This window comes from Humibacillus xanthopallidus (genome assembly GCF_006717145.1).
Classification (GTDB): Bacteria; Actinomycetota; Actinomycetes; order Actinomycetales; family Dermatophilaceae; genus Humibacillus; species Humibacillus xanthopallidus.
Genome location: NZ_VFQF01000002.1, coordinates 1 through 57,671 on the forward strand (window position 1 = coordinate 1; position 57,671 = coordinate 57,671).

The window sequence follows — 57,671 nt, forward strand, 5'->3', positions numbered from 1 at the left end:
GCGTCCCCGATGACGAGGGTCACGCGCGACCCCTCGTGGAGGGCGTTCTCGGCGTTGGCGAGGAGGAAGAAGTACGTGCCACCGAGCTCGAGCTCGGCTGCGTGCTGGTGTGGACGCTCGGAGAGCACGAGGGTCGCGCCGGTGTCCTCGGCCACGATGATGGGGCGCATCGTGGGGTCGTGGACGAGGCGGTCGGCCTTGTCCGGGTCGACGACCTGGTAGCGGAACTCCACGAGCCCGCCCGCGGCGGTCACCGCGACGAGTGAGACCTCGATGCCCGCGCGAGCAGCCATGCCCTCGGCGGTGACGAGCTCCGTGCCGTCACGGACGTCGGCCGGACCCCGGCTCGTCAGCGCGTGCGCGGCGAGGCCGCCGATGAGCGCGAGCGCCAGGACGATGACCGCCCAGGCACGCCACCTGTGGCGTCGAGCCCGGCCAGGCTCGGCGCGGAGTGCCATCTCGGGGTTGGCGGTCATCGTCCGGCTCCTTCCGGTGCGGCCTCGCTTCGGGGGGTTCCGCGAGACCGCCACCTCAGGTCAGGGGACATCGAAGGCATCGAGGTCGAGATTGGCGGAGGTCAGTCCGTGGGCGGTGCCGTCGAAGTAGACCGACCACGTGCCCGCGCTGGAGCGCACGACGTCCTCGTCCTGGACGGCTCCGAGGACCGGAACGGTGGTGTCTGCCGCGAACGACGCGTAGAAGCTCGTGGCATCCACCCGCTTGAAGCCGTCGAGGTTCGCCGCCGCCGGTATGCCGTTCGCGCTGGCGTCCCACACGCGGGCGAAGCTCGCCCCGTTCCACGTGTAGACGTCGGCGTCATCGGCGGTGCCCCCGACTCCCGGCGGGTTGGTGTTCCCCGTGGTCGAGAAGGAGAGGGTGGAGCCCGTGACGCTGATGGCGTCGAGGTCGAGGTTGGCGCTGGTGCCGAGCCCGTGGGCCGACCCGTCGAACCACAGCTGCCACGACGTGCCGTTGCGATAGACGACGTCCTCGTCCTGGACGGTGCCGAGGCCGGGCACGACCACCGCGTCGGTGAACGATAGGTAGAAGTGCGTCGCATCGACCCGCGAGAACCCGTCGACGTTGGCACCTGCGGGCAAGGGCGCCGTCACTGCGCTCGCGTCGAACGTCCGGGTGTAGGCGGTGCCGCTCCAGGTGTAGAGGTCGGCGTCGTCAGCGGTTCCGCCCGCGCCCGGGGGAAGGCTGTTCCCCAGGGTGGAGAAGGTGACGGGACCACGGACGAGCAGGGTCACCGAGACCGGTGTGCTCCAGTTGCCGGCGGCGTCGCGGGCCCGGACGAAGAGCGGATAGCTGCCCTCGTTCCAGGTCTGGACGGCGATGGTGGCCGTGAGGGGCCGGGACCCCGTGCCCGGGGTGACCGTCATCGCGGTCGCGTTGCCGGCGCCCGGGTCGGCGCCGCGGTACCACTCGGCGGCGGTGACCACGGTGTTCGCGTCGTTTCCGGTCGCCGTCAGGGTGACGGACGTCGCGGTGCCGGTCGGGTTGGGAGTCACGGCCTGTCCGGTGACCGTGGGGGCGACCTTGTCGACGACGAGGGTCGTCGTGGCGACGGCTCCCCAGTTGCCCGCGGCGTCCTTGGCGTGCACCGAGATGACGTGGCTTCCGGTGCTGAGCGCCGTGACCGTCGACAGCGGGATGTTCGCGTATGCCGCCTCGCTGGCGGAGTTGTAGAGGCCGTCCAGGGCGACCACCGGGATGCCGGTGCCGTTGGCGCCGACCGCGTCGATGAACGCCTCGGCCGCGGCGACGGTGCTGCCCGTGTCGGTGATCGAGCCCGCTGTGAGGCGGACGGCGGAGATGCCGACGTTGTAGCTGAGCGTGCCGTTGTTGGGGCTGGGCGCCACGGTCAGCCCGTGGACGGCCGGAGCCGTACGGTCGACCGTCAGCGTCGCGGTCGTCACCGTGCCCCAGTTGCCCGCTGCGTCCCGACCTCGGATCGACACCGTGTGCGTGCCGCCGGTGAGGGGGGTCAGCGCGGACGTGGGGATCACGGCGTCGAGGCTGGCTGTGGGCGCGGCGACGTTCGCCGTCATGGGCACGCCTGCGCCGCGGTTGGCGTCGGTCGCGGGCGTGTCGATGAAGTACTCGCCGAGCGAGATCGCCGATCCTCCGGACGCGGTGTCGTCGGCCGTCGCGTGCACGGCCACGGTGGAGCCGGCCGCCGTGTTGGTCAGGGCGGGCGTCAGGGTGGCTGACGTCGTGGAGGGGCCGGTCGTGTCACCGCCGTTGACGAGGACCGAGCCGAACGGTCCCCAGTTGCCCAGGGCGTCGCGGCCGCGAACGTAGAGGACGTGGCTGCCGGAGGGGACGGTGGCCGGCGCCGAGGCGGTGCGCGTGGGCGAGGCCGCCCCCGACAGGGTCATCGGGGTGGCGCTGGCGGCCACGGAGTCGAGGTAGTACTCGGCCGACTGCACGGCCGCACCTCCGGTGGTCGTCTCGTCGAGGGTGGCGGTCAGGGTGCCCGCGGCGAAGGCCACCGGCCGGGCCACCGGGCCCATGGTGTCGGTGGGGGTGCCCGAGCCGCTGACCGTGAGGAAGGTCAGCATGCCGCCGACGCCGGCGGTGTTGCTGTTGTGCAGGGTCATGCTGGCGTCGTAGATCGGCAGGCGACGGTTCGTGGTCGTCGTCGGTGCGGTCACGATGGCGTCGGTGGTCTGGCCGGGTCCGAACGTCTCTGCCACGTAGCGTCGTGCGAAGGGGACCTTGTTGCCGTCGATGCCGACGACGAGCTGGTCGGCGCCGAGCACCGCCATCGAGTGGTACTGGTTGCCGGCGTTGACGTAGCGCAGCAGCACCTTCTGGCCGGAGGTGGCCGTCACTGCGTCGGTGTTGGGGTGGACCTTGCCGTTGACGAGGAAGTAGCGCGGGTTGAACTGTCGCATGTCGAAGGTGTCGGGCGAGGGCCGGGTGTTGAGGGCGGTGTCGATCTCGCTGAGCACGAGCACCTGTTCGGTGTCGAAGGCCGTGGACGCGTCGTAGGCCTGCCCAGGAGTGGCAGGCCGCACGACCAAGGCTCCGTGGAGGCCCATCGCGCCCTGGTGCTGCCCGTTCGGCACGAGCCCGGCCTCGTAGAGGTAGGTGCCCGGCCGGCCGGCGGTGAAGGAGTAGGTCTTCGTCGTCCCGGCCGCCGCTCCCGTGCGGTCGGGGGGCATCGGCTGGCCCGTGAAGAGCAGGGCCGTGGGCTCGGGCAGGGCGTTGTGCAGCGTCACCTGCACGAGGTCGCCCGCGGTCACGGTGATGACGGGCCCACCCGGGGCCGTCACCGATCCCGCCGAGCTGCGGTAGCCCCAGACCGGAACGGGTGAGGCCATGCCGGGCAGCGACATGGTGCCGGTGCTCGCGTAGAGGTCGATCGGCACGGTTGCGGCTCGGGCCGAGCTCGCCGGTCCGACCAGTGCGCCGAGCACAACCAGCCCCACGCCGCCGACGAGCGAGAGGGCGAGCCTCTGGAGGGTGCTCCTGTAGGTCATCGTTCTGCCGCCTCTCGTCATCCGCAGCTGTTGGGCGTCGGCGGGTTGATCCGCATGTACGTGATCGGGCCGGTCATGTTCGTGCCCCACGACGTGATCTGGAAGAGGGCGTGGTTGTGCGAGATGATGTAGTACTCACCGCACTGGTTCTTCGACTGCGTTCCGGGTGGCAGGGTCTCCCGGCTCCCGAGGTACGGGCTGCCGCTGTAGAAGACGCCGATCACCTCGTTCGCGAGACTCGGCACCGTGACCGGGACGGGGTTTGTCGTCGGGTTGTAGCCCTCGGCGTCGAACCACTTGAAGAGGACGTCCCACGTCTGCCCCGGGCCGATGTTGATGGCGAACTTCTCCATCGACAGGTCCTGGCCGCCGGAGCCGGTGAGCGGACGCCCGTCCCGACCGATGACGAGCCCGTTGTTGCCGTGCGGGTGGAACGGGTAGTCCTCCGTACCGACGTTGAGGTAGCGCGCCAGGCCCGGGTAGGGGTGCGCCGCGCCTCCGAAGGGCGACACCGACGCGAGGGAGCCGTACGGCTGGTTGGGCAGCCACGCCGCGCCGTTGTCGGCGATGCTGTCGGGGAATCCGCGCCCGTTGATGAGCCAGTAGCGCGGGTGGTAGGTGTTCATGTTGAAGGTGGCGCCGTTCTCGACGGCCTGGTGCTGGTACGGGTCGATCTCCGAGAGCAGCACCATGAACTCCTCGTTCGGGGTGAACCGGCTCGTCGGGTCGTCGTAGGCGTGGTTTGCGCCGAGCGTCGGTCGCACGATGAGTGCCCCGAAGAGCCCCATCCGCACCTGCTTCTCGGGGTTGGTGCCGGACTCGTAGAGGAAGGTTCCCGGCCTGGTCGCCGTGAACGTGTAGGTGGCGCTGCCTCCGGCGGCCGCAGCCGTGCCCGCGAGGGACGTCATCGTGGCGCCCGAGACCTCCGGTTGCGACGGCACGCCGTCGGCCAGCACGTTCTCCTGGCCCGGGAAGACGACGGAGGTCGCATCGGGCAGGGTGTTGTGCAGGATCACGGTGACGGTGTCTCCCTCGTTGACGCACAGCACGGGTCCCGGGTGCTGGAAGTCGTCGGCGCCGTTCGAGAAGCCCCACATGAAGGTCGTGTTGCCGTCGGGCAGGCTGATGTAGCCGGTGTGCGTCGTGAGGTTGAAGATCGGGCTCGCCGAAACCCCGCCGGCGCCGGTCGTGCAGACGATCCCCACCGCCGGTGGCGGGGTGGCCGTCGCTTGCGCCGCTCCGGTCAGCGTCGCCCCGAGGAGGCTGAGCAGCGTGACGGCGAGCATGAGGGCACGACCGCCCAGTGCTCGTGGTGCTCGGGGGGCTCGTCGCGGTCGCGATGGCGGACGGAGGGCCCTGCTGGACGTGGTCATGGCGCTCAGATCCCCCAGTCGTTCGGGTACTGCTGCTGCTGCACGGTGTTCGCCGCGTAGACCCTGACTTCGGTCGCCTGCCCGCCGAAGGAGCCCGGCGCGAGGTTGTTGGACCGGGTGTAGTTGCGGTTGTAGAGCAGATAGGTGTCGAAGCCCGGACCCTGGTGGTCCGGGGCCTCGAAGATCACGTCGTAGCTCTCGCCGGGTCCGATGTCGAGCGTCTCGGTCTCGTAGGAGGTGTCGGTGCCGTCGCGTCCGCGCATCGGGGTGGCATCGCGCCCCAGGACCCGCATCCGGATGCCTGACAGGGTCATCGCCTGCTCGCGGAAGCCGAGGTTCGCGAAGCGCAGGGCCACCCGGTCGCCCGCGTTGCACGTCACGAGCGACGAGAGCGGCTGGTACTGCAGATCGGGACGCCCCGTCGGGGGGATGAGGTCCCCGTTGGGGTCGCGCACCGGGTGGAAGGGGTCGACCGACCCGTTCGGGGCGATCGTGTCGGGGTAGACGCGACCGTTGAGGAGGCTGAAGTCGGCGTGGTAGTCGCTCCACTCGGGTAGCTGGATGTGCGCGTCCGCCCAGTGCGCCTCCGCCCACACCTCGGAGAGGAACATCGAGAACTCGCGGTCGAAGCCGGTCGACCCGTCGCCGTCGTTGTAGAGGTAGGTGCCGCTCCGGTAGAGGCTCGTGTTGCCGTCCTGCAGCGGCCTGACGAACACCAGGCCGGTCATCCCCATGTGTACGTGCTCCACGTCCTCGACGTGGCAGTGGTACATGTACGTCCCGGGGTCGCGGGGGCGGTACACATAGGTGAAGTCACGCCCGGAGGGCACGGCGACCGACCCCGTCGGTTCGCCGTCGAAGAACGGGATGACGTTGCGGAAGCCGTGCCAGTGCAGCGTGTGGGCGTCGAAGAGGTCGGGCCGCCCCTGGAGCCCCAGGTTGGTCAGCTGCACCTTGAAGTCGACGGGGTGGGCCGGGTCGAACTGCTTGACCCAGAAGAGCGGTGCCGAGTGCTGGGCCTTGTTCTTCTGCCCGACCTTCTGCAGTGCGGTCATGCCGGTGACGTTGCGGAACCCGAAGATGTAGGTCGTGAACGGAGCCGGCGCCAGCACGTCCGGGTGGTAGGGCGGGATCGCAGGAGTCTCGGGCAGGTGGATCCAGCCGTCGGTTCCGGCGAGGTAGAGGTCGGGGTCACCGCTGGCGGCATACGCCACGGGCTCGGGCACGAGCACCTTGCCGGCCCAGCTCACGCCGCCGGCCACGGCCACCGCGCCCCCGGCGAGGCCCAGGAAGCGGCGGCGCGTGAAGCCGCGGGTGGCGAACGCCGAACGGCGGCGTGGCGGCTGGGGGTTCACGTTCTCGCTCATGGCTTGCCCCTTCACGGGAGGTCGATCCCCGCGAGGGGGTTGAGGGTGTTGGTGAACCCGTGGGTGCTGCCCGTGAAGTACTTCGTGGGCGACCACGCGCAGGTGCTGGTCGCGCCCGTCTGCGGTGAGCCGCACACGAACACGTCGCGGTTGTTGCCGGAGACGCCGGTGACGCTGAACGCACCGCTGGTCGTCAGGTGGAGCGACCCGTCGGCGCTCACCGCCACGCCGCCCAGCCGCTCCGCGGCCTGGTTGGCCAGGGACCCGCCACCGAGGCCGACGTCCGACCCGTCGAGGTACCACTGCCAGGAGCCACTCGTGGTGGCCCCGAGAGCGGTCGGCACGAAGCGGAACACGTCCGATCCCGTCGTGTCGCCCGGCGCGATGCCGGTGACACCGATGCCTCCCGCGGTGCTGACCACGAGGCTGCCGTCGTCGAGCCGGTCGAGGCCCGTGATGGCCTCGGCCGTGGTCGTCAGCCCCACGTCCGAACCGTCGAGGTACCACGAGAAGCTGCCCGAGGTGGCCGGTCCGAGGGTGCCGGTGAACTTCACGACGTCGGAGGGGGTGACCGTCCCGAGGACGGGGAGGGTCACCGTGCGGTCGAACGTCAGCAGCAGGGTGCTGGAGTCGATGACCGAGAAGGCGTTGACCCGGGCCGCGCTCGCCACCGTCGAGGGCAGCACGTCAGAGCCGTCGAAGAGCATCCAGTAGGAGGACCCGTCGAAGCCGACGACGTCGTCGTTGGCGACAGAGCCCGTGATGCCGGGTAGGGACAGCGCGTTCGTCGGGGTGACGAACAGCTTCGTCGCGGGGGGAGCGGTGGCGCCGCCCGGAAGCGAGAAGGCATCGATGTCGAGGTTGGCGCTCGCGCCGAGCCCGTGCGCCGTCCCGTCGAAGTAGACCGACCACGTCGAGCCGCTGCGGTTGATGACGTCCTCGTCCTGCACCGCGCCGAGCCCGGTCACGGTCGCATCGGCGGAGAAGGACAGGTACCAGTGCGTCGTGTCCACCCACTGCAGGCCGTCGACGTTGGCCGACCCCGGGATGCCGAGGTCACTGGCGTTGACCACTCGCGCATAGGTGCTCCCGTTCCACCGGAAGATGTCGGCGTCGTCGGCAGTGCCACCCACGCCCGGCGGGTTGGTGTTGCCGGCGGTCGAGAAGTAGAGGACGCCTCCGACGACGCTGAGGGCGTCGATGTCGAGGTTGGCGCTCGCGCCGAGCCCGTGCGCCGTCCCGTCGAAGAAGAGCCGCCACACGCTGCCGTCGCGGTAGACGACGTCCTCGTCCTGGACTGCGCCCAGTCCGGGCAGCGTCGTGTCGGAGCTGAACGAGACGTAGAAGTGGGTGGCATCGACCTGCGCGTAGCCGTCGACGTTGGCGGCTGCGGGCACGAGGAGGTCCGACATGTTGGTGGTGCGGCTGTGGGCCGTGCCGTTCCAGTGGTAGATGTCGGCGTCGTCCGCGGTGCCACCGACGCCCGGCGGGTTGGTGTTGCCCGCCGTCGAGTAGAAGAAGTCGGCGGTCGAGGGTGGCGGTGGCGGAGGTGGCACCGACCCACCGAACTCGTCGGCGCCGGCGTCGAAGCCGCCGAGGGCGGGCCGCGCCTGGCCGTCGATGTCGAGGGCCGAGGCCGGCAGTGAGGCCGGTGGGGCCTGGTATGCCGGGACGGCCTTGGAGCTCGCGCCGAGGTTGCACGCGGGCGAGCCGGGGCAGGCCCCGAGGTGGTAGTTGCCGAGCAGGTCGGCCGGCGCCTCGACCGCCACGAGCGTCGAGTCCACGAAGGCCGGGTTCTGGCGCCACGTCGCGAAGGTCACCGACACGTCGTAGACGCCGACGACCTGGGGGTCGGCCAGCACGTTCGTCGGGCTCGCGGTGTAGGGGTGGGAGGGTCCGGCGAGGTTCTGCTGGAGAACCGAGTTCGTCGGGGCGAGCGAGCCCGAGCCGCCGGAGACGCCGAGGTCCCAGTGGTTGACGGCGCTGGCGTCACCGGCCAGGCCGAGCCCGGTCACAGTCCGTCCGGCCCGGGTGCCGGCGCGGTTGTCCCAGAAGACGTTGTCGAACAGGAGCGGGTTGCTGAAGGTCGGCGAGCCGGCCGGAAGGCTGGCCTGGAGCTGATCGCTGTTGCCGGCCGTGGCGAGCCCGGCAGGTGCCGGCGTGCCGTCGGACGTCACGGCGGTGGCCGTCGTGAGGTTCTTCATCACCGTGTTGTCGTAGACCCGCACGTTCGGCGCGTCGTCGATGGCGATGCCACCGCCCTCATGGGTCGAGACGTTGTTGACGATCATGTTGTCGTGCACGTTCATCGGGAAGTTGCCCGACATGAGGAACCGGATGCCGCCGCCGTCGTCGTTGGCGAGGTTGCCCTGGATCTGGTTGCCGACGATGTCGACGGCACCGGTCCCCGGTGAGAGCGAGCCCGCCACCACGGGCAGCTCGCCGGCGATCATGATGCCGCCGCCCTCGTCGTTCGAGTTGTTGAAGTAGATGCGGTTGTGGTCGATCGAGCCGGCCGGGCTGAGGCCGTAGACGCTGAGGCCGCCGCCGTACTCGAGCGAGAAGTTGCCGCAGATGTCGTTCTGCGTCACCTGGTAGCGGTCCGAGCCGGCGAAGAGGCCGATGCCACCGGCCAGGTTGGTGCCGGCGTTCTGCACGATCCGGTTGTCGGCGATCCGCACGTCCTCGTTGTGCTGGTTCGTGTCCGGGGCCGGGAGGTCGGGGGTGCCGACGCGGATGGTGCCGTAGCTGCTGCCGTTGTTCTGCACGACGTTGTTCGTGACCTGCAGGTTGCGCACGTAGGCGTTGGCGAAGATCGCCCCGCCCTGCGTCTCGATCGTCGGCGGCAGGCCGGTCGCCCCGCCCGTCAGGTCGTTGATGTTGCCCGGGAAGCCGTTCTGCGAGCCGCCGCGGATGTCGAAGCCGTCGATCGAGGCCTTGAACGAGCTCGTGAACTGCCGAGCTCGCCCTGCCGCCGTCGTCGCGTTCTGCGAGGCGACGAGATAGATGGCCTCTCCGTCGTTGACGGTCTGGTTGCCGTCCCACGACAGCGCGCCCACGCGGTTGAACCAGTCGGTGGCGGCGGCCGTGTCTCCGCCGTAGGCGCTCGCGTCGATGATCGAGCCGGGCACGTAAGTGCTGCCCTGGAAGCCGCCGGGGCCGACTCCCTGGAGCTTGACCGGCGAGGCCATGACGAGGTTCTCGTAGTAGGCGCCGCGCGGGTTGTTGCGCGGGTTGGCCAGGTCGGGCGTGCCGGGGTAGACGACCACGAGGTCGTCGCCGTTGTTCGTCAGCGACGCGTCGAGCGCCTCCTGGATCGAGGCGTACGTCTGGCCGGGGCCCACCTCGCGCAGGGCAGGGTTGTAGCCCGTACCGAGGACGTGGAAGGTCAGGCCGTTGACCGTCGACTGCCCGTTGGCGGCGGTGACCTCGAGCTGGTGGGGACCGACCGGGGTGCCGGCCGGAACCGTGACGCCGATCGCCGTGTCGCTCCAGCTGCCGGTGGGCAGGGCGGTGCCGTCGAGCGTCACCGTGCCGGTGCCCTTGGTGGCGCCGAAGCCGATTCCGTTGATGCTGAAGGCTCCTGATCCGTTGACGTAGGGCTTCGAGACCGTCATCAGCTGTGGCGAGGTGGCGCTCTGCGGACAGGTCACCTGGGTGAGGCCGGTGCTGGGCGACTCGATCTGCAGCCCGACCTGGGTCGGCGCGAGGTCGGCGAAGGTGCTGATGCCGGGCAGGCCCTCGGCGCCGGCGTTCTGGGTCGCGAAGTTCGGCTTGTAGTTCGGGTTGAGCCGGCCGGGGATGCCGGGGTCGTTCGCGACGAAGCGGTAGAGGTTGCCGCACACGCCCGACGGGGTGGGGCAGCTGATGTGGTTCGTCGACGGCATCAGCACGTCGTAGATGCCGTTGAAGTCGGTCTCGGTCGTGTACTCGAGCTTGTTGGCGTAGTCGTAGATGCCGACCGGTGCGAAGGCCAGCCCGGCCTTCTCCCCGTACATGATCGAGCGCGGGTCGTTGCTGAAGTTGATGTCGTCGATGATCACGGTCCGCATGCGTGACGGGACCGGCACGTCGGTGAAGACGTTGAACATCGGCACGATCGACTTGCCGTTGCTGACGGTGACGAGCTTGGTGTCGCAGCGCGGCTTGGGGGTCCCCTCGAAGGGCGACCCGCCGATGTCGACGAAGGTGGCGTTGTGCACGGGCGTCGATGCCGGCACGGTCACCCCGGTGGGGGCTCCGTTGGTGCCGTCGCCGACCACCGCCGGGTAGCCGTCCGTCGTCGGGGCGTTGGTGTTGTCCTGCACGTCGACCGTGTGCAGCGCACCGGCACACGCCGGCGGCGGGACCTGGGGGACGATCTGGTCGCCGTTGCCGATGTTGATGTCCTCCTCGCCGGTCACGTGGTAGAGCGGGCGGTGCTGGGCGTCCTCCGGCACGGCGACGTGCACGAGGTAGTCACGTCCACCGGGGAGCGCCTCGAAGCCTGCCCCTCCGGTGCAGACCGGGTTCGACGGGTCGGTGGCGGTGAGGGTGCCGGTGAAGCAGCCCTCCCCGAAGCCGTAGTTGCCGTTCACGGCCGCCCCGAAGTTCGCATCAGGGGTGCCCTGGTCGGTGGGGTAGGGCGCGAACTGGATGCCCTGCATGAAGCTCGAGATGCACTCGCCCGTCGTCTCCTGCGTGGGCACGAGCACGTTCTCGTCGTATGCCGTCGGGTTGTCCTTCGCGTGGACGAGCGGGTTGCCGTCGACGTCGCGGGCGGTGCAGCCCGTGGGCCGTTGCCACGACTCCGTCACGTAGGTGTTGAGCAGCCTGCCCTTCGCGTAGGAGCCGTCGGTCGCGAGCTCGTAGCGGTCCGAGGAGTCGCAGGCGCGCCCGGCGTTCGTGCCGCACGGCACGGTGTCGTAGAGCTCGACGGGCACCCCGGAGACGCCGGGCTGCCAGTCCTCCGAGACGGCATACTGCGGGTTGAGCTCGTTGCGGGTGGTGTCGTAGCTGACGGTGCCGACGATGCCGCCGTTGCGGGGGTCGACCCCGCCGCTCGTGCCGTTGCGGTCGTAGGCGTGCACGCCCCAGTCGACGGTGCCGCTGAGGCCGATGATCGGCATGACGCTGAGGTCGACGCCGGCACCCTTGACCGTGGTCGGGGTCGGCTGGTTGTCGGCCTGGTAGGTCACGCCGGTCGTGTAGAAGGAGTCGTTGTAGGCCTCCAGGACGACCCACTCACCGATGGGGTAGCCGCTCTCGAAGTAGTAGTGGCCGGTGCTGTCGGTCACCGCGGTGGACTGGCCGCGGTCGTAGAGGTTGTTCTCGCGGTGGCGCAGCGTGAGGGTGAAGTCGGGGATGCCGGTCTCGCCGGCGTCCTTCCTGCCGTTGCGGTTGGCGTCGTTGAAGACGAACCCCGAGTACTCCGTCCACCAGCCGTTGAGGGGCAGCTGGCCCAGTGACTCCGTCGAGCCGTTCCGCACGGTGACGTTCATCATGTTGAGGTTGTAGTCCTGCGGCTCGTCCCACCAGCTCAGGGTGTAGTCCCCGTCGGGCACGCCGGAGATGTCGAAGGTGCCGTCCGCGTTGCCACGGCCGATCCACACCGCGGCGTCGCCGGCCTGCAGGTCCGACAGCGAGAGCCACGGACGGTTGATCGGGCCGCCGACCTTGGTGCCGGTGTTGCCGCCCCAGAAGTCGTAGGAGCCACCCTTGGGTGGCGTGTACGTCTTGATGGCGACGACGGACCCGGTGATGTGGCCGCTCCCGCCGGAGAGCGTGTTGGTTGCCTTGACGAAGCCGAAGATCGGGTCGGGGGTCGGCTCGCCGCCATGGGTGAAGATCGTGCTGTAGCCGGTGTCGCCCTCCATGATCCAGGCGTCGTAGTCGTGGTTGCCCTCGAGGGTCGTGGTCTGGATCCACGCCGTCGGGCCGTCGGGTGGCGTCACCGACACGGCATACCGGTTGGACCCGAGGTGCGGGATGGCGAGCATGCCGGAGGCGTCGCTGACGCACTGCCCACCGCTGCCGGGGATGGGGATCGGCAGCATGTCGGCGTCGAGGGCGGAGAGCGGGATCTCGTAGGTGTCAGGGTTCTCGCCCTCGTAGCGCGTGCAGAGGGGGTTGCCGTAGACGTCGGTCTGGATCTCGCCGAGCGTGTCGACGATGTGCCCGACGAAGCCGGCCATCGTCGCCTCGGAGGTGTCGTAGCCCATGTTCGTGGGGGCGTTGTCCTCGAAGACCTGGGCGCGCAGGGTGCCGTCCGGCAGCGGGTTCGGCTGGAGCTCGACCGCGAGCGGTCCGGAGAGCGGGCTCGGGCAGCCGGCAACGTCGGCTGCGCCGGTGTCGACGCAGAAGTGTGCTCCGTCGATCTTGTAGCCGTCGGCGGTGATCGAGATGAGGTAGCGACCGTCGGGGAGGCCCGCCAGCGGGAGGTCGTCCTGCGTGCCCTGGGTGTAGATCGGCGCCCAACCGGACGGCTCGGTGATGGACTGCCACCTGCACGATGACGGGTAGCCGGCATCGAGAGCCGAGCAGCCCGATCCCGGCGCGGCCGAGCGCTGGTCGGTCGTACCCGTCTCGTCGACGTTGATGATGTAGCTGAAGGCCGTGACGGCGTCGCCCTTCGAGACACCGGTGCCGCCGAAGGCGCGTGGCTCGGTCCGGGCACTGGTCACCGAGACGTCGAGGGTGCTGGTCGCGGCGGCCGCAGCGGTCGCCGCGGGGAGGACGCTGACCATGCCGACCGTCACTGCGACAGCGGCGAGGGCGCTGACCAGACGGCGTCGGGCGGAGCCACGTGCCGACCGGATGCGGCGCCCCGCCGCGTGGGGGTCTCGCCTGCTGGCAGGTCGGCGCCGTGCTGTGGTCCCTCGGCTGCCATCGGTCCCCGGCGTCGGCTCGTGTCCACGCATGTGCATCACCCTCTGTGCCCTGCGACCGCCGCCCCGGCGGTCGCTACCGGCAATGTCACCGCTGCTCGGCAGGGGCCGGAGCGGCTTTGAGGGGGACTGTCACGGTGACGTCAGGCGGGGGTCAGATCGCCGACAGCCCTTCGTCATCCGCCTGTCAGATGCTTGGGAGGAGGCCGTCAGCCCTTCGTCAGGATCGTGTCAGCCAGGAGCGTGCCGCGCCCGTCCGGAACCTCTCGTCCGCCCGAAACGCTGAGTGGGGGTATGCCGTCCGCGTCGTCCCGTAGGGAGCCGCCCGTCGTGCGTGATCGGGCAACGCCCAGTGGTGACGCAGCGGTCGAACGCGGCTGCTGTGCGGGGGGCGTGCAGGAAGGGCGCAGTGTCTGTGCAGGGCCTGTGAGCAGGCGCGTCTCATTTGGCCGCTGGGACGCGCGTCAGGTCATACTGAGTGGCGGCTCGGGGACTCCCGGGCCGCATCGTTGAACGTCGTAGAACGTCGTCGTATTGGAGTGGGTGCAGTGAGTCAGAGCAGGCACGAGATCCGTGCCGCCCAGCTGGCGGGGTCCAAGGGCCGCACGTCGGGCGGCGGGACCGGGGGACCTGACGGACCTGGCGGCACCGGCTTCGCGGACGGCAGCGGCCGCGGCAACGGCGGCGGACGCACCGGGTGGAAGAAGTGGGTGCTCGGCACCCTCAAGTGGGGCTCGATCGTCGGCCTCGCTCTCTTCGTCATCGGCATCGTGGCCGTCTTCGTCGCCTACAACAAGACGTCGATCCCGCAGCCGAACGAGCTCGCCGACAAGCAGGTCTCGATCGTCTACTACGCCGACGGCAAGACCGAGCTCGACCGCATCGCCGTCCAGGATGGCAACCGCGAGTCGGTGCCGCTGTCCAAGGTGCCGAAGTTCGTCCAGGACGCCCACATCGCTGCCGAGGACCGCACGTTCTACCAGAACAACGGCATCTCGGTCGGCGGCATCCTGCGCGCCGTGAAGACGAGCGTCACCGGCGAGACGCAGGTCGGCGGCTCGACGATCACCCAGCAGTACGTCAAGAACTACTTCCTCACGCAGGACCGCACCCTGACGCGCAAGGCCCGCGAGATCCTCATCGCCGTCAAGATCGACGGTCAGCTCAGCAAGTCCGAGATCCTCGAGAAGTACCTCAACACGATCTACTACGGCCGCGGTGCCTACGGCATCCAGAGCGCGTCCAAGGCCTACTTCGGCAAGGACGTCAGCAAGCTGACCGTCGCCGAGGGGGCGGTGCTCGCGTCGGTCATCAACGCCCCGTCGCTCTACGACCCGGCGAACGGCGACAAGGCCCGGGCGAACCTCGAGAAGCGCTACGCGTACGTCCTCGACGGCATGGTCGAGGAGGGCTGGCTCTCGGCCGCCGACCGCGCGAAGTACACCGAGCTGCCCAAGATCCTCGACTACAAGGGCAACAAGTTCTCGGCCGGTCCGAACGGCTTCATCACCGCCCAGGTGAAGAAGGAGCTGCTCTCGACGGGCCTCTCCGAGCAGGACATCGACAAGGGTGGCCTGCGCATTGTCACGACGATCGACAAGAAGGCGCAGAACGCCGCGATCGCGGCCATGAAGGAGAACCTGCCCAAGAAGGTGCAGGGCGGTCTCGTCGCCGTGCGCCCGGGTGACGGCGCCGTGGTCGCGATGTATGCCGGGGCCGACTACTCCAAGAACCAGTTCAACTCGGCGACGACGGCGATCATGCAGGGCGCCTCGAACTTCAAGCCCTTCGCCGTGCTCGCCGCGGTGCGCGACGGCATCTCGACGAAGACGAAGTTCGACGGCGACCAGCCGCAGAAGATCGACGGCACGACGATCACGAATTTCGGTGGCCGCTCCTACGGCATGGTCGACATGCGCCGCATGATCGGGCGCTCCATCAACACGGCCTTCGTCAACCTCAACAAGGAGGTGACGCCGGCCAAGACGCGCCAGGCCGCCGTCGACGCCGGCATCCCGGCCAAGACACCGGGCATGGACGACACCCTGACCAACGTCCTCGGCACCGCCTCGCCGCACGTCATCGACATGGCCTCGGCCTACTCGACGATCGCGGCGCAGGGCGTGCGGAGCAAGCCCTACTTCGTCACGAAGGTGACCTCCACCGAGGGCGACTTCAGCTACGAGGTCAAGCCGCAGACCCAGCGGGCCTTCGACAAGGACGTGACCGCCGACGTCACCGACGCGATGACCTACACCGTCAAGACCGGCGGCACGGCGACGAAGCTCCAGCAGCTCGGCCGTCCGATCGCCGGCAAGACGGGCACCTCGTCCGAGGCCAAGTCGATCTGGTTCTCCGGGTTCGTGCCCCAGCTCGCCGTCTCGATCGGCATGTACAAGCCCGACGACAAGGGCAACCCGCAGACGCTGACGAGCAACGAGGACACCAACCTCACGGGAGGCACGATCCCGGCCGACGTCTTCTACGACTTCATGAAGGTCGCGCTCTCCGGCGTCGAGATCCAGAACTTCCCGCCGCGCGCGGGCGTGGGCGACGACAAGATCCCGACGCCGACCGCGACGGTGACCCAGACCCCGACGCAGACTCAGACGCCGACCGCGACGGTCACCGTGCCGCCGTCGACGACGACCCAGGCGCCGCCCCCCACGACGGCGACGTCGAAGCCGACGAAGACGAACGGCACGGGCAAGCCGACCCCCACGGCGACATCGAGTCCGACGGCGACCGTCGCCCTCCCGCTGCCCACCGTGACGAAGCCCGGCAACGGGCCGTGACGCCGGCGGCCGACCCGGTCGCGCGGGCGGCCTCCGAGGTCATCGGAGGCCCCCGCGGCCGGTATGCCGTGTCGCGTGAGCTCCCCTGGTTGCTCACTGCCGCACTGCTGTCGGCCCTCACGGCCGTCACGGCCGGCTTCGGCATCCTCCTGCGCATCCCGTGCCTGCGCACAGGGTTCTCCGGGGTCGACCAGTTCTGGAACGCCTGCTACGCCGACCTGCCCACCGCCTACCGTGACGCGAACGTCAAAGCCGGCCTCGCGGCATACCTGCAGGGTGGGCCGGACGCCCCGGCGACCGGGCAGCCCCCACTGACCGGGCTCGCGCTGACCGCGGTCGCGAGCCTCGTGCCCGACGGCTCGCTCAACTCGCGCGCGGCATGGTTCTTCGCGCTGTGGTCCGTGCTGATCACGCTGCTGCTGCTCGTCATCGTGTGGCTCGTCGCGTCGAGCGCGCGGCCGCCGATCCTCGCGGCGCACGTCGCCCTGTCGCCCGTCGTGGCACTGACGGCGTTCATCTCGGCCGACCTGCTCGGTGTCGCGCTCGCCACCGCCGGCCTCTGGGCCTGGTCGAGGCGCAGCCCGACCCTCGCCGGCGTGCTCCTCGGCCTCGCGATGGCCGCGCGCTCCTACCCCGTCCTGCTCCTGCTGGCGATCGGGCTGCTGTGCCTGCGCTCGGGCCGGCTGCGCGAGTTCGCCCGCACCGCCGCGTATGCCGCCCTCTCCTTCGGTGTGGTCCTGTCGGCGATCTGGCTGCTCAACCCCGAGGCCGCCGCGAGCGCCTACACCGGCTGGGCGTCGGCCGGTGCCGGCTACGGCTCGCCGTGGCTGCTGCCCCAGCTCGCCGGGCACGCCCTGCCGGCCGGCGTCGTCACGGCGCTCGCCGTGGTGGGCTGGCTCGTCGCCCTCCTCGCCGGGGCGGTGCTGGCGCTGTCGTCCGCGCGACGCCCGACGGTCGCTGAGGTCTCGCTGGTCATGGTCGCCATCGTGCTCGTCACCGGCAAGTCCTTCACGGTGCAGAGCTCGCTCTGGCTCGTGCCGCTCATCGCGTGGTGCGCCGTGCAGTGGCGCGACCACCTCATCTGGGCCGGGGCCGAGGCGCTCAACTTCGTCGCGGTCTGGCTGACGATCGCCGCGACGACCGTGCCCGACCGCGGGATGCCGCCGGCCTGGTACTCCTTTTTCTCCATGCTCCGCGTCGTCGCCGTGCTGTGGCTCGCCGCCGTCGTCTGGCTGCGCGCGCGGGAGCGCTGGAGCCCGCCGGCGCCCGAGCGCGAGGACGGGGACGACGGTGAGGACGCCCTGGGCGTGCCCGAGGCCGACGACCTCGCCGGCCCGCTGGCCGGGGCCGAGGACCGCGTCCTCGTCCGCTTCAGCTGAGGCGCAGGGCCTCGCCGTGCGCGAGGTGGGCGCGAGGTGGGCGCGCACCGCCCGGATTTCGGGGTATGCCGGGTGGCCCGGTAGTCTTGCCGGGTTCACCGTGTGCCTGGCTGTGGATCGAGCTGACCTCGTGTCGGTGCGGTCTGTGATGCTGGGCCGCGGTGGGACGAATGCAACCCTCCTGTCACGGGAGAGACCCGTGACCGCCAAGACCGAAGGAGGTGGGTTAGAAGCATGCGTCAGTACGAACTCATGGTCATCCTCGACCCGGAGACCGAAGAGCGCACCGTCGGCACCACGATGGATCGTTTCCTCGCTGTCATCACGAAGGACGGCGGCACCGTCGACAACGTCGACATCTGGGGCCGTCGCCGCCTCGCCTACGACATCAAGAAGAAGTCCGAGGGCATCTACACCGTCGTCAACTTCACCGCGGAGCCGGCCACGGCCCAGGAGCTCGACCGACAGTTGAACCTCAACGAGTCGATCATGCGGACGAAGCTGCTCCGTCCCGGCGCCTGAGCTGAGCCTCCCCGCCCGGCGCCGTGACAGGCGCCAGGTCACCCAACGATCCGCCCCTTCCATCCGTTAGATCACCCAACGAAGGACTGGTCCATGGCAGGCGACACCGTCATCACGATCATCGGCAACCTGACCGCCGACCCCGAGCTGCGCTTCACGCCGTCCGGGGCTGCGGTCGCGAACTTCACCGTGGCCTCCACGCCGCGGCAGTTCGACCGTCAGAGCAACGAGTGGAAGGACGGCGAGACGCTGTTCATGCGCTGCTCGGTGTGGCGTGACGCGGCAGAGAACGTCGCCGAGTCGCTCCAGCGGGGCACGCGTGTCATCGTCTCCGGTCGCCTCAAGTCCCGGTCCTACGAGACCAAGGAGGGCGAGAAGCGCACCGTCGTGGAGATGGACGTCGACGAGATCGGCCCGTCCCTGCGCAGCGCGACCGCCAAGGTCAACAAGACCCAGCGCGGTGGCGGTGGTGGCGGCTTCGGCGGCCAGGGTGGTCAGGGCAACCAGGGCGGCGGCTGGGGTGCCCCGGCCGGTGGCGGCCAGGGCGGCCAGGCCGAGGACCCCTGGGCAACCGGTGGCTCCGCGCCTGCCGGCCAGGGTGCCGGTGGTCAGGGTGGTCAGGGCGGCGGCTGGGGACAGCCCGCCGCTGCGCCCAACGCTCCGCAGGGTGGTCAGGGTGGTGGCTGGGGCGCGGCTCCCAGCTACGACGAGCCTCCCTTCTGACCGACCCGCGAGGGTCGGCCTCCGCTGCCCGGTCCGCCGGACGGCATACGACAAGACATCAATGACCCATCCCGGGGCGTCTGACCCCGGGCTCTCATCACGAAGGAGAGCACCACGATGGCAAAGCCCGTTGTGCGCAAGCCCAAGAAGAAGGCCAACCCGCTGAAGGCGGCGAAGGTCGAGAACATCGACTACAAGGACACCGCGCTGCTGCGCAAGTTCATCTCCGACCGCGGCAAGATCCGCGCGCGTCGGGTGACCGGTGTGTCCGTCCAGGAGCAGCGTCTCATCGCCACGGCCGTCAAGAACGCCCGTGAGATGGCCCTGCTGCCCTACTCGAGCTCGGCTCGCTGAGCCGTTTTCGAGAGAGGAAACGAACCATGAAGCTCATTCTCACGCACGAGGTCTCCGGCCTCGGTGCTGCCGGTGACGTCGTCGAGGTCAAGGACGGCTACGGCCGTAACTTCCTCATGCCGCGCGGTCTCGCGACCCCGTGGACCAAGGGTGGTCAGAAGCAGGTCGACGCCCTGACCAAGGGCCGCGAGGTCCGCGAGATCAAGGACCTCGACACCGCCAAGGGTGTCAAGGGCCAGCTCGAGGCCACGTCGGTCAAGGTCCCGGCCAAGGCCGGCCAGTCCGGTCGTCTCTTCGGCGCCGTGAGCAACGGCGACATCGCCGCTGCCGTCAAGGCTGCTGGTGGCCCGGAGCTCGACAAGCGCAAGATCGAGGTGAAGCAGGCCATCAAGACGCTCGGCTCCTACGAGGCGACCGTCCGCCTGCACCCCGAGGTCGCGGCGACCCTCACCTTCGAGGTCGTCTCCGCCTGAGCACCGCTCGAGCACGCCTGAGCACAGCGACAGGGGCCGGGATCCGCATGAGCGGATCCTGGCCCTTCGTCGTCCCGCGCTCTCAGGTGAGCTGGGCGATGAGGTTGCCCACGTGCGGCGACCCGAGGCCGGTGACCCGGTCATAGCCGGCCGATGCCTGGTAGGCGCCGTTGCTGCCTGAGGTGATGTCGCGGAAGCAGCTCGACCCGGCGAGGGGGTAGAGCAGTGGTGCGAGGTAGCCGTGCGCCGGCTTCCCCGCGCTCACCCTCGCCTCGTTGAGCAGGGCGCAGATGCCGGCCCAGACCGGCGCGCTCCAGCTCGTGCCACCGATCTGGGCGTCGCGGCCGTGCAGGATCACGAGGGCGCCGGTGTTGGGGTCGGCTGCCGCGCTGACGTCGGGGACGAGCCGCTTGTCGCCCGCGGGCACGCCCGGCCCGGTCTGCCACGCCGGTCGGGGGAAGAGCACGCTCACCCCGCCGCCGCTGCCGGTCCAGGCGGTCTCGCTCGTCACGGCATCGGCGGGGCTGAGGTCGAGCGTCGTGCCGCCGACGCCGATGACGACGGGGTCGGAGGCTTCGTACTCGACCTGGAGGGGGCCGCTCGACCCGTGGCCCGAGCCGTCGGGGTTCGACCCGGCGTCGCCGCTCGACACGAAGACGTTGACGCCGGCCGCCGCCAGCTTGAGGAACTTCTGGTGCTGGGCCGCGACCTCGCCTCCGGGCCCACCGAGGAAGGTCTCGCCGAGCCCGAGGCTGATCGAGAGCTGGCGCATCCCGGGATAGCGCGGCAGGTCGGAGATGATCCGGTCGAGCGCCTGGTCGAGGTCGACGAAGCGCAGCGAGCCCGAGGCATACACCCGGATCTTCGCCCCCGGCGCGATGCCGCTCGACCACTCGACGTCGAGCGTCTCCTCACCCTCGGCCGGAGGCAGGGTGGTGCCGCCGACGTTGATCTTCGTCACCCGCTTGGTGCTGGCGGAGGTGCCGGTGAAGCCGTTGCGCGCCCAGAACGCCTTGAGGTCCTTGGCGGCGGGCACGGTGTCGATGAGGATCGCGATCACCTGCCCGTTCCCCGTGACCGACAGTCCCTGAGCGCCGTAGGCCGCCCGCAGGTCGTCGACGAGATAGGGCGGCGTCCCCGTCGCGGCTGCGGCAGCGGCAGCCGGTGCGAGAGCCCGTGACCCGGTGACGTCGGTGGGTCCGACATACCTGCGGAAGTGCTTGTTGAGCTGGCGGTAGGGCTGCAGGCCGAGGATGGCGCGCACCCCCTCGCCGACGTCGGCCGGCAGGCTGGGCGCGGTGCGGGCTGCCGAGTAGGTCACCCCGTCCTTGGTCACCTTGGCCATGTCGACCTGCAGCTGCTCGGCGATGTTGGAGACCGTCGAGGAGGCATAGACCGAGCTTCCGTCCGCGGAGGACTTGCCTACCGAGAAGCCATGGGACGCAAGCCATTCCGTGAGCTTCGTGCGGGCGGCGTCCGGTGCGGTCGCCGCCGCGATCTCCTCGGGAGTGGCAACCTCGCCGGCCGCCACCCTGGCCTCGAGCTTCGCCGTCGCCTCGGGGTCGAGTGAGAGTGTGAAGAGCACGTCGAGGGTGTCGTCGAGCTCGCGCTGGGTGGCCGACTGGACGATCGCACCGTTGGGCGCGGGCCCGTCTGACTCGGGTAGTGGAACGACACTGTCGGAGAAGATCTTGCGGGCAGCCATGCCCTCACCGCCTTGGATTCTGGCCATGGCGGGCCCCGGCAGCCGAACACGTGCCGCCGGGCCTCGATCCATGGGATGCGACCTGTTGGTTGGACCTGCTTCGATCCGGCGACTCTTCACTGTCGCACCGATCGGGGGCGGCGACCCACCGAACGGTCCGAATCGTCGGCCCCGTAGAGATTGGGCGCACGCGTTGAGGCCAGCCACACACGTGAGAGCAGCCGGCCCGCCGTATGCCGTGTGCACCTGTCACCGAGGTGTGCGGGCGCGCGCTCGGGCCGGGTCAGCTCGAGTCGCGGACGACGAGGCTCGTCTCCATCATCGTCACGTGCTCCACCTGCTCACCTGCGAGCAGCCGCAGCAGCGTGTCGGCCATGACGACGCCCATCTCGAGCGAGGGCTGGGCGACGGTCGTGAGCCCGATCCGTCCGCGCGTCGCGTAGGGGCTGTTGTCGAAGCCGACGATGGCGACGTCGGCGGGCACCCGCAGCCCGCGCTCCTCGAGGGCGAGCAGCACGCCGCTCGCCATGAGATCGCTCGCGACGAAGATGGCGTCGAGATCGGGGTACTCGTCGACGAGCGCCAACGCGGCGCGGATGCCGCCGGCCTCGGTGAAGTCGCCGTGCGCGATCCGGTGGTCGCCCAGCCCAGCCGCCGCCAGCGCGTCGCGCCAGCCCATCTCGCGGTCGACGGCGGCCGGCATGTCGGCGGGCCCGGTGATCGTCGCGATCCGCTGGCGCCCCCGCGCGATGAGGTGCTCGACCCCGTGGCGCGCCCCGAGCCGGTTGTCGACGTCGATGTAGTAGTCGCCCGGGTTGGCGATCTGGCCGAGCGGCCGACCACCGAAGACGACGGGCAGCGACCGGCCGAGCGAGGCGAGGAAGTGGTCGCCGGAGTGGTGCGACACGACGATCGCGCCGTCGACGTTGCCGCCGAGCAGGTAGCGCCGCGTCTTCTCCGACGGGGTGCTCGGGTGGGTGAGCTGGAGGTTGAGCACGTAGTCGCTGTCGTCGAGCCGCTCGCTGATGCCCTGCACGACGTCGGCGAAGTAGGGGTCGCCGAAGAAGCGGTGCGCGTTCTCCGGCACGACGAGGGCGATCGACATCGTGGACCGGGCCGCGAGCGACCGCGCCGCACGGTTCGGCACGTAGTTGAGCTCCGCGATGGCCTTCTCGACGACGACGAGCACGTCGGGGCTCACCCGAGGAGAGCCGTTGATGACGCGTGACACCGTGGCGCGCGACACGCCGGCCACCCGGGCGACCTCCTCGAGAGTCGGTCGGACGACGGGGGCCGGCGTCCCGTCGCTCATGTCCGTGTGTCTCCTGACGGGTCGTCGTGCATGTGGTCGATCTTGGCGTCGTGCATCTCGTCGTGCATCTCGTCGACCGTCAGCGCCCCGTCGGGCGGGGGCAGCTGCCGGGTCGCGATGATCCGTGCGTAGTCCAGGGCGCTCGCCTTCGGAGTGCGCACCTGGGTGTCGTAGTCCACACGGACGATACCGAACCGCTTCGCGTAGCCCCACGCCCACTCGAAGTTGTCGAGCAGCGACCAGTAGAAGTAGCCGCGCACGGGCACCCCCTGGTCGACCGCGTCGAGGATCGCCCCGAGGTGCGCGCGCACGTATGCCGTCCGGTCGCGGTCCTGGACGAAGCCGCGGTCGTCTGCCACGTCGTCGAAGGCGGCGCCGTTCTCGGTCACGTGGAGGGCGACCCCGGCGGGGCCGGCATACTTCGTGTGGAGACGGACGAGCAGGCGGGTCAGGCCCTCGGGCTGGATCTCCCAGTCCATGCCGGTGAGCGGCAGCCCGCGCGGGTGGCGGTGGGCGTCGTCGGCCGCGGGCAGGGGCGAGCGCGTCTCGCGACCGCCGTTGACGCTGTCGTCGAGCGCTGCGGCCGGGACCTCGTGCCCGATCGCCTCGCCGTTGTAGTAGTTGACGCCGAGGACGTCGATCGGGGTGGAGATGACCGCGAGGTCGCCGTCCATGATGTGGTCCTCGAGTCCCAGGTGACGGACGTCCTCGAGGAGGTCGGCGGGGTACTCACCGCGGAAGATCGGGTCGAGGAAGATCCGGTTCATCTGGGCGTCGACCCGGCGGGCGCCGTCGACGTCGCGCGGGTCACTCGGGTCGAGCGGGTCGGCCACGGTGAAGTTGAGCGTCAGCCCGAGCTCGAGGGACGGGTCGCGGTCACGCAGCGCCTGCACCGCCTTGCCGTGGGCGAGCATGAGGTGGTGCGCGGCGGCGAGGCCGTCGGCGGGCGAGGTGCGGCCCGGCGCGTGCATGCCGGCCGTGTAGCCGAGGAAGGCCGAACAGAACGGCTCGTTGAGCGTCGTCCACGTGCGCACCCGGTCACCGAGCCGGTCGTGCACGGCGAGGGCGTAGTCGACGAAGCGGTCGGTCGTCGACCGCTCGGTCCAGCCGCCGCGGTCCTCGAGCGCCTGCGGCAGGTCCCAGTGGTAGAGCGTCAGCCAGGGCGCGATGCCGGAGTCGAGCAGCGAGTCGACGAGCCGCTCGTAGAAGTCGAGGCCCGCGGGGTTGACCGGCCCGCCGTCGGGGCACACCCGCGCCCATGACGTCGAGAAGCGGTAGGACTGCAGGCCGAGCGAGCGCATGAGGGCCACGTCGGCGGCATACCGGTGGTAGTGGTCGCAGGCGACGTCGCCGGTGTCGCCGTCGACGACGGCGCCCGGGGTGTGCGAGAAGGTGTCCCAGATGGAGTCGGTGCGGCCGTCCTCGTGGCGGGCGCCCTCGATCTGGTAGGCCGCGGTGGCGGCTCCCAGCACGAAGCTCGCGGGCACGGGGCGCGACCCCGCGACGATGAGCGAGGAGGTCACCGCGGTCGCTCCTCTCACGTCGTCGGGGTGGGTCAGGTGGGCGGTCATCCCTTGACTGCTCCTTGCATGATGCCGGACACGAGCTGCTTGCCGGCGAAGATGAAGAGGACGATGAGCGGCAGCGCCATGAGGACGACGCCGTTGAGCACGAGCGAGTAGTCGACGAAGTAGGCCGCCTGCAGCTGCTGGAGCGCGACGGGGAGCGTCGGGTTGCCCGGGTCGAGGATGATGAACGGCCAGAAGAAGTTCGTCCACGTCGCGATGAAGGTGAACAGGCCCAGCATCGCGGCGCCCGGACGCACGGCCGGCAGCGCGATCGACCAGAAGGTGCGCAGCGTCGACGCGCCGTCGACCCGCGAGGCCTCGATGAGCTCGTCGGGCAGGGCCTCCTGGAGGTACTGCGTCATCCAGAAGACGCCGAAGGCGCTGACGGCGCTCGGGATGATGACGGCCCAGAGGCTGCCGATCCAGCCGAGCTTGCTCATGACGATGAAGAGCGGCACGATGCCGAGCTGCGTCGGCACGGCCATCGTCGCGATGACGAAGACGAGCAGCCCGCTACGGCCGCGGAAGCGCAGCTTGGCGAAGGCGAAGCCGGCCATCGCGGAGAAGAGGACGACGAGGAGCGAGACCGTCGTGCTGACGAAGATGCTGTTGCCGAGCGCCTTCCAGAAGGGCACGGTCGTCACGACCGTCGCGGCGTTCTGGAGGAAGTGCCCGCCGGGGACGAAGGAGTACGGGTCCTGCACGATGGCGGCCGCGTCCTTGCTGCCGATGACGAACGACCACCAGAGCGGGAACGCCGAGGCCAGCAGCACGACGATGAGGAAGACGTATGCCGCCGGGCTGGCCTGGGTGCGGCGGATGACCTTGGCTCTCATCGGGATCCCTTCGAGGCGATCCTGCGGGTGAGCAGGAAGTTGATGATGGCGAAGATGACGATGATGAGGAAGAGCATCCAGGCGACCGCTGCGGCGCGGCCGAAGTTCTTCTGGGTCCAGCCGAGCTGGTAGAGGTAGAGCGTCAGCGTCTGCCACTGGCGGTCTGCTCCGCCGAGGCCGTACTGGTCGTACATGCGCGGCTCGTCGAAGATCTGCAGGCCGCCGATCGTCGAGGTGACGATGACGAAGATGATCGTCGCCCGCAGCTGCGGGATGGTGATCGAGATGAAGGTGCGCACGCGTCCGGCGCCGTCGATGAGGGCGGCCTCGTAGTAGTCGCGGGGCACGGCCTGCATCGCGGCGAGGAAGATGAGCGCGTTGTAGCCGATCCACCGGAAGTTGACCATCGTGGCGATGGCGACGTGGCTCGGCAGGACCTCCTTGTGCCACTGGACCGGGTCGATGCCGACGAGGCCGAGCAGGTGGTTAACGAGGCCGAACTTGTCACCGAAGAGGTCGCTGAAGATGAGCGCGACGGCGACGGGGGCGAGCACGTAGGGCAGGAGCACACCCATCCGCCAGAAGGTGCGAGCGCGCAGGTTGCTGTCGAGGGCCGCGGCGATGAGCAGCGCGATGATGATCTGCGGAACGCTCGAGAGCAGGAAGATGCTCACCGTGTTCTTCAGGGCGTTCCAGAAGTAGGGCTGGCCGAGCACGTCGGTGTAGTTCTTGAGCCCGACGAAGGCGCCCTGCCCGCCGATGAGGCTCCACTTGTGCAGCGAGACCCAGGCTGTGTAGCCCAGCGGGAAGAGCCCGACGACGCCGAAGAGGATGAAGAAGGGCGAGATGTACGCGTAGGGCGAGGCCTTCTCGTCGGCGCGGGTGAGGCGCCGGCGCCAGGCGGCTCGCGGCGCCATCGGCGTGCGCTCCACGGTGGTGGGAGGTGGGTCCTGCGGCCTCGGGCGCGAGGGGGACTGGACGGTCACGGTCGGATCCGCTCGTCGGGCGGGTGGCGCGGTGCCTGGAGGGGGATCACCGCGCCATCCGCTGGTCGGCGCTCAGCGGCATACCGCTGGCTTGTTCTGGTGGCCGGTCTGACGGCCGGCCTGGCGGAGCCCGGGTCGTGTCGGACCCCGCCAGGCCTGGTGCGCTCGGCTCAGCCGAGAGCCTTCACGTCATTGACCCACTTGTCCCACGACTCCTGCGGGGAGCTGCCCTGCTCGACGCGGGTCAGCGCCTGCTGCATGGCGTCGTTGATGGCGAAGTAGTGGGTGCCCTTGTAGGGGGAGAGGGTGACGGCCTTGGCACGGTCGGCGAAGATCTGGCCGGTCGGTGCGTTGTTGAACGAGGCGACCTTGAAGGAGAGCAGATCAGGGCTGTCGAGCGCGGCCTTCTGGCTGGGGAACGCCCCGACCTTCTTGAAGGCGGCGATCTGCTGCTCCGGCGCGGTCAGCCAGGCGGCGAGCTCCTGGGCCTCCTTGGGGTGCGCGCTCTGCTTCGGGACGGTCAGGTAGGACCCGCCCCAGTTGCCACCGCCACCGGGGAAGGTGTTGGCGACGTCCCAGCCCTTGACGCCCTTGGCGTTGCCCTCGATGACTCCGACCATCCAGCCGGGGCAGAGCATGGTCGCGAAGCCGTCCTTCTGGAAGCTCGCGGTCCAGTCGTCACCCCACTGCTGGAGCTTGGCGGAGAGGCCGTCGGTGATGCCGGCCTTGATGACGGCGTCGTAGACCTTCTTGACGTCAGGGTTCTCGGTCGCCGTGATCGAGTCGTCCTTGGGGTTCTCGTAGGCGGCCTCGAGCTGGTTGACCATGCCCTGGTAGGTGGCGCCGATGCTGTCGAAGAAGGGGACCTTCGACTTGGCGGAGAACTGCTTGCCGGCGGCGAAGTAGCTGTCCCACGTGTTGCCGAAGAGCTTGGCGACGGACTCGCGGTCGCTCGGCAGGCCGGCGGCCTTGAAGAGGTCGCTGCGGTAGCAGATCGCCTCAGGGCCCGAGTCGGTGCCGTAGCCGATGAGCGCGCCGTTGGCGTCGGTGGCAGCCTTGGCCTTCCAGTCGAGCCAGCGGCCCGCGACGTCGGGCGAGTTGAGGTCGTTGAACTTGTCGGAGTACTGGAGCATCTCCGGCAGCCAGTCGACCTCGACGGCCTCGACGTCGGCCATGCCGCTGCCGGCCGAGAGGCGGGTGAAGAAGTTGTCGCGGGCCTCGTTGGAGGTGGCCGCCTTCTTGTGGGTGACCTTGATGTTCGGGTGGGCCTTCTCGAAGGCCGGGATGAGGTCCTCGTAGCCGAACTGATTGAAGGTCGCGAGGGTCAGGGTGACCGGTCCGCTGGCGGACGTGGCCCCGGCCTGGGTCGAACCGGACGTGTCGCCCGAGCTGGAGCTGCAGGCCGTCAGGGCGAGCGCCCCGACGGCGATGGTGGCGAGCGCGACGGATCGCGCCGATGCGCGGCGACCGAAACGGTCGCCGGAGCGGGTGGTACGGGACATTGGAGAGCTCCTTCGGTCTCTTCCCAGGATGGGTCGTGGGAGCGCTCTCCGTGCGTGAACCAGGGTGTGAGAGCGCTCTCACGGATGAGGATGGAGGTAGGCCGTCGTCCGGGTCAAGTGCCGTTACCAACCCGTGATCTGTGGCGGACCGGACAGGCCGAGCTGGTTGACCCTTTTCAGGAGGGTGGGGTGGGATGGGAGCAGCGACGCTCCACCACGAGCGAGAGGACGGCCATGGCGGTGCACGACCTCCGGACCGAACGCCCCTACGACCTGCTCGCGATGGGCAGGGTGGGGGTCGACCTCTACCCGCTCCAGCACGGCGTCACCCTCGACGAGGTGCGCACCTTCGAGAAGTTCCTCGGGGGCAGCGCGGCCAACGTCACGGTGGCCGCAGCGCGGCACGGACGGCGGTCGGCGCTCATCAGCGCGACGGCCGACGACGCCTTCGGGCGCTTCGTCCACCGCCAGCTGCTGCAGCTCGGCGTCGACGACGCGTTCGTCGAGACCCTCGTCGGTGGCGCCCCGACTCCCGTGACCTTCTGCGAGATCATGCCACCGGACCACTTCCCGATCTGGTTCTATCGCTACCCGACCGCGCCGGATCTCATGATCAGCCCGGATCTGCTTCCGCTGCAGGCGATTCGAGACGCACGCGTCTTCTGGTCAACCCTCACCGGGCTGTCGCAGGAGCCGAGCCGGGCGGCGCACCTCGCGGCCTGGGAGGAGCGCGGGCGCCGGGTGCCGACGGTGCTCGACCTCGACTACCGGCCGGGCTTCTGGGACGACCCGCTCGAGGCGCGCGAGCAGGTGGCGCGCGGCCTGCGCGAGGTGACGATCGCCATCGGCACGGTCGAAGAGTGCGAGCTCGCGACGGGTGAGAGCGACCCGGAGGCGGCCGCCCGGTCGCTGCTGGCCTCCGGCGTCGACCTCGCCGTGGTCAAGCAGGGCCCGCAGGGGGTGCTCGGGGTCACCGCGGGCGAGCGGGTGCAGGTCAGCGCCTACCCCGTGACCGTCGTCAACGCCCTCGGGGCGGGTGACGCGTTGGGTGGCGCGCTCGTGCACGGACTGCTCGAGGGCTGGGACCTCGAGCGCTCGCTCCACTTCGCCAACGTCGCCGGGGCGATCGTCGCCTCGCGGGCCGAGTGCTCCACGGCGATGCCGACGACGGCCGAGGTGCAGCAGCTGCTCTCCGACATCGAGGTGACCGACGGGGCCTGGTGAGTCGCCGGGCATTCGGGTGCGGTGAGGCAGGGCGCGAAAAGGCATGGGGCAAAGAGAAAACCCGCCCCTACTGGTCACGTCGCCGAACTCGACCAGCAGGGGCGGGTGCCCTTGACCCGGTGATCCGACAGGGGAGGAGATCACCGAGTCGCACAGGAGCAACTCACAAGTAGGACTATGACCCCGCAACCTTAAAGAAGGCTGGGAGGGCCCTACCAGTTACCTCCGCCCCCCTCTTGGCCCGGTCGCCGCGAGGGCCGCCAGGGGCATACCTCGGGGCCAGCAGCCGCACACCGCGGGGCGACCCGCACGTCTGGAGGTCACCTGCACCTCGTGTGCCGTGTGCACCTGACCTCACGGTGTGCGGACAGCCTCGTGGTGTGCCGAGAGCGTTGCCCTGTGGCCGGGCCAGCCGCACACCTCGGGGCGACCCGCACGTCTGGAGGTCGGCTGCACCTCGTGTGCCGTGTGCACCTGACCTCACGGTGTGCGGATGGCCTCGGGTTGCGCCGATGTCGTTGGGGTGAGTGGATGGCCGTGCGGTGTGCGGCAACCTCGGGGTGCGGCCACGGCAGGTCAGCGGGCGCCGACGACCATCCAGTCGTCGTGCCGCGCCCGCCACCCGAGCACGACGGCCCGGATCACCATGAAGCCGGTGAAGGCGACCCAGAGGAGCGCGACGTCGTGCGCCGGTGACCCGGAGGGGCCGGCCGCACGCACGGCCAGCAGGATCGGCAGGTAGGCGACGAGTGTGACGAGCATGCCCCACGCGAGCCACGTGCCGTCACCCGCGCCGATGAGCACGCCGTCGAGGACGAAGACGTAGCCCGAGACCGCCTGGCCGAGACCGACGACGACGAGCGCCGCCGACAGCGCCTCCTGCACGGCGGGGTCGGGGGAGAAGAGGGGCGGGATCACTCCGTGCAGGGCCACGACGACGAGCCCGACACCGAGCCCGCCCCAGGCGCCCCAGCGCGTCATCGTGCCCATCGCCTCGCGCACCCCGCGCCGGTCGCCGGCGCCGAGGGCGCGCCCGACGATGGCCTGCGCCGCGATGGCGAGCGCGTCGAGGGCGAAGGCGAGGAACGACCAGATCGTCATCGCCACCTGGTGCGCCGCCAGGGTGACGTCGCCGAGCGAGGCCGCCACCCACGTCGTCAGCAGCAGCACCGCACGGAGCGCGAGGGTGCGCACAAGCAGCGGTATGCCGGTGCGCGCGGCCCCGAGGACGCGCCCCGGGTGCGGGTGCAGGGAGGCGTGCCGGGCACGGGCCTTGACGACGAGAACCGTGACGAGCGCTACCGCCATGCCGGTCTGGGCGATGACGGTGCCCCACGCGGATCCGGCGATGCCCCAGTGCAGTCCGTAGACGAAGAAGAGGTTGAGCGCGATGTTGACGCCGAAACCGGCGACCGACGCGACGAGTGGCGTGACGGTGTCCTGGAGGCCGCGCAGGACACCGGTCACCGCGAGGATGACGAGCATGCCCGGCAGTCCGAAGGCCGACACCCGCAGGTAGGTCGTCGCCTGCTCGAGCACCGACGGTGAGGCACCGAACGCCGCGCAGATGGGCTCGGCCCAGACCGCGACGACGGCAGCCACCACCGCGCCGAGACCCAGGGCGAGCCAGAAACCGTCGATGCCGGCGCTGATCGCGGACTGCTCGTCGCCGGCGCCGAGATGTCGGGCGACGACACTCGTCGTGCCGTAGGCGAGGAAGACGAAGATGCCGGCGCCCGTGACGAGGGCGGCGCTCGCCACCCCGAGCCCGGCGAGCTCGGCGGTGCCGAGGTGGCCGATGATCGCGGAGTCGGCGAGCAGGAAGAGGGGCTCGGCGATGAGCGCGAGGAACGCCGGAACGGCCAACCGGAGGATCTCGCGGCGTCGGGCGACCGCGCGTCCCTTCTCGTCGAGCTCGGGCTCGTCCTGCGTGCTCGCCCCCTGGCCGGTGCTCACGGGAGCGGGCCCAGGTGCTTGAGCGCCTCGCGGCAGGACAGGCCGGAGAGGTCCGGGTGGGAACCAACGAAGTCGCGCACCCAGTCGGGGTCGGACCGGGCGCGGTCGCGCAGGGCCCAGCCGATCGCCTTGCGGCTGAAGAAGTCGCGGTCGTCGATGTTGGGCTCGATGACGTCGACGAGCAGCTGCGTGTCGAAGCCGTCGCGCCTGCCGATCTGGCTGAGGATCGCCGCGCGCCGAACCCACAGCGACTCGTCGGCCGCCCACTCGCGCATGCGCAGCGCCTCGACCGTCGGCGCCGACATGACGGTGTCGCGCACGAGGTGGGTCGCGATGTCGTCGACGACGTCCCACCAGGCTCCAACTCGGATCAGGCTCTGCCACAAGGGCATCGCGTCGCTGTCGACCCACCCGCGATAGGGGCGGTGACGCGCGAGGGCGATCGCGGCATACCACTCCTCGCGGTGCGTGGCGCCGTGCCACAGCGCCTCGATCGTCGACTCCCACTGCTCGCGCGACTCCATCGCGAGCCCGGGGTCGCGCATCAGGGGAGCGAGGGCAGCCTTGAGCTGCGGCGAGGTGAACCCGCGGTAGGGCATGGCCGACTTCATGTAGCGCTGCTGCCCGGCAGCCCGCTCAGGATCACCCCCGGCGGCGAGGGCGGCACGCACGGCGGCGACGAGCTCGTCGTGCACCCCCTGATCGGCCATGCCGCCAAACGTAGCCGGGACGCCCGACACCCGAGCACCCCGTCTCGGCCGCGCTTCTCGTCCGGCTGCCGTCAGGCTGGGCGCACAGCCCGACCGAGGTAGGCGTAGAGCCACGGCCGCATGACCCCGAGCGAGGGGGCGTAGGCGCGCTCGATCGTGTCGATGGCGAGGCCGGAGCCCTCCACGAGCTGGTCGATCCGCCGCGTCAGGTGGCACCCGTCGAAGAGGCGCATCTGCATCGGCTCGAGCCGGTGCTGCCAGCGCTCGACGTCGGCATCGGGGGCCAGCCCGTGCTCGAAGAAGTGCAGGGCGCCGCCCGGCCGCAGCACCCGCACGACCTCACGCAGCGCCGCCTCGGCGTCGGGGATCGTGCACAGCGTCAGGGTGGACAGGGCCGAGTCCGCGCTCTCGTCGGGCAGGTCGAGCCGCTGGCCGTCAAGGCCGCCTCGCTCGACCGGCACCGCGCTGCGGGTACGCCGCTTCTCCGACAGCTGCCACGCGACGTCGGACGGCTCGATGGCCACGATGCTCGTCACCTCCGGAGGCAGCGCCTCGAGGTTCGCGCCACCGCCGAAGCCGAGCTCGACGACGCGACCGGTCAGCCCGGCACAGACCCGCCGGCGGTAGGCGAGCATGGCGTCACTCGTGGACCCGACCTCGACGAGCCGGGGCGTCACGTGCGTCGTCCACCAGCTCACGGTGTCGAACCTACTCGCACCCGCACTCCGTCAGCCGCGACGCAGGGTGATGAGCGGGATCTCCGGCGGTGCCAGCACGCGCACGGGAGGACCCCAGGCGCCGGCACCGCGCGAGGTCAGCACCGGCACGTCCCCGACCATCTGCAGATCGTCGATGACGGGCTGCTGGAGGCGGACGGCATACCGGAAGGGCCACACCTGCCCGCCGTGAGTGTGGCCGGAGAGCTGGAGGTCGATGCCGCGCCCCTGGGCGTCCAGCGCCTGGCGCGGCTGGTGCGCGACGAGGATCGTGAAGCCGCCGGGTGGCGCGCTGCCAAGGGCGCCGTCGACGTCGGCAGCGTCGGCGCCGGTGCCGGTCTCGTCGTGCACCCCGGCGATGCGGATCGTGTCGGACTGCCGACGGAGGGCGACGTTCTCGTTGCGCAGCACGGTGATTCCGAGCGTCTCCCAGTGGGTGAGCCAGGCGTCGGCCTCCTGCGAGATGAACTCGTGGTTGCCGCTCACCGCGAAGACGCCGAGGGGTGCCTTGAGGTCGGCGAGCGGCGCCAGCGCGTCGGAGACCTGGCTGACCTTGCCGTCGACGAGGTCGCCGCCGAGCACGACGACGTCGGGGCGCTGCGCGTTGACCTCGTCGACGACCCGCTGGGTGAAGGACGCGTCACGGACCGGGCCCACGTGCAGATCCGTGACGAGTGCGACCCGCAGGCCGTCGAAGCCCTCGGGCAGCTGCGGGCTCGTCACGGTGACCGGCGTGACCGTCGGCATCGCCGCCTCGTGCAGTCCGTATGCCGTCGTGCCGAGTGCCGCGACCACGACGACCGGAGTGCCCACGCGGAGCAACCGCCGCCGGGGCTCGGGGCTGCTCGAGAGGCTCGCGAGGAGCGCGGCGAAGCCGAGGACCAGCGTGCCGAGCAGGAGGTACCACGCCGCCACGAGCCACGTCATGCCGAGCCAGGCGAGCCACCGCGCGCGGTGCGGGTCGATGACACCGGCCTGCATGGCGAAGGCCAGGAGCGCAGCCGCCCAGAGCAGCGCGAGGACGACGGCCACGGCCCAGCGGCCGCGGGTGGGCAGGTCGGGCGCGACGGCGAGCCGGCGATAGAGCAGGAAGGTCAGCAGCGCGAGGACTGCCGCGACGACGATGACGAAGATCGACACAGGGGGTGACCGGCCCGTGCCGGTCAGGCGGGGGTGCCGAAGCGGATGGCGTTGCGCTCGCGGGCCTTCTGCCGTTCGACGTCGCGGTCCTTCGGCGGGGCCGTCGTCGTCAGGTGCTCGAGCAGGTGGGCGGTCGCGTGCGCCACAGCCTCGACGGCCTCGTCGAACGCGGCCTGGTTGGCGTGGCTCGGCTTCGTGCTGCCGCTGACCTTGCGGACGTATTGAAGAGCGGCGGCGTGCACCTCGTCAGAGGTGGCAGGTGGCTCGAAGTTGTGGAGCTGGCGGATGTTGCGGCACATGCGCTGACTCTAGGCGGCGCACACCCCCGATGGGGTCGCGGTGATGCCGGCACTGACGTGGGGTCCAGGATCACCTCGACTCGGCTGACGCTCACCCCCGGCCCCCTCCGATTCGAGGTGATGCCGGCAGTGACGTGGGGTCCAGGATCACCTCGACTCGGCTGACGCTCACCCCCGGCCCCCTCCGATTCGAGGTGATGCCGGCAGTGACGTGGGGTCCAGGATCACCTCGACTCGGCTGACGCTCACCCCCGGCCCCCTCCGATTCGAGGTGATGGTGGCACTGACGTGGGGCGCAGGATCACCTCGACTCGAGGTGGGGTCTCGGGGGAGTCCGGAAGATTTCGCCGGCAAGGGGTTGCGGATTAGGAGTTAGTAAACTTTACTAACTCCCGTGACCACCGCACTTCCCCGCGCTCGCCGCGTCTCGCCGCGCACCGCGATGCTGCCTGCGCACGGCCGGCGCCACAATCTCTCGCTCGTGCTGCAGATGCTCTACACGGTCGGCGCGATGAGCCGGGCCGACCTCGCCCGCCGGCTCGGCATGAGCAAGGTGACCGTCTCCGACCTCGTCGCCGAGCTCATCGAGAGCGGTCACGCCGTCGAGCTCGGTCCGTCCGGCCAGGTGCGCCCCGGCAAGCCGGCCACCCTCGTCGACGTCAACCGCACCGGCCTGCAGGCCATCGGCGTCGACCTCGCCGCCCACAGGGTGCTGCGCGCCGCGGTGCTCGACCTCGACGGCAACATCCTCGCCCGCGCCGAGCGCCCCATCGGCGACGACACCGGCGACGCGATCACCCAGCGCGTCCTCGAGCTCGTCGACGAGATCGTCTCTGCCGCAACGGCGCCCATCCTCGGCATCGGCGTCGGCACTCCCGGCATCGTCGTCGCCGGCGGAGTCGTCGACACCGCCCCGAACCTCGGGTGGCGCGACGTGCCGCTGCGCGACCTCATCGCCGACGCGACTGGCCTGCCCGTCTTCGTCGTCAACGACGCCGACGCGGCCGTGCACGCGGACTACACCCTCGGCAACGGGGGCGACGACCTCGTCCTCGTCAAGATCGGCCGCGGTGTCGGCTGCGGGCTCATCGTCGGCGGCCAGCGGGTGCGCGGCGCGCACTTCGCCGCCGGGGAGATCGGGCACGTCACCGTCGGCACCGACGGGGGGGCCGTATGCCGCTGCGGCAAGACGGGCTGCCTCGAGACGTGGGTCTCGGCGCCCCGTCTCGAGCAGGCCCTCGCCACCGCGGGGGACGACTCCCCGCTCCGTGAGGCTGGGGAGCGGCTCGGCATCGCGCTCGCTCCCGTCGTCGCCGTGCTCGACCTCGCCGAGGTCGTGCTCTCCGGCCCCGGGCACCTGCTCGACGGCCCCCTGCGCGACTCGGTCGAGCAGACGCTGCGCGACCGGCTCCTGGCCCGGCCCGAGGCCGAGCTCACCGTGCGGATCGCGCACGACTCCGACGACATCGTGCTGCGCGGCGCCGCCGTGCTCGTCCTCTGGGACCAGCTCGGCGTCGTCTGACCACCCACCCCGCCACACGGCATACGCCGGCGGGCCCCAACTGAACATCCCCTCCAGCTGCACCACCTCAAACCGGTCCGCACCGCGGCCACCCTGAAAGGAAACACACGCAATGAAGAAGACCCTGGGTCTGGCCGTGGCCACGACCGCGGCGGCGGCGCTGCTGCTGACCGCCTGTGGCGGTGGATCGACCGGCTCCTCGTCGTCGGCGACCACTGCGAGCAAGGCCGACAACGCCGGCAAGACGATCACCTTCTGGGTGGTCGGCGGTGACACCCCGAAGGAGCTGCGGACCTACCTGCAGGACACCTTCAAGGCCAAGACGGGCGCCACCCTCAAGATCGAGGAGCAGGGCTGGGGCGACATCGTCACCAAGCTGACGACCTCGCTGCCCGACCCGAAGAACACCCCCGACGTCACCGAGCTCGGCAACACGCAGGCCCCGACCTTCACCAACGTCGGCGCCTTCAGCGACGTCTCCGACATGTACGACGAGCTCGGCGGCGCAAAGCTGCTCCAGTCCTTCGTCGACGTCGGCTCGGTCGACGGCAAGAAGTACGCGCTGCCCTACTACTTCGGCTCGCGCTACATGTTCGCCCGCTCCGACCTGTGGAAGGAGGCCGGCGTCAAGACGCCGACCACCCTCGACGAGTTCAACACGGCGGTCAAGACGATCACCGCGAAGAACCCGCGCAACATCAAGGACTTCTCGGGCTTCTTCCTCGGCGGCCAGGACTGGCGCAACGGCATCTCCTGGATCTTCGCCAACGGCGGAGACCTCGCCAAGAAGGAGAACGGCCAGTGGGTCTCGACGCTGAGCGACCCCAACACGATCAAGGGCCTCGAGCAGCTGCAGGACCTCTACAAGAACGCCTCCAAGGCGCCGGCCGACGCCAAGGACGCGACGCCGTGGCTCTACATCAACGACTCGGACGAGATCCTCGACGAGAACCAGAAGGTGACGGGCAAGACCTCCCTCGCGGCAGCGACGATCATGGCCCCGGGCTGGGCGCACTGGTCGATCGGTGACCTCGTCGAGAAGGACGGCAAGAAGGTCCGCGGGTGGAACGACGCGAAGTTCGCGACGTTCGTCCTGCCGGGCAACGACGGCAAGCCGGCCCCGGTCTTCGCCGGTGGCTCCAACATCGGCATCTCCAAGGCGAGCCAGAACCAGGCGCTCTCGCGCGACCTGCTGAGGATCATCTTCTCGCCGGAGTACCAGCAGATGCTCGGCAAGGCAGGCCTCGGCCCGGCCAACTCCGACTACGTCAGCTCGCTCGGCACCGACCAGTTCGCCAAGGCGCTCATCGAGTCGGCCTCCAACTCCAAGCTCACCCCCGCCGCCCCCGGCTGGGCGGCCGTCGAGTCCAAGATGATCCTCGAGGAGTTCTTCGGCAAGATCCGCGACGCCGCCGACCTCAAGGCGCTCGCCGCGGAGTACGACGCCAAGATCACCCCGATCCTCAACCTCAAGTGAGTCGCCGCCCCTCGGGGCGGCACACACTGACGGTCTGACGGAATCGCAGGCAGGGCCCGGTGGTCGGGCCCCTCCACCGACCACCGGGCACCCCTTCGAAAGGTTCACCATGTCCTCGGCGTCCTCCAGCAGGCGCGTCCCGCTCGCGCTCATCATCCCGACGCTGCTCATCCTGCTGGTCGCCCTCGGCTACCCGATCGGCTGGCAGGTCATCACGAGCTTCCAGCACTACGGGATGCTCCAGCAGTTCGGTCAGGCGCCCGAGTGGGTGGGTCTCGACAACTACACGGCCCTCTTCACCGACGGCTACCTCTGGGTCGTCATCGCCCGGTCCATCGTCTTCTGCCTCGTCTGCGCCGGGGGCACCGTCGCGATCGGCGGCGGCATGGCCCTGCTGATGCGCGCCGTCAGCACCCCCGCCCGGCTCATCCTCCAGGTCGCCCTGCTCGTCGCGTGGGCGATGCCCGTCGTCACGTCGATGACGGTCTGGATCTGGATCGTCGACTGGCGCCGCGGGGTGCTCAACTGGCTGCTCACCCGCCTCGGCGGTGACTTCCAGGGCCACAACTGGCTCGTCGAGCCGCTCTCCTTCTTCGCCGTCGCGGCCGTCATCGTCATCTGGATGAGCGTCCCCTTCGTCGCCCTCTCGATCTATGCCGGGCTGACCCAGGTCTCGCCCGAGGTGCTCGAGGCGGCCCAGATCGACGGCGCCACCGGCTGGCAGCGGCTGCGCCACATCATCCTGCCGCTCATCGCACCGGTCGTCTCGATCGTCCTGCTGCTCCAGCTCATCTGGGACCTGCGGGTCTTCACCCAGATCAAGCTGCTCCAGGACGCCGGCGGCTTCGCCAACGAGACCAATCTGCTCGGCACCTACATCTACCAGCTCGGCACGGGCGCCGGTGACTTCGGCGCCGCCGCCGCGGTCTCGGTCATCATGCTCGCCCTGACCGTCGCGATGAGCTGGTACTACGTCCGCTCCCTCATGAAGGAGGAGTCCTGATGCGCGCCACGAAACTGCGCCGCGGCCTGCTCACGCTCCTCGCCGTCGTGCTCGCCCTCGCATGGGCGTTCCCCGTCTACTGGATGGTCAACTCGGCCTTCCTCGACAAGGCGACGCTGTCGTCGACGAAGCCGACCTTCCTGCCCTTCGGCGGGTCGCTCGACAACTTCACCACCGTCATCGGTGACCCGGCGTTCGGCCGGGCCCTCGTCATCTCGCTGTCGGTCACCCTCGTCACCGTCGCGGCGGCGCTCGCGATCGCCTTCCTCGGCGCGCTGGCCATCAGCCGCTTCCGCTTCCGCGGCCGGGCGTCGTTCGTCCTCGCCCTGCTCCTCATCCAGATGCTGCCCGCGGAAGGCCTCTTCATCGCGCAGTACAAGATGATGAGCTCCGTGGGACTGCTCAACAACGTCATCGGCCTCGCGGTGCTCTACACCGCCGCTGTCGTCCCCTTCACGATCTGGATGCTGCGCGGCTTCGTCGCCGGCGTGCCGATCGACCTCGAGGAGGCGGCCATGGTCGACGGGCTGTCGCGCACGCAGGCCTTCCTGCGAATCACGTTCCCGCTCTTGGCCCCCGGTCTCGTCGCGTCGGGCGTCTACGCCTTCCTCCAGGCGTGGAACGAGTTCACCGTCGCCCTCGTCGTCATGACCGAGGAGCAGGCCCGCACGCTGCCGCTGTGGCTGCGCGGCTTCATCCAGGCGAGCGCGACCCGTGAGACCGACTGGGGCCAGGTCATGGCCGCGTCGACGCTCGTCGCGATCCCCGTCATCGTCTTCTTCCTTCTGGTGCAGAGCCGGATGAGCAGTGGCCTCGTCGGCGGGGCGGTGAAGGGCTGAGATGGACACCACCAGGGAGGCGCTGCGGCGCCTCGTCGTCGGCACGCTCATGCCCGGCTTCGTCGGCACGACCGTCGCCCCGTGGGTCGCCCGCGAGTATGCCGCCGGGCTGGCTGCCGTCTGCCTCTACGGCGCCAACGTCGTTGACCCTGCTCAGCTCTCGAGCCTCTGCGCCGACCTGCGGTCCGTCGCGCCGGACCTGCTCGTCTCGGTCGACGAGGAGGGCGGCGACGTCACACGGCTGCACTACCCGACCGGGTCGAACCAGCCGGGCAACGCCGTCCTCGGGCGGCTCGACGACACCGCGCTGACGCGGGAGTCGGCGGCGGCGGTCGGACGCGAGCTCACGGCATACGGCATCAACCTCGACCTCGCCCCGGTCGTCGACGTCAACTCGGCGCCCGACAACCCCGTCATCGGGGTGCGCAGCTTCGGCGCCGACGCCGCGCTCGTGGCGCGGCACGCCGTCGCGGCGGTGGAAGGACTGCAGTCGCAGGGCGTGGCTGCGTGCGCGAAGCACTTCCCGGGGCACGGTGACACCGTGACCGACTCGCATCTCGCGCTGCCGCGGGTCGATGCGCCGGCAGACGTGCTGGAGGTGCGCGAGCTGGAGCCCTTCCGGGCCGCGGTCGCCGGCGGCGTCGCGTGCATCATGACCTCGCACGTCGTCGTCACCGCGATCGACCCCGACCAGCCCTCGACCTTCTCGCGGACGATGCTCGGCGACGTGCTGCGCGGGCGGCTCGGCTTCGACGGCGTCATCGTGTCGGACGCACTCGACATGGCGGGCGCGAGTGCGGAGACCGGTATCCCCGAGGCTGCGGTGCGTGCCCTCGACGCGGGGTGCGACCTGCTGTGCACGGGGTCAGGGACGACGGAGGAGGACTACCTCGCGATCGTCGACGCCGTTGTCGCCGCAGTGGAGTCCGGGCGGTTGGCCCGGGCGCGGGTGGCCGACGCCGCGGCGCGGGTCGAGCGGCTCCGCCGCAGGTTTGCCCCGGGCGACGTCGTGGGTGGGGCTGATGCCGCAGGGCCAGCGTGGACCGAAGATGTTGTGGCGCCAGCCTTCTCGATCGGTGAGGCTGGCCGCGCCTGGCTGGCGCTCGATGCCTCGCCGGTCATCGTGCAGGTCGCGAGCGAGCCGAACCTGGCTGTCGGCCGTGTCGCGTGGGGGCCGGAGGCTGCAGGCCTGACGACCGCTGTCGAGGACGTGCCTGCGGGCGCGAAGGTCGCGGTGGTGGGGCGCTCCCTCGAGGCTGGCCACCCGGCGTGGGCTGTGGCCGATGGGCTTCGCGCGCAGGGGCATTCGGTCATCGTCGTCGAGTGCGGCTGGCCCCGTGGTGACGCCGATGTCGTGACGTACGGCGGGTCCGTCGTCGTCGCGAAGACGCTGGGCCACCTGCTCGGGGTGGGGTCGCGATGAGCGAGCAGCTGCTCCTCGGCATCGACATCGGCGGCACGAAGACCGCTGTCGCCGCCGTCACCCGCGAGGGCACCGTCGTCGCCCTGCGCAGCGCGCCCTCGGGCCGTGGCGGGGCAGAGGTCGTGGAGGTCGCCGTCCGCCTGGCCCATGAGGTCGCCGACTCCGTCGGTGGTATCGGGCGCATCAGTGCCGCCGGCGCGTGCATGCCCGGACTCGTCGACCCGACAACGGGATTCGTGCGGCACGCCGTCAACCTCGACGTCGAGTCGCTCGAGCTGTCGACTGCGCTCTCCGGCGCCCTGGGCCTGCGGGTCGAGGTCGAGAACGACGTCAAGGCGGCCGCTCTCGGTGCGCACCACCTGCGGCCGCGCGGCTGGGGACTCGACCCCGACGTGACCGCGCCGGGGAGCGGGACGGTCGAGGCGGCATACGCCGGCGGTAATGCCGGCACACTCGCCTATCTCAACCTCGGCACGGGCCTCGCGTCGGCGGTCGTGCGCGACGGGGTGCTCGTGCGCGGAATCGACGGTGCCGCAGGGGAGATCGGCCACCTGCCCGTCGGCGGTGACGTGCAGTGCACGTGCGGTCAGGTCGGCTGCCTCGAGACGATCGCGTCGGGCTCGGCGCTGGCGAGGCTGTGGCCGCCGTCGCGCGGCGGCGCTCGGGATCCCTTCGCCGCAGCGGCTGCCGGCGACGCCCTGGCCGCGGCGGCGGTCGATGTGCTGTGCGACGGCGTGGGTCTCGCGATCCAGCTGCTCGTGCTCGCGGCGGGGGCGGAGCACGTCGTCATCGGCGGCGGTCTGACCGGTCTCGGGGGCCCGTTCGTTGAGGGCGTGCGTGCTGACCTGCGGCGGCGAGGACGGGCGTCGCGGATGATCGCGGCCCTCGACCTCGAGTCGCGCTTCGAGCTCGTGCCGGCATCGGTGCCGGTGGCCGCCATCGGGGCGGCGCTGCTGCCGGGGCGCGCGCCGGGGCCCTTCCTGCTGACCGACGAGCTGGCCGGCTGATGGAGGTCTTCGTGCTGCCGACGGCGAAGCAGGTGGCCGAGCGGGCCGCCCGGGTCGTCATCGAGGGTGTGCGCGCGGCGCTCGCGTCCGGTCGGTCGGAGCCCGTCATCGGGCTCGCGACGGGCTCCTCGCCGGTGGGCCTGTATGCCGTCCTGGCGGGGGCCGTCGAGGCTGGTGAGGTGAGCTTCGAGCGGGCTCACGGCTTCGCGCTCGATGAGTACGTCGGGCTACCGCCGGGGCACCCGGAGTCCTATCGCGAGGTGCTGCTGCGGGAGGTGTGCGGCCCGCTGGGTCTGCCTCCGGAGCGGCTGCATGTGCCCGACGGCTCGGGCGAGTCCGAGGAGGCGCTGGCGGCGGGGGCGGCGTCGTACGAGCGGCGGATCGCGGAGGCCGGCGGGGTCGACGTGCAGATCCTGGGGATCGGGGCGAACGGCCACCTCGGCTTCAACGAGCCCGGCTCGGCGCTGACGTCGCGCACTCGCGTCAAACGGCTGTCAGAGCGCACGCGGCGCGACAACGCGCGGTTCTTCGACTCGCTCGACGCGGTGCCGACGCACTGCGTCACACAGGGGCTGGGGACGGTGCTCGACGCGCGGAGGCTCGTGCTGGTGGCATCGGGGGCGGGCAAGGCGGCGGCGGTCGCGTCTGCCGTCGAGGGGCCGCTGTCAGCGTCGTGCCCGGCGTCGGTGCTGCAATGGCACGCCGACGCGGTCGTCGTGCTCGACGAGGCGGCTGCGGCGGGGCTCGCGAACCGGGACTACTACGACGCCTCGGCCGCCGGCCTCTGAGCGTCAGGGCCGCCGTAGGCGGGGTTGGGCTGCGGGCGGCTGAGAGCGGCTCTGAGCGCTGCCGAGACGGGTGTGACGGGTGTGACGGGACCGCCTGTGGATCGACGCACAGGGGTCGAGAACTTCTTCTCCACACCCCGTGGACGAGCATTCGCGCAGGTCGCCACGCACGAAACGGCCTGAGGGCGGTGTGGCCCCCACAGTTGTTCACACAGGTTGTCCACACCTGTTGACGGCGTGTCCACCGCCTTTGTCCACCGGTTGTCCACAGGGGCGGTCGCGACTTGTGGGGTTCGGCTTGGTCACCCGGACGCCGGGGCCTAGGTTGGCGGAGTGCTCCCGCGCTGGTGGGTCCGGGAGCCGGGACGCGGGACTGTCAGTGGCTCGAGGTCTACTTGAGTTGCACCGATGTCATTCGTCACCACAGGGGAAGGGGAGCGCGTGTCGCTCGATGAGCTGAGCACCAGCGCGTTCGCGGCGTCGAACCGTGAGGGCGGTCCGCCCGACGACCGCCTGCCGCCCCAGGACGTCGGGGCCGAGCAGTCCGTCCTCGGTGGCATGCTCCTGTCGAAGGACGCGATCGCCGACTGTGTCGAGCAGCTCAAGGGCACCGACTTCTACCGTCCGGCGCACGAGCTCATCTACGACGCGATCCTCGACCTCTACGGCCGCGGCGAGCCGGCCGACGCGATCACCGTCAGCGACGAGCTGACGAAGCGCGGCGACCTCTCCCGCATCGGGGGTCAGGCCTACCTCCACCAGCTCATCGCGTCGGTGCCGACGGCCGCGAACGCCGGCTACTACGCCCAGATCGTCGCCGAGCGGGCCGTCCTACGGCGCCTCGTCGAGGCCGGAACGCGCATCGTCCAGCTCGGCTATGCGCAGGGCGGCGGCGACGTCGAGGACATCGTCAACGCGGCTCAGGCCGAGGTCTACTCCGTCGCCGACAAGCGCGGCGGCGAGGACTACCACCGGCTCGGTGAGGTCATCGAGGCGACGGTCGACGAGATCGAGTTCGCGTCGGGTCGCTCCGGCGAGATGACCGGCGTGCCAACGTCGTTCACCGATCTCGACGCTCTCACCAACGGCCTGCACGCGGGCCAGATGATCGTCATCGCTGCTCGTCCCGCAATGGGCAAATCGACCATCGGGCTCGACATCGTGCGGTCGGCGGCGATCAAGCACAAGATGGCGGCTGTCGTCTTCTCGCTCGAGATGAGCCGCACGGAGATCACGATGCGCCTGCTCTCGGCGGAGGCCGGCATCCAGCTGCAGCACATGCGCAAGGGCACGATGCGTGAGGAGGACTGGACCCGCCTCGCCTCGACGATGGGTCGCGTCTCCGAGGCGCCGCTCTTCATCGATGACTCGCCGAACATGTCGCTCATGGAGATCCGGGCCAAGTGCCGCCGCCTCAAGCAGCGCGAGAACCTCAAGCTCGTTGTCATCGACTACCTCCAGCTCATGAGCTCGGGCAAGCGCGTCGAGTCGCGTCAGCAGGAGGTCTCGGAGTTCTCCCGTGCTCTCAAGCTGCTCGCGAAGGAGCTCGAGGTGCCGGTCATCGCGATCTCGCAGCTGAACCGTGGCGCCGAGCAGCGCACCGACAAGAAGCCGGCGATGAGCGACCTTCGAGAGTCGGGCTGCCTCACGGCCGACACGAGGGTGACGCTCGCCGACACCGGAGCGCAGATGTCGATCGCCGAGCTCGTGGAGGAGTACCGCCGCAACCCTGGTGTCGAGCTGCCGGTGTGGAGCCTCGACGAGTCGTTGCGCTATGTGCGCCGGCCCATGACCGCGGTGTTCCCGACCGGGGTGCGTCCGGTGTTCCGCCTCACCCTGGCCTCGGGCAAGACGGTGCGCGCCACCGAGAACCACCCGTTCCTCACCACCTCCGGGTGGACCCAGCTGGGTGACCTGCGCAGCGGCAGCCGGATCGCGGTGCCGCGGCATGTGCCGGCACCGGAGTCGTTCGTCGAGGAGCTCGACGACGCTGACCTGCGCCTGGGTGCGCTCATCATGTCGACGCACACTCCCGACGGTCCGTCGGGCCGCCTTGCGGCGCGGGGCTGCTCGATCGGCTTCGACCTGGTCGAGATGAGCCGGCGCCGGCTGATGCCCGACATCGCCTCCTTCCCCAAGCGCCAGATCGGGCTGCTCATCGACAGCCTCTTCGCGCTCGACGGGGAGGTCACGGTAGACAAGGAGGCTCGCGAGGGACGCATCGTGCTGCGCCACCCGTCAAGGCGGCTTCTCGACGACGTCGCGCACCTGCTCCTGCGTTTCGGCATCTCGACATCCGTTGCGGCGGAAGGCGATCGGTGGGAGCTCGACGTCAAGGGCGTCGATGACCAGCGACGATTCCTCCAGGAGGTCGCCGTCCACACCGAGAAGTCCGCGGCGGCCAAGGCGCTGCTGCAGATCGTGCGCGAGCGCTCGGAGTCAGTGGTGCCCGAGGCCGAGCCGGTGCTGAGTCGATCCGCCCGTCGGGTCAGCATCCGACCGGAAGACTTCCCCGAGGGGGTCGTCGGTGTCGACGGTCTGAGCCTCGAGCGACTCGACGAGCTCTTCAACAGCCTCGACCTCGATCTCGAAGCGTCGAACGACGTCCTCTGGGACACCATCGTTGATGTCGAGCCGGACGGTGTCGAGGAGGTCTTCGACGCGACTGTCCTCGGCACCCACAACTTCATCGCCAACGGCATCGCCGTGCACAACTCGATCGAGCAGGACGCCGACATCGTCATCCTGCTCCACCGCGAGGCGGCCTACGAGAAGGACTCGCCGCGCGAGGGAGAGGCCGACCTGATCGTGGCCAAGCACCGAAACGGGCCCACCGACACGATCGTCGTCGCGTTCCAAGGCCACTTCAGCCGCTTCACCAACATGGCGACCAACTTCTAGCGCTTCCGCGTTCTGCGCCAAACGCATTGAGGTCTGGCGACGGTTCAGTCCCACCCGTCTCGTAGTCGTGAAGGGCCGCGCTCGTACGGAAATCGGCAACCTGCTGCCTACCGCCAACATTGCGCCTGCCACTTGCCAGGATGCGGCCGATGGGAGCTGCTCGAGTCTTGACGCGTGGTTGACGAAGAAAGCCGCCTTCGGACTCGCGTCGGTGGCACTGGGAACTGACCCTCGCGCCAACAGTTGCCCATTGACGGCTATGCCCTAAAGTCGACCAAGCCGCCGAAGAAGAGTTCGGTACTGACCGATGAATTCGTCAGGTTCGCGCGGGTCGCTTCCGTAGAAGTATCCAGCGTCATAGCCATTCTTGTCGTCAAGGCGCAGTTCGCGTCGGATGTAGCTCAGTTGACTGGGCTCAACATCACTTCCCTCATTGCGGTGCCCTGCGGTGACACGGAGAGTCCGCGTCCTGCGGAACCCGAGCACCCGCTCTTCCACATCCCGTTCGAACTTGATCTTGTTGCCAGGAAGCGACGGCCCGATCCGGCACCCGAGGTTCACCAAGATCCTCCGAAGTTCCTTAAACTTCAGAAGGCGATCGCCCCGCTGAATTGGTCTGCTATTCGCGCAGATCCAAGCTGCAATAGCAAGGACCTCGCGGTCATTGCGTTCGGTGGAACCGACTGGAACAAGTCGGTGCTGCGCTACGCGAAGGACTTGCCGAAACAAATCCTTCTCCACACAGGTCAGCAGGATGTTGTTCCGGTCGAGCAGCACAAGCATGCTTACAAGCGCAGTTCTCTTATTGCCATTATGGAACGGATGATTGTGAACGAGGCTGTGCAGCAGAGCTGCCGCGTATGACTCGACCGTGTCGTATTTTCGCACGTCGCCGAGGGACGTCTCGGGCCGCGCGGCAGCAGAGCGCAACAAATGGTCCTCGCGAACCCCAGGCGGATCGATGGGGTCGCCGCTCGCAGCAAAGTCGCGAACAAGAGCCTCATGAACCTGGCAAATCTCCTCGACAGACAGGGCAACCACGTCACGACGTCGACCGGGCGTCTCCCACTCGAGCGGAATTATAGGTGCGGCGATAGGCGCCGCCGCCCGAGTGTTCCCCACTGCTAATTGGCTTGCCGGCACCATACGACGAAGCTGCTTCAGTGCCCCCTTCGGCAACACGCGCGCCCCTGGAGCCACTAAGATGCCGAAATCCGAACCCAATTTTGAGATCAGTTCGCGCCGCGTGAGACCCCACTCCTGCTCCCAAAAGCTCAACTGCTGAAGTTGTTTGGCGCTGTGCAGACCGAGAGCCTGCCGAACAGTGGGAATAGAGTGTCGCGGAACGAAGCTGTCGATGTCATCAACGGCCTCCACTCCGGCGTCCCAGATCGTCACCAAAGCCTCGTCAAGATCGAGGCCGGCCTCCTTGGCGAGAGCTCTCACAGTCAATGCGCGCGGTGGCATTCCAGTGCTAGCTCCTTCATCACGTTACAGGTGTCTCATTGTAGTTGGCACATTCGCACACTCTTGCCCTGGTCCGGATCGACTCCCTTGGCGTGAAAGTGGTGCCTGACCCCCTCACGGCCCCGGCGCACCTTGAGATCCCTGGGGCATGCAATTGCACGCCAGCGACGAGCCGAGACCACTGAGCAGCATAGGTCATGGCGCCTACAGCTTGAGCCAACACGCGCCCTCTTCAGAGACGAGCCCAGAAGTTCCACTCATCGCGACGATGCGATAGCCGCGACGTCGCAGGCCCGTGCGGACCTTAACGCGCGGCCCGCGACCATTTGCATTGCCGCCCCGTCCTGCGGGAACTGGAGACCTATCTCACCCAGGGGCATGGTCCCCTGGGCTCCGAAGGATTCTCGGTCCGATCAGCCGATGTGAGGCAACCGGATGGTGTCCAAGATCGTGAGAACGGTCAGGACCCGCGGCACGTCAGGCCACGCTCGCTGAGGCACGCCACGATCACCACCCCGCCCGCCGACCCGCGTATGAACGATCACGACAGGCGCAAGGAGTTTCAGCCTCAACGGTTGCCACTCTTCCCGTACGTTGCTGGCGTCTGAACTTCGGTGCGCCACCGGCGTCGACTTCGGCCACTGTGGTCGCCCACAATCCCGTCGATGAGATTCCGCCCTAGTCAACGGCTGATTCGACGGCGCGGAGCATCAAGGACATCTCCGGATCGACATCGCCCACTCGAAGCGCTCGCGCCAATGACGAGCTCGACAGAGTCTTCAGACCGTTCGGCTGTAGGCGCGAGTTCAGCGCAGATATGATTTGCTTTGGAGGGCACATGCGCAAGCGAAAATCTTCTTCTGCCCACAGGCCGTCGAAGGACTGCTTGAAGTCCGTCGTAACCGAGACTGCATGACGTGATGCGCTTACCTGCTCGCGCAGCCGCTCGTCAAGCATCCGGCCAAACACGTCATTCTCCATGCTGGCCGTGACTTCGTTCAGCATAACCACGATGTCGTCAACCGAAGCCCCAGACACTCTCGAAATTACGGGCGCGCTGATGAGATAGCTCTCGAGTTCCTTTCGGCGCCAGACATGAGCCTGCATCCCAGCCGCTTGAAACTGCCGCTCGACCTTGTCCACCGTAGAATCTGATCGATAATCGCGGTCCAAGACGACGGAGATTTTCAACGCCTCGGGCAGCAACTCTCGACATAGCCACGCGAACGGCTCGACCTGCGTCCACCTGCTGTAACCCTGTAACGGAACCACCGTTACGCCGTCTTCCCGCGCCAGTCGTTTACACCCAATCAAGTTCGAGATTCGACGAAGGATAGACATGTCCTTTCCCTCTACAAAGAAGGCGACGCGTGAACGAAGGGCCTTCGCCAAGCGAAGGTTGAAGGCAGTTCCGAGTGCGCCAGACAGGACCTCAAGGTCTCCTTCGGTTCGTGCTCGGCGCGCGCGTCGTCGACTCTTGTCGACAAGGGTTACGAGGCGACTGTCTGCCTCCGCCACCATCTCAGACGAGTGAGTGGCCACCACAAGTTGCTTGCCGGTGGATTCTAATAGTTGCACCAACCGTCGCTGAAGGTCCGGGTGAAGATATACCTCCGGCTCGTCTAGAACGATGGTGGCACACGCGCCTACTCGGTATATGTGAAAAAGCAATTGCAGCCAGATCTGCACCCCGTCGCCAGCCCACACCAATTCCTTTGGAACCCTACTGCCAGCTTCGAAGAAATAGGCTTCAAGGATCTGTCCTTCGTCGCTCAGATGCTGTCCAAGCCGATCAAAGGTGATATCCGTGAGCCATGGGGATGCCCACTTAAGAAAGTTGTGAAGCTCACCACTCGATTGCAGAAGGCGTAGATGATTGCGAAAGTGTCTACTGCTCAACCGTGTGGCGACGCTTGAACTAACATACTTCTCCGTGAGAAGGGCTTCGGAATGCTCGACTGGGCTTAGAATGGGGATCACGCCCAAGGGGGGGAAAGCCGCCCGTGCGTCTGCGGCACTTCGAACCTGCATTCCTGGCATCCGTTCCAGGTAGAAGAAGGGGTCTTCCTCAACGACCTCCGCCGGCCAGACGCAAGTCAAGATGGCGCCAGATACCCAAGTCAATCTAAGGGAGGCCTCAGAGTTTCCGAACTCGTGCCGGAGACTGTCCCGAAGGGCAGGAAAATCGTTCAGCGAGAGCGGGTGTGCAACGACCGTCCGATCGTGATGCTGGCACCGCACGGCGGGCGATCGACGATACGCCTGTCGCAGCAAGACGTCAGCAGTTCGGATGGCCGTGAGGAGCGTCGACTTTCCCGCGTTGTTGGGACCTACGAGGTAGGCGCCTTCCCCGAACGTCACCGTGAAGTCCTCGAACGCGCGAAAGTTTCGAAGGTGCAGTTCCTTGAGCAAGTCTGGCCCCATTCGTGCGGTGAGGCGCCATCAGGCCATCGACGCCTTCCCAACCTCACGAGGTCGGCGGCGTGGCGCGTTGCAGCAGACGTTACGTGGGCAAGGTCTTTGCTGCTTTTGCCAGACGTTTCGAGCGGGCTGTGGACACCGCGAGCGCCTTGGCCGCAGGCAGTGACCCGGGGGCGTTAGGTGCGTCCTACCGGCTCCCTTCTGTTGTCAAGCGGTCGCTTCGAGGTTCCTTTGGCGGTCTGTCTTCCGTGGCGGTGGTGCCGGTTGTAGCGTCGGCTGTACGGGTCCGGGAAGTGGCTGATCCGAAGTGTCGATGTGCGGGGGCAGGTCGACCGCGCTGGATTCTTGAGTCTCCCCGCAGTGCCCTCCCGGGCCCGCCTCCCCGGCCTGTGCCGTCGCGGCCGTAGCGTCGGCGACGAGCTGCCGGTACAGGGCGTCGGAGATCCTGCGCTTCAGGCACCGCAGCGCCTCGAGGGGCTTCTTGCCCTCGGCGCGCTTGCGTCGGTAGTAGGCCCGGCCGTCGGTGTCGAGGCGGATCTGGCTGATCGCGGCGATGTGGATCATGTGGTTCATCCGCCGGTTCCCGGCCCGGGACAGCCGGTGCCGGTTCTGCTCCCCGGAGGACGCGTCCAGCGGCGCCGTCCCCGTCCAGGACGCGAACCGGTTCCGGTCGGCGAACCGGGCCACGTCACCGACATCGGCCAACGTCCGCGCGGCGACCACCGGACCGACACCACGCAGGTCCATCAGGTGCGACCCGCGCGACAGCACGATCGCCTTCAGCTCCTTGGTGAGCGCCTTGGTCTTCTTGTCGACCTCGACCAGCTCGGCCAGCTGCTCGACCGCGAGCCTCTTACGGGTCTTCCCGGCCAGGTCCCGCGGCCGCACGGAAGCGAGGATTGCCTTGGCCTGCAAGGCGGTCAGGTCCTTCTTCGCCTTCCCGGGGGTCAGCTCGGACAGCAGCCGCTGCAGCCGGTTGACGGCCTGCACGCGTTGCCGGGACAGCTCATCGCGGCAGGTCGGACAGCATCCGCAGCGCCTCGAGCTGGCCGTCGTAGGACAACACCCTCAGCCCCTCGGTGCGGACCGCGACCACCGCGACCGCGTGCGCGTCATAAGCGTCGGTCTTGCGGTTGTGGCCGGTGTCGAGCAACCGAGCCCTGACCGACAGCTTCGCCGGGACGTCGAGGATGTGCTCACCGTCGGCGAGCAACCGCTGCGCCAGCGGCCGGGGCCGGCGCCGTTGCTGCCCTCGACCGCCCAGACGCGCTCCCGCCAGCTCTTCGCATACCTCCGCATCGCGGCGTAGCCGGCCGTGTCGGTGCTGAACCGTCCCGAACCGAGCAGCTTCTCCCGCTCGTCCACGACCTCGATCGTCACCGACAGCTTGTGGGGATCGACCCCGATGAACACTGTCGCCATGTCGCCACCTCGTCCTCGTCTCGTCCTTGGACCTGCAGGGATCGCGAGGCGGGCATTGCTGTTACGAGCAGGGCAGTCCCTTCTTGAGCCACGCCTCGTCAACGGTGACCGGCGGCACGCAGACCGGTAGTGAGCCACACCGATCGCACTGGTGGCCAGCCGCTTGGAGAGCTGCCCGCCGGACACCTGAACCGAGTCTGGCCAGACACCGGTCCTAAGGGAATGGTCTAGTAGCCGCGTGACGGGCGCGCTGTTCACCCACGGTGCTACCGACGAGCGACTGAGGCGGCGCCGGCTTCGGCGCTTGTCAGCCGACCATCTCGTGAAGGTTGACGCCGTGATCTGTGGCGATCAACTCGGCGGCCTTCTCGCCGATCATGATGGCCGCAGCGTTGGTGTTGCCGCTGACGACGTTCGGCATCACGCTCGCGTCGGCCACGCGCAGGGCATCGATGCCGTGAACCCGTAGCCGCGGGTCGACGACGTCACCGATCCGGCAGGTCGACGTCTCGTGGTAGACGGTCAGCGCATAGTGGCGCGCCAGGTCCTCGAGCAGTGCGTCGCTCGGGTCGGTGCCGGCCTCGTGACCGTGGGCCCGCGCCAGGTGCGGCGGGATCACCGGCTCACCCAGGCCGCCGCCGGGCCAGGCCTTCGCGATCTCGAGGGCCCTGCGCATGACGGCGATCATGACCACGACGTCGTGCGGGTCGTCGAAGTAGTTGAGGTCGATCCGTGGGGCGACCGTGGGGTCCGCGCTGGCCAGCGTCACCGAACCCTCGGAGTGGGGCTGCACGGGATTGGGCAGCACAACCACCTGACCGCGCGTCGGGTCGAGGAAGGACTCCGGGTCATCGAAGAACGCCGACGGCGGGAGCCTGAAGACGCCCTCCCAGATCGGCGGTGTGTAGCCGGTCGCGAGGAAGCCGATCTGCGCGTCGTGGGTGTGCTCGTCGCCCAGCCCGGTCGAGAAGAACGCGACAGCGTCGTACAGGGAGGACGACGCGAGCCCGCGGCCCGTGGTGAACCACTCGCCGATGCGGCGCTCGGCCTCGGCCTTGGCGGCAGCAAGTGGCTCGGGGAGGTCGACGTCGTCGGCCGGATCGGCCGGAAGTGGGCCGGCCGGGGCCCGCAGCGCGTCCGGTCCGAGGGACAGGGCGACCTCGGTCATCGTCTCGCCGATGCCGTCGGCCGCGAACATCAGGGGGGTGTGGAGGTGGTCCTTGAGGTGACGCCCGACGTCCGGGAGGTCGACGACGCACTCGACCCCGACGGCGGCGAGCTCGTCGCGGGCTCCGACCCCGGAGAGCAGCAGGATGTGCGGCGACCCGATGGCGCCCGCGCACAGCACCACCTCGGTGCCCGCGGCAACCTCCTCGTGGAGGCCCTCCTCGGTGCGGTAGGCGACCCCCGTGGCCCGAACCGCCTCCCCGTCCGTCTCCCCGTCCGCCTCGAGCAGGATGCGCTCCACGAGCGCGCCGGTGACCACGGTGAGGTTCGCCCGGTCCATCGCCGGCTCGAGGTATGCGTGGAAGGTCGAGCTGCGCCGGCCGTCCTTCGTCGTCGTCTGGAAGAGCGACGCCACCCCATCGGGGTCGAGGCGGTCGCGACCGTTGTAGTCACCCTGCTTCAGGCCCGCGGCGCCCGCGGCCTCGACGAACTGGGTCGACGCACGCAGGATCGGCTGGCGCACCGACACACCCACCGGCCCGTTGTGGCCGTGCTGGTCGCGGTCGGGCTGCAGCTCGGGGCTGTCGACGAAGCCCTCGGCCTTGAGGAAGTAGGGCAGCACCTCCGCGTAGGACCAGCCCTCCGCGCCCCCAGCGGCCCACGAGTCGAAGTCGCCGGGGTGACCCCGCACGTACGCCATGTAGTTGAGGCCGGAGGAACCGCCGAGCATCTTCCCGCGGGGCACCATCATCTGCCCCCCGACCAGGCCCTTCCCGACCCCGCCGGGGTCGCCGTTGAACATCCAGTCGGTCACGGGGTTGTTCTGCAGGCTCGCGACCGCGGCCGGCACCAGCTCCGCGGGCGGTGGCGGGCCGCCGGCCTCGAGCAGGCACACCCGGACGTCCGGGTCCTCGCTCAACCGGGCGGCGACCACAGCGCCTGCCGATCCCGCCCCCACGATCACGTAGTCATACGTCGAGCCCATCGCTACCACCTCGTCGTGGTGCCTCGCCGAGCGGCGGGGACGGTGTCGCCACGCAACCACATTCCGGGAGGGCAGACAAGGGAGCCTGCGATGCTGGCCTGGCACGTGATGGAGGTGCCGCACCTGTCGAGGTGCGGCTCACCCAGCATCCGAGATGTCAGATCGAGAGGGGGGCGCGGTGACCCCGAAGGAGTGGGCCCAGGTGGCGCTGGTCGCGCTGGCGATCGGACTGGCTGTCGCAGCGACCATGCTCGTGCCCTGGCGGGTGCCACGCCCCAGTCGCGCCGCCCGAGCCGCGGCGCTGCGCGACGTCCCCGCCGACGTGGTGACGAGAGGTCGGGCCCTGCACGCCGCACTGCGCCCGAGCGCATACGGCTCCCGGGTGGTCGGACTCGCGGCCGTGCTGCTGCTCGGGCTCACCCCGGCCGGTGCCCGCATCGTCGCCTGGGTGGCCCAGCCGTTCGGCGGCCACTGGCTGGCCGAGGCGGTGCTGGGCGGCCTCGTCGTCCTGATGCTCACGTGGTTGGCATCGCTACCGTTCGGGGCGTGGCGTCACACCGTGCTGCGCGACTACGGGCTGTCCACCCAGGACTGGCGAGGCTGGACGGTGGACCTGCTCAAGAGCGGAGCGCTCGGCATCGTCACCGGCGCCGTCGTACTCGCCGGGTTCTACACGCTCACGCGCGTCGCGCCGGACTGGTGGTGGGCGCTCGCCGCCGCGACTGCCGCAGCCCTGGTGGTCCTGCTGTCCTTCGTCGTGCCGGTCCTCGTCGAGCCGGTGTTCAACCGGTTCACTCCGATGCCGGCAGGGTCGCTGCGCGACGAGCTGGCCGCCCTCGCGGCCAAGGACGGTATGCCGGTGCGTGACGTGCTGGTCGCGGACGCGTCGCGTCGGACCACCGGGCTCAACGCATACGTCTCCGGGTTCGGAACCACCCGGCGCATCGTCGTCTACGACACCCTGCTGCAGAAGGCGCCCGCCGGAGAGGTCCGAAGTGTCGTCGCACACGAGCTGGGCCACGCCAAGGACCGCGACCCCGAGATCGGCACGGTGCTGGGAGCGATCGGGGCCGCAGCAGCGGTCGTGGCGATCTACCTGCTGGGACAGTGGGATTCCCTCCTCGACCGAGCAGGCGTGGACTCCATCGCCTCCCCGAGGGCGATCGGCCTGGTTCTCGCCCTCGGGGCGCTGGCGGGACTGGTCACCGGTCCGCTGCAGAGCCTCGTCTCCCGCCGCGTCGAAGTCCGCGCCGACCAGCACGCGCTACGCCTGACCGGTGACCCCGCCGAGTTCGCTGCGATGCAGCTGCGCCTGGCCACCGTCAACATCGCCGATGTCGATCCGCCACGCATCGAGTACCTGCTGTTCGCGACCCACCCCGACACGGTGGAACGCCTCGCCGCGGCCAAGGAGGCCGCAGGCGCTCACGCGTCGGGGTTGCTGGCGTCGGATCCGGGCCCGTTGAGCAGCCCGGACTCGTAGGCGTAGATCACTGCCTGAACCCTGTCCCGCAGACCGAGCTTCATCAGCACCCGTCCGACGTGCGTCTTGACCGTGGTCTCGGAAACGAAGAGCTCAGAGGCGATCTCGGCGTTGGTGAGTCCCCGGGCGAGAAGCAGCAGCGTCTCTCGCTCGCGCGGCGTGAGGGTGGCGAGCCTGCGGCGCGACGCGCGATCGACCGGGCGCGGGCGCTCGAGGTAGGACTCGATCATCCGCCGCGTCACGGTCGGCGCCAGAAGCGCATCGCCGGAGTGCACGGCGCGGATTCCTGCCACGAGCAGCTCGGGTTGAACGTCCTTGAGCAGGAAGCCGCTCGCCCCCGCCTGCAGCGCCTCGTACACGTACTCGTCCATGTCGAAGGTCGTGAGCATCACCACCCGAACCTCGCCGGAGCGTTCGGCCATCAACCGATGGGTCGCGGCGATGCCGTCTGTGCCGGGCATGCGCACGTCCATCAGCACGACGTCCGGGCGCAGCGCCTCAGCCTTCGCGATCGCGTCGTCCCCGTCGATGGCCTCCCCGAGGACCGTGATGTCGGGTTCGATCTCCAGGATCATCCGGAATCCCGCTCGTACCAGGGCCTGGTCATCGACGATGAGGACGCCGATGACGTCGCGCTCGCGGTTCGGGGGCAGTGTCATGACGCGTCCCAGGGCAGCGTGGCGATCATCTCGAAACCTCCCTCTGGTCGCACCCGGGCGACCAGCGAGCCTCCGTACACCGCGACGCGTTCCCGCATGCCGACCAGGCCGATGCCCACCTCGCCGCGCTCGGTCGGGGAGGCGGCCTGCCCGTCGTCGCGGACGGCCAGCTGGATCTCTCGCGGTCCGTAGTCGATGAGAACCTCCGCCCCGCGAGGGTCGTGGGCGTGGCGCAGCGTGTTGGTCAGCCCCTCTTGCACGAGCCGGTATGCCGTCAGGTCGAGTCCCGGGGGCAGCGCCTGCACCGCACCGGTCACCCTCACCTCCACGGGCAGGCCCGCGGTGCGGAACTTCGCCGCGAGCCTGTCGAGCTGTTCCAGCCCCGGCGACGGTTCGAGCTCAGCCTGCTCACCGGACTGGCGGAGCACTCCCACCATCCGGCGCATCTCGGCCAATGCCTCCCGGCCCACGACCTCGATGGTTTCCAGCGCCCGCCGCTCCGCAGTCTGGTCCTCGGTCAGCCTCCGTCGCACCGCCGAGGCCTGGACGGTCATGACGCTGACGCTGTGGCCGATGACATCGTGCAGCTCGCGCGCGATGCGGGTGCGTTCCTGCGCCACCGCCTGGGTGGCGCGCTGTTCACGGTTCACCCGGCGCTGCTCGTTGGTGAGGGCGGTGAGACGGACCAGCGCGCCCACCAGCCACGCGATGAGCGACGGGCTCAACCAGAAGAGCGTGAGCAGCCGCTCCTGCGTCGTGGCGGGCGAGTTGACGGGATCCAGGGTCGACCAGGCGAGCCAGAACGCCGCCGCGACGACCAGCCCCCACCACGCCTGGCGCGGCGCGAGCCATCGTCCTGTGGTGTAGGCGGCGATCATCATCGGCAGCAGGACGCCGAGGCCTTCCGGAGAGCCGAACACGGCGAACTCGACCAGGCTCACCGCGAGGATGGCCACCTGGCACGCCAGCGGGTTCACCCGGCGGAAGGCGAGCAGGACAGCCGTCGCGGCATACAGCCCGGCCTGCGCCCACGGTGGGCCCTGGTGCTGCGTCGAGGCGAACCCCGACCACACCTCGAGCTGGCCCAGGACGCCGACCACCACCGCGAGGGTGATGTCGAAGACCCGGTTCCGGCGCGTCACGAGCCGAAGTTACGCCTACCGGCAGCCGTCGCGCGCCCTCCTTGCGGAGGATGCGCGCCTCCTGCTCAGGGCCCCCACGATCTCCTGCCAGGGCACGACGACGAGACGCACCCGGCTTTCCTACCGTCGAGTGATCGTCAATCGCAGGGAGGAAGCATGAACACCATTCCACGCAGCGCGGGCATCGGGCTCCTGGTCTATGCGGTCGGGGCCACAGCCGGCTTCGTCGGCGCAGGTGGCCCCGGAGGCAGCTACGAGCCGACCGTCGTCGCGGGCTACGTCGACCCGAGCCACTACACCGCATCCCTGTCCTTCTGGTACCTCGGCGCCTTGTCGTCGCTCGGGCTGCTGGTCTTCGGGTACGGCCTTCGCCGGCTGGGAGGGGCGGTCGGCGAGACGGCGTGGGCCCTGTCCACTGCGGCGGTGGCCGCCAGCGTGGTCGGTGCTTTCGTGGGCGGCGGCCTCGTGGTCGCCCTCGCCGAGGGCGGCGGCCCGGTGCAACAGGGCCTGCCCCATCCGGTGGTGTACACCGTCAGCGAGATCGGCAACCTGGTGTCCCTGTGCGCGCCGGCCTTCCTTGTCGGGGTCCTGGCGATCGTGCTCGCCGCCCGCGCTCGCCTGCCGCGGTGGCTCCGTGTCCTCTCGGCTCTCGCGGGGCTGTCCGGGATCCTCCTGGCGTTCTACTTCACCATCCCGGTGTACCTCCTGTGGGCCGTGATCTTCGGTGGGTGGCTCGTGGCGAAGGGAGCCCGCACGCGGGCCGCCACGACCGAGCCGGAGCGGTCACTGGTCTAGAGGGAGGCCAGCCCCGTTGCCGGGGGCGGGTGGCCAGCACGGCCACCCGCCCCCGACCTCGGCTCACCTCAGCTCGGCTCAGCTCAGCTCAGCTCGGCCAGCCTGGCCAGTCCGGAGCGCGAGTGCCTCGCAAGACGATCCCGCGCCTCGTCCAGCGCCGCCGACCCGGCGTGGCCGGGTGGTATCCGGGCGGGGTTGAGCGCCACCTCGTCGGACCAGTCCTTGATGTCCGGCTCGGTCGAGAAGGCCCTCGCGGCCTGAGCGCCGAGAACGGTCATGCGGGCCCACTGCGCCAGTGAGTTGCCGTAGGGCGACGGCGGGCAGAGCCGGTTCTTCTCCTCGTCGTCCTCGCGGGTCGCCTCGACGTAGCCCACCAGCGCCGCACCGAAGCAGGGGAACCCCGCCCTGATCGGCTGAAGGGTGATCGCCTCGGTCCGCCAGACCGGCACCAGTGGTCGGCTCCTCAGGCCATCGGCGGCGCAGTGCGCCACGACGGCGTCGTCCGCGACGGCGACCGATCCGTCGGCGAAGGTGAGCCGGCCACGGTCCACGGACGTGAGGTGACCCCGGCGCACGACGTTCTGCACGGTGCGCAGCTGCTCGAGCTCCCAGAGCGCGAGGGTGGGCGCCTTGGCCATCGTCGGGGTGACCGCGCGGTCGATCCGCAGCATGACGCCGGCGTCCTCGAGGCGGAGGAACAGGTCTTCCAGAGAACTTGCCACCTCGGCCGCCTGCATCGTGTCGGCGACCATGCCGAGGAAGACCGCTGGATCTGGTTGGACCACAGCGCGATTCAGCATCCACGGGTCGCGGGGGCGCACCCAGCAGATCGCGTCGGGATCCACGCCGCGTGAGAGCAGCCAGATGCACGCGTCGGTCGCGGTCTTGCCCGATCCGACGACGACGTACTGGCTCGGCGCCTCCTCCAACCGCGGGAGGGCGTTGACGGGCAGCACCCGGGCGTCGTCGCCGATGTGGAACGGTGGCGGACTCTCCGCGGGGATGGTGGGGGCCAGGTAGCGGGCGTCGACGACCCGGCATCGCTCGGACACCTCGTACCGCTGGCCCGACACGCGCGAGACAACGGTGCGGTCGCCGACGTACTCGCAGTTCGGGAAGAGCTCGACCCTGCCCGAGCCGACCATCCGCTCGAGGACCCGCTCGTAGTAGGCGCAGATCTCCGACTGCGTCGCCCGCTCCTGCAGGCCTTCCTCGGGACCGTTCTGCTGCAGCCGGCCGCCACCGAGCAGGGTCGACGCGACGCCGTAGAAGGCAGACGCCTGATGCAGCCGGACGAACGAGTACGCCTCGAGCCAGTGGCCGCTGACGCTGTGGCGACGGTCGACCACGGCGACACGGACGTCGGCATGGTCGGTCAGCGCGTCGACGAAGGCCATCCCCGTCGCACCGGCGCCCACCACCAGGTAGTCAGCGTCGATGGCCCGTGTCACGAAGCCACGATGGCACCGGCGTGGCGCCGCGTCCACGATCCCGCTCGCCGCCTCACTCAGCCCCCGACCCGGCCCGCTCGTGTGGCTCGAGGACGACGACCGCGGTCTCCCTCGGCCGTCGTGAGGCGTAGTCGTCGAGGTCCTTGTCTATCGAAGCCCAGGTGGCCCAGAGGCGCTCGCGCTCCGCGCCCTGCGCCCGCCGCGCCCGAACCTGCAGTGTTCCGTCGCGCGTCCGGACCACGGCGTCCGGGTGTGCCTGGAGGTTCAGCCACCACGCCGGCTCGGCCGGCCCCCAGCCGTTCATCGCCATGGTCACGAGGTTGTCCCCGTCGTCGACATAGCCGAGGACGACCTTGCGCACCTTCCCGCTGCGCCGGCCCCTCGTGGTCAGCCACAGCGTCCCCCAGCCGCCCGGCTTGGGT

The 57,671-nt window shown here is 69.6% G+C and carries 40 protein-coding genes and 1 pseudogene (1 of these 41 running past the window's edge); 17 read left to right on the forward strand and 24 right to left on the reverse strand.

The window, feature by feature from the left end:
* The 5 genes from FHX52_RS11130 to FHX52_RS11150 form a co-directional block, all read right to left on the reverse strand.
* The coding region (locus FHX52_RS11130) for a hypothetical protein (RefSeq protein ID WP_221630577.1) at positions 1-476 on the reverse strand (476 nt) is incomplete at its 3' end.
* Positions 477-536: 60 nt separating this feature from the next.
* Positions 537-3,491, reverse strand: coding sequence for a multicopper oxidase domain-containing protein (locus FHX52_RS11135; RefSeq protein WP_185747245.1), 2,955 nt, complete (start codon positions 3,489-3,491; stop codon positions 537-539).
* 17 nt (positions 3,492-3,508) lie between these two features.
* Entirely contained in the window at positions 3,509-4,777 is a 1,269-nt protein-coding gene (locus tag FHX52_RS11140; protein WP_185747246.1) for a multicopper oxidase domain-containing protein, read from the reverse strand.
* Between the two features lie 92 nt (positions 4,778-4,869).
* Positions 4,870-6,231 carry a multicopper oxidase domain-containing protein gene (locus tag FHX52_RS11145; RefSeq protein ID WP_141822184.1) on the reverse strand — a complete coding sequence of 454 codons (1,362 nt, stop codon included), beginning with the start codon at positions 6,229-6,231 and terminating at the stop codon, positions 4,870-4,872.
* Positions 6,232-6,242: 11 nt separating this feature from the next.
* A complete protein-coding gene (locus FHX52_RS11150) occupies positions 6,243-12,956 on the reverse strand; it encodes an SdrD B-like domain-containing protein (protein WP_185747247.1) in 6,714 nt (2,237 codons plus the stop codon).
* Between the two features lie 689 nt (positions 12,957-13,645).
* Between FHX52_RS11150 and FHX52_RS11155 the strand changes: the two genes are divergently transcribed.
* From FHX52_RS11155 to rplI, 6 genes are all read left to right on the forward strand, one after another.
* Positions 13,646-15,892, forward strand: a complete 2,247-nt coding sequence (locus FHX52_RS11155) for a transglycosylase domain-containing protein (protein ID WP_141822186.1) — start codon at positions 13,646-13,648, stop codon at positions 15,890-15,892.
* Positions 15,889-17,271, forward strand: coding sequence for a glycosyltransferase 87 family protein (locus tag FHX52_RS11160; protein ID WP_141822187.1), 1,383 nt, complete (start codon positions 15,889-15,891; stop codon positions 17,269-17,271). The genes FHX52_RS11155 and FHX52_RS11160 overlap by 4 nt, the downstream gene beginning before the upstream one ends.
* Before the next feature lie 234 nt (positions 17,272-17,505).
* Entirely contained in the window at positions 17,506-17,793 is a 288-nt protein-coding gene (gene rpsF / locus FHX52_RS11165; protein ID WP_141822188.1) for a 30S ribosomal protein S6, read from the forward strand.
* A 93-nt stretch (positions 17,794-17,886) separates the two neighbouring features.
* The gene (locus FHX52_RS11170) at positions 17,887-18,516 is read left to right on the forward strand and encodes a single-stranded DNA-binding protein (RefSeq protein ID WP_141822189.1); all 630 of its coding nucleotides are present in this window, start codon (positions 17,887-17,889) and stop codon (positions 18,514-18,516) included.
* Positions 18,517-18,633: 117 nt separating this feature from the next.
* Entirely contained in the window at positions 18,634-18,870 is a 237-nt protein-coding gene (gene rpsR, locus FHX52_RS11175) for a 30S ribosomal protein S18 (RefSeq protein ID WP_013494395.1), read from the forward strand.
* Between the two features lie 26 nt (positions 18,871-18,896).
* Positions 18,897-19,343, forward strand: coding sequence for a 50S ribosomal protein L9 (gene rplI / locus FHX52_RS11180; protein WP_141822190.1), 447 nt, complete (start codon positions 18,897-18,899; stop codon positions 19,341-19,343).
* A gap of 82 nt (positions 19,344-19,425) precedes the next feature.
* Here rplI and FHX52_RS11185 read toward each other — a convergent pair whose 3' ends face one another.
* The 6 genes from FHX52_RS11185 to FHX52_RS11210 form a co-directional block, all read right to left on the reverse strand.
* Positions 19,426-21,048: a S53 family peptidase gene (locus FHX52_RS11185; RefSeq protein WP_141822191.1), complete on the reverse strand. Its 1,623-nt coding sequence runs from the start codon at positions 21,046-21,048 to the stop codon at positions 19,426-19,428.
* Positions 21,049-21,331: 283 nt separating this feature from the next.
* Complete coding sequence (locus FHX52_RS11190) at positions 21,332-22,360, reverse strand: LacI family DNA-binding transcriptional regulator (protein ID WP_141822192.1); 1,029 nt, start codon at positions 22,358-22,360, stop codon at positions 21,332-21,334.
* The gene (locus tag FHX52_RS11195) at positions 22,357-23,931 is read right to left on the reverse strand and encodes a GH1 family beta-glucosidase (protein WP_141822193.1); all 1,575 of its coding nucleotides are present in this window, start codon (positions 23,929-23,931) and stop codon (positions 22,357-22,359) included. The genes FHX52_RS11190 and FHX52_RS11195 overlap by 4 nt, the downstream gene beginning before the upstream one ends.
* Positions 23,928-24,764: a carbohydrate ABC transporter permease gene (locus FHX52_RS11200; RefSeq protein WP_141822194.1), complete on the reverse strand. Its 837-nt coding sequence runs from the start codon at positions 24,762-24,764 to the stop codon at positions 23,928-23,930. The genes FHX52_RS11195 and FHX52_RS11200 overlap by 4 nt, the downstream gene beginning before the upstream one ends.
* Complete coding sequence (locus FHX52_RS11205; RefSeq protein WP_425460107.1) at positions 24,761-25,750, reverse strand: carbohydrate ABC transporter permease; 990 nt, start codon at positions 25,748-25,750, stop codon at positions 24,761-24,763. Before FHX52_RS11205 ends, FHX52_RS11200 begins: the two co-directional genes overlap by 4 nt.
* A gap of 170 nt (positions 25,751-25,920) precedes the next feature.
* Positions 25,921-27,252, reverse strand: a complete 1,332-nt coding sequence (locus FHX52_RS11210) for an ABC transporter substrate-binding protein (protein ID WP_141822195.1) — start codon at positions 27,250-27,252, stop codon at positions 25,921-25,923.
* Between the two features lie 234 nt (positions 27,253-27,486).
* Between FHX52_RS11210 and iolC the strand changes: the two genes are divergently transcribed.
* Positions 27,487-28,476 carry a 5-dehydro-2-deoxygluconokinase gene (gene iolC, locus FHX52_RS11215; RefSeq protein ID WP_141822196.1) on the forward strand — a complete coding sequence of 330 codons (990 nt, stop codon included), beginning with the start codon at positions 27,487-27,489 and terminating at the stop codon, positions 28,474-28,476.
* A gap of 576 nt (positions 28,477-29,052) precedes the next feature.
* Here the strand turns inward: iolC and FHX52_RS11220 are convergent.
* The 5 genes from FHX52_RS11220 to FHX52_RS11240 form a co-directional block, all read right to left on the reverse strand.
* Positions 29,053-30,432, reverse strand: coding sequence for an MATE family efflux transporter (locus tag FHX52_RS11220; protein WP_425460108.1), 1,380 nt, complete (start codon positions 30,430-30,432; stop codon positions 29,053-29,055).
* Positions 30,429-31,142 (reverse strand): DNA alkylation repair protein, encoded by a 714-nt coding sequence (locus FHX52_RS11225; protein ID WP_141822197.1) that lies wholly within the window; start codon positions 31,140-31,142, stop codon positions 30,429-30,431. Before FHX52_RS11225 ends, FHX52_RS11220 begins: the two co-directional genes overlap by 4 nt.
* Positions 31,143-31,213: 71 nt before the next feature.
* Positions 31,214-31,840, reverse strand: coding sequence for a class I SAM-dependent methyltransferase (locus tag FHX52_RS11230; RefSeq protein ID WP_221630578.1), 627 nt, complete (start codon positions 31,838-31,840; stop codon positions 31,214-31,216).
* Between the two features lie 30 nt (positions 31,841-31,870).
* Positions 31,871-32,998: a metallophosphoesterase gene (locus FHX52_RS11235; RefSeq protein ID WP_141822198.1), complete on the reverse strand. Its 1,128-nt coding sequence runs from the start codon at positions 32,996-32,998 to the stop codon at positions 31,871-31,873.
* A 23-nt stretch (positions 32,999-33,021) separates the two neighbouring features.
* Positions 33,022-33,297, reverse strand: coding sequence for a DUF2277 domain-containing protein (locus FHX52_RS11240; protein WP_141822199.1), 276 nt, complete (start codon positions 33,295-33,297; stop codon positions 33,022-33,024).
* A 394-nt stretch (positions 33,298-33,691) separates the two neighbouring features.
* On the opposite strand from FHX52_RS11240, the gene FHX52_RS11245 reads away from it, so the two are divergent.
* The 8 genes from FHX52_RS11245 to dnaB all read left to right on the forward strand — a co-directional run bounded on the left by FHX52_RS11245 (position 33,692) and on the right by dnaB (position 44,257).
* On the forward strand, positions 33,692-34,819 hold the full coding sequence (locus tag FHX52_RS11245; RefSeq protein WP_246069928.1) for an ROK family transcriptional regulator: 1,128 nt from the start codon (positions 33,692-33,694) through the stop codon (positions 34,817-34,819).
* A gap of 112 nt (positions 34,820-34,931) precedes the next feature.
* A complete protein-coding gene (locus tag FHX52_RS11250; protein WP_141822200.1) occupies positions 34,932-36,296 on the forward strand; it encodes an extracellular solute-binding protein in 1,365 nt (454 codons plus the stop codon).
* A gap of 109 nt (positions 36,297-36,405) precedes the next feature.
* Positions 36,406-37,299, forward strand: coding sequence for a carbohydrate ABC transporter permease (locus tag FHX52_RS11255; protein ID WP_141822201.1), 894 nt, complete (start codon positions 36,406-36,408; stop codon positions 37,297-37,299).
* The gene (locus FHX52_RS11260; protein WP_141822202.1) at positions 37,299-38,138 is read left to right on the forward strand and encodes a carbohydrate ABC transporter permease; all 840 of its coding nucleotides are present in this window, start codon (positions 37,299-37,301) and stop codon (positions 38,136-38,138) included. The genes FHX52_RS11255 and FHX52_RS11260 overlap by 1 nt, the downstream gene beginning before the upstream one ends.
* A 1-nt stretch (position 38,139) precedes the next feature.
* The gene (gene nagZ / locus FHX52_RS11265) at positions 38,140-39,561 is read left to right on the forward strand and encodes a beta-N-acetylhexosaminidase (RefSeq protein ID WP_141822203.1); all 1,422 of its coding nucleotides are present in this window, start codon (positions 38,140-38,142) and stop codon (positions 39,559-39,561) included.
* The gene (locus FHX52_RS11270; protein WP_141822204.1) at positions 39,558-40,568 is read left to right on the forward strand and encodes an ROK family protein; all 1,011 of its coding nucleotides are present in this window, start codon (positions 39,558-39,560) and stop codon (positions 40,566-40,568) included. Before nagZ ends, FHX52_RS11270 begins: the two co-directional genes overlap by 4 nt.
* On the forward strand, positions 40,568-41,356 hold the full coding sequence (locus tag FHX52_RS11275; protein WP_141822205.1) for a glucosamine-6-phosphate deaminase: 789 nt from the start codon (positions 40,568-40,570) through the stop codon (positions 41,354-41,356). Before FHX52_RS11270 ends, FHX52_RS11275 begins: the two co-directional genes overlap by 1 nt.
* Before the next feature lie 408 nt (positions 41,357-41,764).
* Positions 41,765-44,257: a replicative DNA helicase gene (gene dnaB / locus FHX52_RS11280; protein WP_246069929.1), complete on the forward strand. Its 2,493-nt coding sequence runs from the start codon at positions 41,765-41,767 to the stop codon at positions 44,255-44,257.
* Between the two features lie 264 nt (positions 44,258-44,521).
* On the opposite strand, the gene FHX52_RS11285 is transcribed toward dnaB, so the two are convergent.
* From FHX52_RS11285 to FHX52_RS11300, 4 genes and pseudogenes are all read right to left on the reverse strand, one after another.
* Positions 44,522-45,724 (reverse strand): type II toxin-antitoxin system death-on-curing family toxin, encoded by a 1,203-nt coding sequence (locus tag FHX52_RS11285; protein WP_141822206.1) that lies wholly within the window; start codon positions 45,722-45,724, stop codon positions 44,522-44,524.
* A gap of 678 nt (positions 45,725-46,402) precedes the next feature.
* Entirely contained in the window at positions 46,403-48,136 is a 1,734-nt protein-coding gene (locus tag FHX52_RS11290; protein ID WP_185747248.1) for an ATP-dependent nuclease, read from the reverse strand.
* A 216-nt stretch (positions 48,137-48,352) separates the two neighbouring features.
* Positions 48,353-49,567, reverse strand: a pseudogene (locus tag FHX52_RS24800) (IS110 family RNA-guided transposase).
* 307 nt (positions 49,568-49,874) lie between these two features.
* Positions 49,875-51,719, reverse strand: a complete 1,845-nt coding sequence (locus FHX52_RS11300) for a GMC family oxidoreductase (RefSeq protein ID WP_141822208.1) — start codon at positions 51,717-51,719, stop codon at positions 49,875-49,877.
* Positions 51,720-51,897: 178 nt separating this feature from the next.
* On the opposite strand from FHX52_RS11300, the gene FHX52_RS11305 reads away from it, so the two are divergent.
* Positions 51,898-53,202, forward strand: coding sequence for a M48 family metallopeptidase (locus FHX52_RS11305; protein ID WP_141822209.1), 1,305 nt, complete (start codon positions 51,898-51,900; stop codon positions 53,200-53,202).
* Here the strand turns inward: FHX52_RS11305 and FHX52_RS11310 are convergent.
* Positions 53,145-53,861: a response regulator gene (locus FHX52_RS11310; RefSeq protein WP_141822210.1), complete on the reverse strand. Its 717-nt coding sequence runs from the start codon at positions 53,859-53,861 to the stop codon at positions 53,145-53,147. The genes FHX52_RS11305 and FHX52_RS11310 overlap by 58 nt on opposite strands.
* Positions 53,858-55,003: a sensor histidine kinase gene (locus FHX52_RS11315; protein ID WP_141822211.1), complete on the reverse strand. Its 1,146-nt coding sequence runs from the start codon at positions 55,001-55,003 to the stop codon at positions 53,858-53,860. The genes FHX52_RS11310 and FHX52_RS11315 overlap by 4 nt, the downstream gene beginning before the upstream one ends.
* 156 nt (positions 55,004-55,159) lie before the next feature.
* Between FHX52_RS11315 and FHX52_RS11320 the strand changes: the two genes are divergently transcribed.
* On the forward strand, positions 55,160-55,798 hold the full coding sequence (locus tag FHX52_RS11320; protein ID WP_141822212.1) for a hypothetical protein: 639 nt from the start codon (positions 55,160-55,162) through the stop codon (positions 55,796-55,798).
* An 83-nt stretch (positions 55,799-55,881) separates the two neighbouring features.
* Here the strand turns inward: FHX52_RS11320 and FHX52_RS11325 are convergent, their stop codons facing one another.
* Both FHX52_RS11325 and FHX52_RS11330 read right to left on the reverse strand, forming a co-directional pair.
* A complete protein-coding gene (locus FHX52_RS11325) occupies positions 55,882-57,249 on the reverse strand; it encodes an NAD(P)-binding protein (protein WP_141822213.1) in 1,368 nt (455 codons plus the stop codon).
* 52 nt (positions 57,250-57,301) lie between these two features.
* Positions 57,302-57,671, reverse strand: the 3' portion of a protein-coding gene (locus FHX52_RS11330; protein ID WP_141822214.1) for a nitroreductase/quinone reductase family protein. The gene runs 167 nt beyond the window's last position; the window shows 370 of its 537 coding nt (coding positions 168-537); its start codon lies beyond the right edge, outside the window; the stop codon is at positions 57,302-57,304.

Bases quoted from the DNA above. Each gene is read 5' to 3' on its own strand.
- FHX52_RS11135 (WP_185747245.1), bottom strand. From the start codon at position 3,491: ATGACCTACAGGAGCACCCTCCAGAGGCTCGCCCTCTCGCTCGTCGGC.
- FHX52_RS11140 (WP_185747246.1), bottom strand. From the start codon at position 4,777: ATGCTCGCCGTCACGCTGCTCAGCCTCCTCGGGGCGACGCTGACCGGA.
- FHX52_RS11145 (WP_141822184.1), bottom strand. From the start codon at position 6,231: ATGAGCGAGAACGTGAACCCCCAGCCGCCACGCCGCCGTTCGGCGTTC.
- FHX52_RS11150 (WP_185747247.1), bottom strand. From the start codon at position 12,956: ATGGTCAGCGTCCTCCCCGCGGCGACCGCTGCGGCCGCCGCGACCAGC.
- rpsF (WP_141822188.1), top strand. From the start codon at position 17,506: ATGCGTCAGTACGAACTCATGGTCATCCTCGACCCGGAGACCGAAGAG.
- FHX52_RS11170 (WP_141822189.1), top strand. From the start codon at position 17,887: ATGGCAGGCGACACCGTCATCACGATCATCGGCAACCTGACCGCCGAC.
- rpsR (WP_013494395.1), top strand. From the start codon at position 18,634: ATGGCAAAGCCCGTTGTGCGCAAGCCCAAGAAGAAGGCCAACCCGCTG.
- rplI (WP_141822190.1), top strand. From the start codon at position 18,897: ATGAAGCTCATTCTCACGCACGAGGTCTCCGGCCTCGGTGCTGCCGGT.
- FHX52_RS11185 (WP_141822191.1), bottom strand. From the start codon at position 21,048: ATGGCTGCCCGCAAGATCTTCTCCGACAGTGTCGTTCCACTACCCGAG.
- FHX52_RS11190 (WP_141822192.1), bottom strand. From the start codon at position 22,360: ATGAGCGACGGGACGCCGGCCCCCGTCGTCCGACCGACTCTCGAGGAG.
- FHX52_RS11195 (WP_141822193.1), bottom strand. From the start codon at position 23,931: ATGACCGCCCACCTGACCCACCCCGACGACGTGAGAGGAGCGACCGCG.
- FHX52_RS11200 (WP_141822194.1), bottom strand. From the start codon at position 24,764: ATGAGAGCCAAGGTCATCCGCCGCACCCAGGCCAGCCCGGCGGCATAC.
- FHX52_RS11210 (WP_141822195.1), bottom strand. From the start codon at position 27,252: ATGTCCCGTACCACCCGCTCCGGCGACCGTTTCGGTCGCCGCGCATCG.
- iolC (WP_141822196.1), top strand. From the start codon at position 27,487: ATGGCGGTGCACGACCTCCGGACCGAACGCCCCTACGACCTGCTCGCG.
- FHX52_RS11225 (WP_141822197.1), bottom strand. From the start codon at position 31,142: ATGGCCGATCAGGGGGTGCACGACGAGCTCGTCGCCGCCGTGCGTGCC.
- FHX52_RS11240 (WP_141822199.1), bottom strand. From the start codon at position 33,297: ATGTGCCGCAACATCCGCCAGCTCCACAACTTCGAGCCACCTGCCACC.
- FHX52_RS11250 (WP_141822200.1), top strand. From the start codon at position 34,932: ATGAAGAAGACCCTGGGTCTGGCCGTGGCCACGACCGCGGCGGCGGCG.
- FHX52_RS11255 (WP_141822201.1), top strand. From the start codon at position 36,406: ATGTCCTCGGCGTCCTCCAGCAGGCGCGTCCCGCTCGCGCTCATCATC.
- FHX52_RS11260 (WP_141822202.1), top strand. From the start codon at position 37,299: ATGCGCGCCACGAAACTGCGCCGCGGCCTGCTCACGCTCCTCGCCGTC.
- nagZ (WP_141822203.1), top strand. From the start codon at position 38,140: ATGGACACCACCAGGGAGGCGCTGCGGCGCCTCGTCGTCGGCACGCTC.
- FHX52_RS11270 (WP_141822204.1), top strand. From the start codon at position 39,558: ATGAGCGAGCAGCTGCTCCTCGGCATCGACATCGGCGGCACGAAGACC.
- FHX52_RS11275 (WP_141822205.1), top strand. From the start codon at position 40,568: ATGGAGGTCTTCGTGCTGCCGACGGCGAAGCAGGTGGCCGAGCGGGCC.
- dnaB (WP_246069929.1), top strand. From the start codon at position 41,765: ATGTCATTCGTCACCACAGGGGAAGGGGAGCGCGTGTCGCTCGATGAG.
- FHX52_RS11285 (WP_141822206.1), bottom strand. From the start codon at position 45,724: ATGCCACCGCGCGCATTGACTGTGAGAGCTCTCGCCAAGGAGGCCGGC.
- FHX52_RS11300 (WP_141822208.1), bottom strand. From the start codon at position 51,719: ATGGGCTCGACGTATGACTACGTGATCGTGGGGGCGGGATCGGCAGGC.
- FHX52_RS11310 (WP_141822210.1), bottom strand. From the start codon at position 53,861: ATGACACTGCCCCCGAACCGCGAGCGCGACGTCATCGGCGTCCTCATC.
- FHX52_RS11320 (WP_141822212.1), top strand. From the start codon at position 55,160: ATGAACACCATTCCACGCAGCGCGGGCATCGGGCTCCTGGTCTATGCG.